This window comes from Pseudomonas sp. NFR16 (assembly GCF_900108875.1).
Classification (GTDB): domain Bacteria; phylum Pseudomonadota; class Gammaproteobacteria; order Pseudomonadales; family Pseudomonadaceae; genus Aquipseudomonas.
In genome coordinates, this window is record NZ_FNYJ01000001.1 from 1,147,140 (window position 1) to 1,204,810 (window position 57,671).

A 57,671-nucleotide genomic window follows, 5' to 3' on the forward strand; every position below is an offset into this window, starting at 1 on the left:
GCCACAGCACGTCGTACCAGGTAACGCCGATCGCCTGGACGCGTACTTGCACCTCACCGGGTGCCGGCAACGCGACGGGCAGCTCTTCTACCTTGAGCACCTCGGCCGGGCCAAACTGATGAAAACGGATCGTGCGGGACATATCGAACCTCGCCTTATGAACCTTGATGCCATGAACTCTATCCGGGCTCTGCCGGTAACACTATCAGTGGCTATTAATAGTCGACATGCCTGTCATCGATTCTGTTACTGAAAGGCGGTCATTAGATAACCATCGAATGCTCACGTCTTCAAGGCGGACATTCTTGTTCGCTCGCCCGGACATTGCAACCCGAAGGACCGTTTCCGGATGAACGCTCATGCCTGTGGCGCGAAAAATGCCCGGCGCTGCAGGCCTCTATCGCCCATCAGGCGCTTATGAATTGGGCACAGCGCGAGGCGGAAGGTTTCATCGGTCATCATCGACGGGCGTGATGGCTAACACGTTTGTATGCTTGCGGATGAATTTAACGATGCGGACAATCGGTATTTACCCTTAATATCCGAACCTGAGCCGAACACCTGGCTGGCCCTCGTTGGCCGCCCATGTACTGACCCATGTCCCTGAGACCCCCGTCATGAACCGCAACGACCTGCGTCGCGTCGACCTCAACCTGCTCATCGTGTTCGAAACCCTCATGCATGAACGCAGCGTCACGCGTGCGGCTGAGAAGCTGTTCCTCGGGCAGCCGGCCATCAGTGCTGCACTGTCTCGTCTGCGCGGGCTGTTCGACGATCCTTTGTTCGTGCGCACCGGGCGCAGCATGGAGCCCACCGCGCGGGCCGTCGAAATTTTCGGCCTGCTCTCCCCTGCGCTGGATTCCATTTCCACGGCCGTGAGCCGCGCCGCTGATTTCGACCCGGCCACCAGCACCGCGGTGTTCCGCATCGGGCTGTCCGATGAGGTCGAATTCGCGCTGTTGCCATCGCTGCTCAAGCGCCTGCGTTCCGAGGCGCCGGGCATCGTGCTGGTGGTGCGCCGGACCAATTACATCCTGATGCCGGCGCTGCTGTCCTCCGGCGAAATCTCCATCGGTGTCAGCTACACCGACGATCTGCCCGCCAACGCCAAACGCAAGGTGTTGCGTCGCAGCAAGCCCAAACTGCTGCGCGCCGACTCCATGCCCGGCGCCATCACGCTGGATGATTTCTGCGCGCGTCCGCACGCGCTGGTGTCATTTGCCGGTGACCTGGGCGGGTTCATCGACGAGTACCTTGAGAAGATCGGCCGCAAGCGCCACGTCGTGCTGGCCGTGCCGCAATTCAACGGCCTGGCGACACTGATCGCCGGTACCGACATCGTTGCCACCGTTCCGGATTACGCCGCCGCCGTGCTCACCGCTGCAGGCGGCGTACGGGCCGAAGAACTGCCTATCGAGTCGCGCACGTTCGAACTGCACATGGCCTGGCGCGGTTCTCAGGACAACGATCCAGGGGAACGATGGCTGCGTTCGCGAATCCAGATGTTCTTTGGTGACCCGGACAGCCTTGTCTAGAGCCTTTGCGCCGGTCAATATCATTCAGACTGATATTTACCTTCGTCGTATTCGATTCGTGCAATAAACCCCTCAAGAACAGAATCCGCCCATCTCAATAACATCGGCGGATTTTCCCATGGTTCAGTCACTTACTCCTTTACGCTATCCCTTTGCCGCGCTGGCACTGGTGGTGATCAGTGCGTGCGGAAAAGGCCCGGAATCGGCCGCACAGGCGCCGGCTGCGGCCAAGGTCAACGTGGCCAAGGTTCTGGAGCAACCGGTCAACGAATGGGATGAGGTCACCGCGCGCCTGGAAGCCCCGGAAACCGTGCAGGTGCGGCCACGCGTCTCCGGTCAGATCGACTCCGTCGCGTTCACCGACGGCGAGCTGGTGAAGAAAGGCGACCTGCTGTTCCAGATCGACCCGCGCCCGTTCGAAGCCGAAGTGCATCGCCTCGAAGCCCAACTGCAGCAAGCCAAGGCAGCGTCGGTGCGCAGCAATAACGAAGCCCAGCGTGGCGAGCGCCTGCGCACCAACAACGCAATCTCCGCCGAACTCGCCGATTCGCGTACCACCACCGCGCAGGAATCCAAGGCTGCGGTCGCCGCGATCCAGGCGCAACTGGATCTGGCCCGCCTGAACCTGAGCTTCACCCGCGTCACAGCGCCGATTACCGGCCGTGTCAGCCGCGCCGAAATCACCGCCGGCAACATCGTCACAGCCGACCAGTCGATCCTCACAAGCCTGGTGTCCACCGACAAGGTCTACGCCTACTTCGACGCTGACGAGCGCGTGTTCCTCAAGTACAACCAACTGGCCCGCGACGGCAAACGCGGCGCGACCACGCCGGTGTACATGGGCCTCTCCAACGAGGCCGAGAACCCGCACCTGGGTCAGATGAACTTCGTCGACAACCAGGTCAACCCGCGCACCGGCACCATTCGTGGCCGCGCCGTGTTCGACAACAGCAAGGGCGATTACACCCCGGGCCTTTATGCACGTCTGAAACTGGTCGGCAGCGGCACCTATTCCGCCACCCTGATCAAGGACGAAGCCGTCGGCACCGACCTGGGCAAAAAATTCGTGCTGGTGGTCGACAAGGACAACAAGGCGGTTTACCGCAGCGTTGACCTGGGGCCGAAGCTTGAAGGCCTGCGCATCGTGCGCAGCGGTCTGGCCAAGGATGACCGCATTGTCGTCAGCGGCCTGCAACGTGTTCGTCCGGGATCGCCGATCGACCCGCAGGACACCCCGATGGCCAGCCCTGAAACGCTCGCCGCGCTGCAACAACAACGCCAAGCACTTGAAGCCAGCAACCAACCTCAGGCCCAGAAGAAACTGGATGCCAAGGTTGCCGCTAGCGCTTCGCCACGCGGTTAAGGGACTCACTCGATGAATTTTTCCAAATTCTTTATCACGCGACCGATCTTCGCGGCAGTGCTGTCGCTGCTGATCCTGATCGCGGGCGCCATCTCGCTGTTCCAGCTACCGATCAGCGAATACCCGGAAGTCGTGCCGCCGACCGTGGTCGTGCGCGCCAACTTCCCCGGCGCCAACCCTAAAGTGATCGGCGAAACCGTGGCCGCGCCACTGGAACAGGCCATCACCGGTGTCGAGAACATGCTCTACATGTCCTCGCAGGCGACGGCTGACGGCAAACTCACCTTGACCATCACCTTCGCGCTGGGCACCAACCTGGACACCGCGCAAGTGCAGGTGCAGAACCGCGTGACGCGGACCGAACCGAAGCTACCGGAAGAAGTGACCCGCATCGGTATCACCGTCGACAAGGCGTCTCCGGACCTGACGATGGTGGTCCACCTGACCTCGCCAGATCAGCGTTACGACATGCTCTACCTCTCCAACTACGCGGTGCTGAACATCAAAGACGAGCTGGCTCGCCTGAACGGTGTCGGCGACGTGCAGCTGTTCGGTATGGGCGACTACTCGCTGCGCGTCTGGCTGGACCCGAACAAGACTGCCTCGCGCAATATCACCGCGACCGATGTGGTCAACGCGATTCGTGAGCAGAACCGCCAGGTTGCAGCCGGTCAACTGGGCGCACCGCCCTCCCCGAGCGCGACCAGCTTCCAGATGTCGATCAACACCCAGGGCCGTCTGGTGTCCGAGGAAGAGTTCGAAAACATCATCGTCCGCGCTGGCGAGAACGGCGAGATCACTCGCGTACGAGACATCGCCCGCGTCGAACTGGGTTCGAGTCAGTACGCACTGCGCTCGCTGCTCAATAACCAGCCGGCCGTCGCGATCCCGATTTTCCAGCGTCCCGGCTCCAACGCGATCGACATTTCCAACGAAGTGCGCAGCGAAATGGAGTTGCTGAAGAAAGACTTCCCGCAAGGCATGGACTACAGCATCGTCTATGACCCGACCATCTTCGTGCGCGGCTCGATCGAGGCGGTGGTTCACACCCTGTTCGAAGCGCTGATCCTGGTGGTGTTGGTCGTAATCCTGTTCCTGCAGACCTGGCGTGCGTCGATCATCCCGCTGGCCGCCGTGCCGGTGTCGCTGATCGGTACCTTCGCGGTCATGCACCTGTTCGGCTTCTCACTCAACGCGCTCTCGCTGTTCGGTCTGGTACTGGCGATCGGTATCGTCGTGGACGATGCGATCGTGGTAGTGGAGAACGTCGAGCGCAACATCGAACTGGGCCATCAGCCGATGGAAGCCACGCAGATCGCCATGCGTGAGGTGACCGGCCCGATCATCGCAACGGCGCTGGTGCTGTGCGCGGTGTTCGTACCGGCGGCGTTCATTTCCGGTCTGACGGGGCAGTTCTATAAACAGTTCGCCCTGACCATCGCAATCTCCACGGTGATCTCGGCATTCAACTCGCTGACCCTGTCGCCTGCACTGGCCGCGGTACTGCTGCGTGCCCACGATGCGCCAAAGGATGGCTTCTCGCGATTCCTCGACAAATTGCTCGGCGGCTGGCTGTTCCGTCCGTTCAACCGCTTCTTCATCAAGGCCAGTAACGGCTATGTTGGCGCGGTCGGCCGGGTGATTCGTGTCAGCGGCGTCGCGCTGGTGGTCTACGCAGGCCTGATCGTCATGACCTGGCTGGGCTTCTCGACCACGCCGACCGGCTTCGTGCCGCAGCAGGACAAACAGTACCTGGTGGCCTTCGCGCAACTGCCGGATGCGGCGAGTCTTGACCGCACCGAAGACGTGATCAAGCGCATGTCCGACATCGCGCTCAAGCAACCGGGTGTCGAGAGTGCGGTGGCGTTCCCGGGCCTGTCGATCAACGGCTTCACCAACAGCCCGAACTCCGGCATCGTCTTCGTGACCCTCAAGCCGTTCGAGGAGCGCAAACTGGCCAGCGAATCGGCGGGGGCCATCGCCGGTGAGCTGAACGGCAAATACGCCGGGATTCAGGAAGCCTACATGGCGATCTTCCCGCCGCCGCCGGTTCAGGGGCTGGGCACTATCGGTGGTTTCCGCCTGCAGATCGAAGACCGCGGCAACCTGGGTTATGACGAGCTGTACAAAGAAACGATGAACGTCATCGGCAAGAGCCGCAGCGTGCCGGAGTTGGCTGCACTGTTCACCAGTTACACCGTGAACGTGCCGCAGGTCGATGCCGCCATCGACCGCGAGAAGGCCAAGACTCACGGCGTGGCCATCAGCGACATCTTCGACACCCTGCAGGTCTACCTGGGTTCGCTGTACGCCAACGACTTCAACCGCTTCGGCCGGACCTATCAGGTCAACGTTCAGGCTGAACAGCAGTTCCGTCAGGACGCCGAACAGATCGGTCAGTTGAAGGTGCGTAACAATCTGGGCGAGATGATTCCACTGGCGACGCTGCTCAAGGTCACCAACACCTCCGGCCCTGACCGCGTCATGCATTACAACGGCTTCATCACCGCCGAGATCAACGGCGCAGCGGGTCCGGGCTTCAGCTCGGGTCAGGCGCAGGCCGCGATGGAAAGACTGCTCAAGCAGGAACTGCCTAACGGCATGACCTACGAGTGGACCGACCTGACCTACCAACAGATCCTGTCGGGCAACACGGCATTGCTGGTCTTCCCGCTCTGCGTATTGCTGGCGTTCCTGGTACTGGCGGCGCTGTATGAAAGCTGGAGCCTGCCTCTGGCGGTGATCCTGATCGTGCCCATGACGCTGTTATCCGCCATCGCCGGTGTGATCATCGCGGGCAGCGACAACAACATCTTTACCCAGATCGGCCTGATCGTACTGGTGGGCCTGGCGTGCAAGAACGCGATCCTCATCGTCGAGTTCGCCAAGGATGAGCAGGAAAAAGGCAAGACCCCGCTGGAGGCTGTTCTGGAAGCCTGCCGCCTGCGTCTGCGGCCGATCCTGATGACCTCTTTCGCGTTCATCATGGGTGTGGTGCCACTGGTGATCTCCAGCGGCGCCGGTGCCGAGATGCGTCACGCCATGGGTGTGGCGGTGTTCTCCGGGATGCTCGGCGTGACCTTCTTCGGTCTGCTGCTGACCCCCGTGTTCTATGTGCTGATTCGTAACTACGTTGGACGCAAAGAAGCGCGCAAGGCAGCCAAGGCTCAACGCGTTCAGACTATCGCTCCGGAGGCTCATTGATGAAGGCTGCAAAACTCTTCCTGCCGAGCCTGCTGGTCCTGGCGCTGGCGGCGTGCGCCGTCGGCCCTGACTACAAAAAGCCCGACACTGCGGCGGCCAACATTCAGGCCGCCACGCAGAGTGCTTATGACCGCAGTCGCGTCGAAACCATCTGGTGGCAGCAGTTCGACGATCCGACGCTGAACGCGCTGGTCGCCCAGGCGCTGCAAGGCAACCGCGAATTGCGCGTGGCCTTCGCCCGGCTGAAAGCGGCCCGTGCCATCCGTGACGACATCAGCAACGACGCGATGCCGGTCGTCACCAGCCGCGCCAGCAGCGAGATCGGTCGCAGCCAGGTGCCCGGTCAAACCGAACACCGGATCAATCAGGAACGCTACGACCTGGGCCTGGACATGGCCTGGGAGATCGACCTGTTCGGCCGCATCCAGCGCGAACTGGAAGCCAGCGAAGCCGATCAGCAGGTGGCCGAGGCCAATCTTTATCAGCTGCAGGTGACGATGATCGCCGAGCTGGTGGACGCCTACGGTCAACTGCGCGGTGCGCAGCTGCGCGAGCACATCGCCCGCGACAACCTGAAGAACCAGCAGGACTCGCGCAGCGTCACGGTGCAGTTGCGTGACGAAGGCGTGGGCAACGAGATTGACGTGGTGCGCGCCGACGCGCGCCTGGCGGCGGTCGAGGCCAGCATCCCACAACTGCAGGCCGAGCAGGTGCGCGAGCGCAATCGCATCGCCACCCTGCTGGGCGAGCGCGCGGACGCCATGAGCGTCAGCCTGGCTCCGGCCAAGCTGCCGGCGATCTCCAAGGCCCTGCCGATCGGCGACCCGACGAAGCTTCTGGAAAACCGTCCCGACGTGCGCAGTGCCGAACGGCAACTGGCGGCGCAGACCGCGCGGATTGGCGTGCAGACCGCTGACCTGTTTCCTCGCGTCAGCCTGAGCGGCTTCCTGGGCTTCACTGCCAGCCGGGGTTCGCAGATCGGTTCGAGCGCGGCGCAAGCCTGGGGCCTGGGCCCGAGCATCACCTGGGCGGCATTTGACCTGGGCAGCGTGAAAGCGCGTATCCGAGGCGCCAACGCCGACGCTGAAGGCGCGCTGGCCAACTACGAACAGCAAGTGCTGCTGGCGCTGGAAGAAACTGAAAACGCGTTCAGCGACTACGACAAGCGTCAGCAGCGTCTGGTCTCGCTGGTGCGCCAGAGCGAAGCCAGTCGCGCGGCGGCCAATCTGGCAAGCATCCAGTACAAGGAAGGTACGGCTGACTTCCTCGTGCTGCTGGACGCCGAGCGTGAACGGCTGGCGGCCGAGGACAGTCAGGCGCTGGCCGAGATCGATCTGTACCGTGGCATCGTCGCCATCTACAAAGCGCTCGGTGGCGGCTGGCAGCCTAACGCCTGATTCATCGACAGCACGCGGGGCGACTTACCGGTCGCCCCACAGGCCTCGGGCTCACACGGCCCGGGGCTTTTTTTTGCGCGGCAAGTCGCGCGACGCCAGACGCAGCGCGCGGGGGCGTCAACATTTCGCCTTGCCGCGTTTGACACTCGGCCATCACTCCCCGAAGCTGCTGGCCATGCAAAAACGGAAATCGGTATGTCAAAAGCGTCTTCGCAGCGCACGCCCGCTCAACTGAGAACTCGCCGCCGCGTGCAGGCCGCCATCGCGCTCGCCGTGCTGCTGTTGCTGATCGGCGCGGCGTTGCTGGTACGCAGCTGGCACGCGCCGCCCGCAGCGCCGGTGGTCAATCACAGTTATGCCGAAGCCCTCGAACAGGCCCATGCAGGAAAGCCCGGAGCTGCTCGCGTGCTGTATCAGCAATTCAGTCGCACGGATCTGTCAGACATTCGTCGCGCCGGTCTGCTTGTCGAACTGGTCAATTATCCCAGCACTCAGGCACTGAAAATCCTGCGCGCCGACCTCAAGAGCCCTGCTCCACTGATCCGCCAGACGGCGATCGAAACGGTGGTGAGCATGCTGCCCGAGGCACAGCGCAGTCTGCTGATCGGCCCGCTGCTCGACGATCCCGATCAAGGCGTGCGCTTCACTGCGGTCCGTGCCCTGCTGGGACTGACGCCGGACGATCTGGGGCTGTATTACGGGGCGGTTCAGGAAGCGGCTGAAGAATATGAACGTGTATTGACTTCACAACCGCCCAGCGGACAGAGCCAACTTCAACTGTCACGCCTGTATGTCAACAATGGGCAGCCCGATAAAGCATTCTCTGCACTGGAGCTGGGACAGAAACTTGAGCCGAACACGATTCAGATCGGCCTTGCGCAAGTGCAGTTGCTCGATCAGCAAGGACAGGCTGACCGTTCTCGCCAATTACTGGCACGACTGCTCGACAAGCACCCGCAATCTTCTTTGTTGCAACATGCGCTGGGGCAATGGTTGTTGCATCACCAACAAAGCGAATACGCGCTGCTGGCATTGACCAAAGCAGTAGAACTTGAACCGGAGAATGCGGGATATCGCTACGATCTGGCGGTGGCACTGCATGACCTGCAGCAGCTGGAACCCGCCCAGCGTCAGCTGGAGGACATTCTGCAACGGCAGCCGGCGAACCGACGTGCCAGGATCCTGCTGATTCATTACTGGAAGGAGAACGGTCAACTGCAGAAGGTTCAGGTGCTGCTGGCCGAACTGGAGCAGCAGAACCCAGACGATCCGGTACTACAACAAGGGCTGTAATGTGCGCAGCTCGCCGTCCAGAAACGCGGCACGATAGTTTCCAATATCAGCATAGTTTCAGAAATTACTTACAACACGTTTCTCCTGATACGCAGTTTTTTTGTCAGACCTGCATATCTCGCCGATGAAGTTTCATATAACAATTGCCCTCCGGCTATTTTACAAGTGGAAAAAAACGTGCATTATTTACCCGTGCCACTTAACTTCCCCATTCTGATGCGACGCCGACCCTGCGCTGTCATTCTTCATTCGGTCGAGATGTCGCCATCCGGGGCAGTCACACAATGAACGTTGGGCCGATACTTGCGTTTATGTTGCTTGCATTGGGCTGACAACAGCCAATTACCGCCGGAGTACTATATTGTCCAGACTTGCCGAGTTTCGCGCAGCAGAAAAAGCCCTTCAGGAACAGCTTGCTCAGCTGGAAAACCTGAAAAACGACGCCGGACTGAAAAAGGAGATCGAATTCGAGCAGAAGCTTCAGGCTCTGATGAGTTCCTACGACAAGAATCTGCGTGACATCATCGCTATGCTAGACCCGAACCCGACCGCGACTGCCGCCGCCCCGGCCGGCCCGAAACGTCGCCGCGCTCGCGTGGTCAAGGTCTATCAGAACCCGCACACGGGTGAACTGATCGAGACCAAGGGTGGAAACCACCGTGGCCTGAAGGCCTGGAAGGAACAGTATGGCATCGAGGCCGTCGATTCCTGGTTGCGCCGTTGATTGATTACCGATGTCGCCAACGGCATCGAATAACAGCCCCTATCACAGGGGCTGCTTTGTATATGAGTCATTAATCAAACGGTTCATTCAGCGCCGTTCGACGGGCTGTTTTCGTACAACTCTCAATTGCGGACGTGATCAGTCGATCAACTTCGCGCCATGCTGCGATGAATCCGTGATGCATTAACCACTGTGTTGTTATATCGCGTTGGAATAGCACAGCGTGCATCCGCACAAGCAAAGTGAATGCAGTGCTATTCATCAATGAGGCTCATGGCAAGGGCTCGAATATGACGATCCGCTAAAGGGTGCGATTCTTCACATATTTTTCACACCGGGTTCTACAGGATGAAGGCTGCTAAAGGATTAGCGCCCCATGCCCGCTTCGGCGGGCTTCTTTTTGCCTGTTGCATTTGCCCGGCAAGTTAACGGATATCGTGCAGGCGCAAGGGACTCAGGGCGTGAGGCCAAGACGCAGGCTGTCGCGGATCTGCAGCACTTCATCCTTGTTGGCGGAATACCCGTCTGCGGAGCCCGCGTATGACAGCGACCAGGCCATGTCTTTGCTGGCGGCAGCGACCAGCGTCTGGGTCATCACGTGCACACCGTTCTGGGTGATCGTGCAGGTGGTCTCCATGGCCGGCACCGCGCTGAGTGCGCTGTCCTTCATTTTCGTGCACACGCTCTGAAAGCCGCCCTGGGCGAAGTTGACCTGAACCGCCTTGCGCATCGCCAGCAACACGCCCTGGACATTGACCTCATGGCCAGGCTGCAAGCGGGTCTGGGTCAGCTCCACCACCATCGCCGGATCACCGTTGCTGTCTTTCTTCACGGCGCGCTGGCGCAGCTGTACCGAGGGGTTCTGCCCTGCCGGTGGAAGCGATTCGACTTCCCAGTCGCTTGGCCAGACGATCATTGCATCCGTGGCCCAGGCGCCGCCGGGCAATGCCCAGAGCAGACAAAAGACAGGAAGTAGAAACAAGCGAAACGCGGCAATCATGACCAGTACCTGAACGTCGAATGACAAAGTGTGAGCCACCCGGCGAGTGTCGACAAGGCCGGGACGCCGATGCGTGCGCATTCGGGTTTGGCTCATGGGCCGCGTACCCGTATCATTCGGCAACATCTACTGGACCTACCGGAGACATTAATGAGTCTGCACGAGCTGAACACCTTCCCCGGCGTCACCGCTGAGCCGGACGCCGCTACCGCACAATTCGTGTTCAACCACACCATGCTGCGGGTCAAGGACATCACCGCCTCGCTGGACTTCTACACCCGCGTACTGGGCTTCAGCCTGGTGGAAAAGCGTGACTTTCCGGAAGCCGAATTCAGCCTTTACTTCCTCGCCCTGGTCGACAAGGCGCAGATCCCGGCCGATGACGCCGCACGCACGGTCTGGATGAAAGGCATTCCGGGCATCCTTGAACTCACTCACAACCACGGCACTGAAAAGGATACGGCGTTCGCCTACCACAACGGCAACACCGATCCACGGGGCTTCGGTCACATCTGCATTTCGGTGCCGGACGTGCACGTCGCCTGCGCGCGCTTCGAAGCACTGGGCGTGGACTTCCAGAAACGCCTGACCGACGGCCGCATGAAAAGCCTGGCCTTCATCAAGGACCCGGACGGCTATTGGGTGGAGATCATTCAGCCAACGCCGGTTGGCGGGGCGTAAGGGTCGAATCCCTGCCCGGTCCGGTTACTTCAAAGACCCGGACCGGCATCGGACTTGTGGGAGGCAGTCTTTCGTGAACAACCCGTTCACGAATCAATACCTCCCAACCGGGACTCAAGTCCTGAAAACAAAAAAACCTCATGATCGCTCATGAGGTTTTTTCGTTTACAGTCTGACTCGGGTGTACATCACGCCGGGGCGCTGGTCCGGATCAGGTGATCGAAAGCGCTCAGCGACGCCTTGGCGCCCTCGCCCACAGCGATCACGATTTGCTTGTACGGCACGGTCGTCACGTCACCGGCCGCGAAGATGCCGGGGATCGACGTCTCGCCGCGCTGATCAATGACGATTTCGCCGCGTGGCGTCAGCTCGATAGTGCCTTTGAGCCATTCGGTATTAGGCAGCAGACCGATCTGCACGAAGATACCCTCCAGCTCGACGTTGATTTCTTCGCCGGTGATGCGGTTCTTGTAACGCAGGCCGTTGACTTTCTGACCGTCGCCGGTCACTTCGCTGGTCAGGGCACTGGTCAGCACTGTCACGTTCGGCAGGCTGTGCAGTTTGCGCTGCAGGACCGCGTCGGCACGCAGCGAGCTGTCGAACTCCAGCAAGGTCACGTGGGAAACGATACCGGCCAGGTCGATAGCAGCCTCGACACCCGAGTTACCGCCGCCGATGACCGCAACACGCTTGCCTTTGAACAGCGGGCCGTCGCAGTGAGGGCAATATGCAACGCCTTTGTTGCGGTATTGCTGCTCGCCGGGAACGTTCATTTCACGCCAGCGCGCGCCGGTCGCCAGAATCACGGTCTTGCCCTTGAGCACGCCGCCGCTGGCGAATTTCACCTGGTGCAGTTCGCCGTCCTTGCCCGGGATCAACTGATCGCCGCGCTGCAGATTCATGATGTCGACGTCGTACTCCTTGACGTGTTCTTCAAGGGCGACCGCCAGTTTCGGGCCTTCGGTGTGCTGAACCGAGATGAAGTTCTCGATCGCCATGGTGTCCAGCACCTGACCGCCGAAACGCTCGGCCGCGACACCGGTGCGAATGCCTTTACGCGCCGCGTAGATAGCTGCGGCCGAACCGGCCGGGCCACCGCCGACGACGAGGACATCGAAGGCTTCCTTGGCGTTGAGTTTCTCTGCCTGACGATCGCCCGCACTGGTGTCGATCTTGGCGAGAATTTCCTCAAGGCCCATGCGGCCCTGACCGAACAGCTCGCCGTTCAGATAAATGCTTGGCACCGACATGATCTGACGGTCAGTCACTTCTTGCTGGAACAGGCCGCCTTCGATGGCCACGTGTTGCACGTTCGGGTTGAGCACCGCCAGCAGGTTCAACGCCTGAACCACATCAGGGCAATTCTGGCAGGTCAGCGAGAAGTAGGTTTCGAACTTGAACTCACCGGTCAGTGCACGGGCCTGTTCAATCGTGTCTTCGCTGGCTTTGGACGGGTAGCCGCCCACTTGCAACAGCGCCAGCACCAGCGAGGTGAATTCGTGACCCATCGGCAGACCGGCGAAACGCAGCTTGATGTCCTGGCCCGGGCTGTTCAGGGCAAAAGACGGCGTGCGAGCGTCGGCACCGTTGGTGTCCAGGGTGATCTTGTTGGAACTGCTGACGATGTCATTGAGCAGCGACAGCATTTCCTGGGATTTCGCGCCGTCATCGAGGGACGCGACGATCTCGATCGGGCGAGTGATCCGCTCCAGGTACGATTTCAATTGAGCTTTAAGATTGGCGTCCAACATGATTCGGCTTCCTTCTGATCTTTGAATTCTGGAAAAAAAAACGCCCGGGCGATGACCGCCCGGGCGTTTTTTGGGGGCGATGCGGTTTACGTGCTCAAGAGCTCATCGCTCCCGGTCCAGCCATGAGAGTCATGGGGACTCAGATCTTGCCAACCAGATCCAGGGATGGAGCCAGGGTCGCTTCACCTTCTTGCCACTTGGCAGGGCAGACTTCACCTGGGTGAGCAGCGACGTATTGAGCAGCCTTGATTTTGCGCAGCAGCTCGGAAGCGTCACGGCCAACGCCGCCATCGTTCAGTTCAACGATTTTGATCTGACCTTCAGGGTTGATCACGAAAGTACCGCGGTCAGCCAGGCCAGCTTCTTCGATCAGCACGTCGAAGTTGCGGGAGATGGTCAGCGTCGGGTCGCCGATCATGGTGTACTGGATTTTGCCGATGGCTGGCGAAGTGTTGTGCCAGGCCGCGTGGGCAAAGTGGGTGTCGGTGGAAACGCTGTAGATTTCAACGCCCAGCTTCTGGAAAGCGTCGTAGTTATCAGCCAGGTCTTCCAGCTCGGTTGGGCAAACGAAGGTGAAGTCAGCCGGGTAGAAGAACACCACAGACCATTTGCCTTTCAGGTCGGCGTCCGACACTTCTACGAAGTTGCCGTTCTTGTACGCAGTCGCTTTGAACGGTTTTACTTGGCTGTTGATGATAGGCATCGGATGGAACTCCTTAGGGTTGTGGAATTTGCGTTGCGAAAATCGATGTGAAGGATATTACGCACAATCGCCGACGAGGGCTCATTGGCAAAGCTCATGCTGACGATTGGTTTTCACTATAAAAGCGCTTTATTAATAGAAGAAATCAGTGACGCTTGGAAGTCATAACATTTCCGCCAGCCTTCACGCGCGTCCAGAGGACAGCGCGGAGCATGCATCAGCCGGCGCGCCAACGAACTCATCCTTGCCCACCCGGTTCGATCAGGCTTCTGACGCGCTGCGCCAGCGCATCGATGGAAAAGGGTTTGGTGAGCATGTCCATGCCCTCTTCGAGGAAATCCCCGCGAATTTCGGCGTTTGGCGCATATCCGGTAATAAACAGGACGCGCAATCCGGGCCGGTGCTGACGCGCGATCTCAGCCAGCTGACGGCCGTTCAGGCCAGGCAGGCCGACATCCGTGACCAATAGATCGACGCGCTGCGGCGACTGAATGAAGGGCAGCGCCGTATGACTGTCGGACGCCACCTCGACTGTGTAGCCCAGATCCCTCAGCACATCGACCACAAGCATGCGGACGTCAGGCTCGTCTTCGACCACCAGCACGCGCTCACCCCGGACCGCACGGGGCGGATCGACGTGGTCGTCGGGCACCGCCTGACGCTCGACGGGCTGGAGATGACACGGCAGGTACAGGTCGACCCGGGTGCCGCGGCCTTCGCTGCTGTCGATCAGCACCTGCCCGCCGGTCTGATGGATGAAGCCGTAGACCATCGACAGACCAAGCCCTGTGCCCTGCCCGATAGGCTTAGTGGTGAAGAATGGGTCGAACGCCCGCGCGATGACTTCGCCCGACATGCCGCAGCCGGTGTCTTGCACGCCCAGCCGCACATAATCGCCAGGAGCCAGTGAATCATGCAGCACGGCCACGTGGGCCAGCTCGGTCTGAATCAGCAGTCGTCCGCCATCGGGCATGGCGTCGCGGGCATTGATCACCAAGTTCAGCAGCGCGTTTTCCAGCTGATGTTCATCGGTATTGGTCAGACGCAAAGCGGTGTTGAGGTCGACTTCCAGCTCAATGCTTTCACCAATGGTGCGCCGCAACAGTTCTTCCATGGACACAACCATGCGATTGACGTCCACCGGGCGCGGATTGAGCGATTGGCGGCGGGCGAACGCGAGCAGCCGGTGGGTCAGGGAGGCAGCGCGGTTGGCTGAACTCATCGCCGCGTCGATGTAGCGATCGATCTCCGACACCCGCCCTGCGGCCACGCGCCGCTGGATCAGATCCAGCGCGCCCAGCACGCCGGTGAGCATGTTGTTGAAGTCGTGGGCGATGCCGCCGGTGAGCTGGCCGATCGCGTCCATCTTCTGCGCGTGACGCAGCGCTTCTTCGGCCTGGGCGCGCTCGCTGATCTCGATCTGCAGTCGCTGGTTGATGTCCGCCAGCTCGCGGGTACGCTCGGCCACGCGCAGTTCGAGGCTTTCGTTCAGCTCGCGCAGGGCATCCTCTGCCTTGACCTGAGCCGTGATGTCGGTGCTTGTCCCAAGCCAGTACGTGATGTTGCCGCTTTCGTCGCGAATGGGCAGCGCGCGGGAGAGAAACCAGCGGTACAGACCGTCCTTGCCACGCAACGGGAAGGTGTCTTCCCAGATCGAGCCCGTGGCGAAGCAGCGGCGCAGGCGGGACTCCACGCGTTGCAGATGATCCGGGTGATACAACGAGCGCCAGCCCAGCGCCATCATTGCCTCGTGCGAGGTGCCGGTGTAGCTGTACCAGCGCTGGTTGTACCAATAGATCCTTCCGCCCGGATCGGCGATCCAGGCCAACTGACTCATGTTATCGGCCAGACTGCGAAACTGCCGCTCACTCTCATGCAGAGCTTCTGCTCGGGAGAACGCCTGGTCGTCAGGTTCAACGGGATTCAAAGGCATGGCTGCCGCAAAGCTCTTGCTGGTACTGGTCACAAAGTCGGTCCGTCCCTGATTACGTTAGCTCGTCCGCCCCAATCCATGGGCCGGACGCTTTTACATGAATGCCGCCTGGTGTCAGCGCGTGGCGGTACGCATGGTGACAAATTCTTCTGCCGCTGTCGGATGCACGCCGATCGTGTCGTCGAAAATCTGCTTGGTGGCGCCAGCCTTCAGGGCAATGGCCAGACTCTGGACAATTTCTCCCGCATCCGGGCCGACCATGTGGCAACCCAATACGCGATCGGACTTGGCGTCGACCACCAGCTTCATCAGCGTACGCTCCTGGTTGTCCGTCAGGGACAACTTCATGGGGCGGAAGCGGCTCTCGAAAATCTGCACATCATGCCCGGCTTTTATCGCCTCGGCTTCGGTGAGCCCCACCGTGCCGATATTCGGCAGGCTGAAGACCGCCGTCGGTATATGCCGGTAATCCACGGCGCGGTACTGATCAGGCTTGAACAGTCGACGCGCGACCGCCATGCCTTCGGCGAGTGCCACGGGCGTGAGTTGTACGCGGCCGATGATATCGCCTACGGCTATGATCGACGGTTCGCTGGTCTGATAGTGCTCGTCGACCTTGATGAAACCCTTATCGTCGAGCGCGACGTTGACCGTGTCCATGCCCAGGTTGTCGAGCATCGGACGGCGGCCGGTCGCGTAGAAGACGCAGTCAGTATTGAACGAGCTGCCATCGTTGAGCGTCAGCTCCAGGGTGCCATCCGCCAGCTTCTCGATGCGCTCGATCTGCGTATGGAAGCGGATGTCCATTCGGTGTTTGGTCAGCTCCTGATGCAGGTGCGTGCGCACGCTGTCATCAAAACCGCGCAGGAACAGCTCGCCGCGGTACATCAGCGACACCTCGGCGCCGAGGCCATTGAAAATCGAGGCGAACTCCACGGCAATGTAACCACCACCGACCACCACGACGCGCTTGGGCATCTGTTTGAGGAAGAACACTTCATTGGACGTGATGGCGTGCTCGCGGCCCGGGATCTCCGGAATCTGCGGCCAGCCGCCGGTGGCGATCATGATGTGCTCAGCGGTGTGCACCTGGCCGTTGACCTCGACCTCGTGCGGCCCGCGCAGACGCGCATGCCCTTCCATCAAGGTCACGCCGCTGTTGACGAGCAGGCCACGGTAAATATCGTTGAGACGGCTGATCTCTCGATTCTTGTTGGCAATCAGCGTCGGCCAGTCGAACACGGCCTCGCCGCTGCTCCAGCCAAAGCTTTTGGCCTGTTCGAATTCTTCGGAAAAATGCGCGCCGTAGACCATCAACTTCTTCGGCACACAGCCTACGTTGACGCAGGTGCCTCCCAGATAGCGGCTTTCGGCGACCGCCACGCGTGCACCGAAACCGGCAGAAAACCGTGCGGCGCGGACGCCCGCGGAACCGGCGCCGATCACGAAAAGGTCGAAGTCGTAGGTCATTTCTGTCTCCTTGGCAGGCCGCTAGCATAACCGCTCCAGCGCTCTCGGCAAGTTCTGTAGGACAGAAACGACAAAGCCACCCTAAGGTGGCTTTGTCTGACATACAGATGCCGGAGACTTCCCGGCACAGTCGAGTTACTGGGTGGATTTACCCGTTTTGTAGAAGTGTTCGAAGCAGAAGTTGGTGGCTTCAACGTAGCCTTCAGCGCCGCCGCAGTCGAAACGCTTACCCTGGAATTTATAGGCCAGAACGTTGCCTTCGGCTGCCTGCTTCATCAGGGCGTCGGTGATCTGAATCTCACCGCCTTTACCCGGCTCGGTCTGTTCGATCTTCTCGAAGATATCCGGGGTAAGGATGTAGCGACCGATGATCGCCAGGTTCGACGGAGCATCTTCCGGCTTGGGTTTTTCGACCATGTCGGTCACGCGGAACAGGCCGTCCTTGATTTCTTCGCCAGCGATCACACCGTACTTGTTGGTCTCGTTCGGGTCGACTTCCTGAATGGCCACGATCGAGCACTTGTATTGCTTGTGCAGTTTGACCATCTGCGCGAGAACGCCTTCGCCATCCAGGTTCACGCACAGGTCATCCGCCAACACCACGGCGAACGGCTCATTGCCGATCAGCGGACGGCCGCTGAGGATAGCGTGACCCAGACCTTTCATTTCGGTCTGACGGGTGTAGGAGAAGCTGCATTCGTCAATCAGGCGACGGATACCGACCAGGTATTTCTCTTTGTCGGTGCCTTTGATCTGGTGTTCGAGCTCGTAGCTGATGTCGAAGTGGTCTTCCAGGGCGCGCTTACCGCGACCGGTCACAATGGAGATTTCATTCAAACCCGCAGCAAGTGCTTCTTCCACGCCGTACTGGATCAGTGGCTTGTTGACAACTGCCAGCATCTCTTTGGGCATGGCTTTGGTCGCTGGCAAGAAGCGAGTGCCGTAACCGGCTGCAGGGAACAAGCATTTCTTGATCATATGAGTCCTTGATGAGGCTGGGGGTGTTGCGGCGCAGTCTAATGAGGCGGCGATGACCTTACAATGGCCGCCACTGGCCGTTCGCTGCCATGGTAGAGGAATAGTTGCGCAGATAGTTCCACACAATTCCCGAGAATACGATGGCAAGCCTGGGCAAACGGATCCCGTAGACAGGCGGGGCGCATGACCCGCTGATTATTCTTAGTCCCTCCGGTCACTCGTGCGTGGCGATCCTTCCCAGCGCAACGGCCATTCAGTGACCCACGAGAGCGTAGCCGCGTTAACGCCTGCGTGCAGGAAAACTGCGATTGCCCTTTACCCGCCGCGCTTTATCATAAGCGGCTGAATCACTTGTCGAGACGGATCGATGTCGGAAGTCAAAAGCGTAAACGGTTACCAGATCAAAAAACTGCAGGACGGCCAGTGGTGGCTGGTGGGTCATGACGACGAGGCGGTCGCCGGGCCGTTCGCCAGCGAGAGCAGCGCCATCGAGGTCGCGGCGGTGTTCCAGGACACGCCGGCGCCACGTCGTCGGGCCGACAAGAAAAACTGACCCTGCCGCCAGCCGCCTCGCAATGAGGCGGCCTTGGCACACCGCCTGGAAAGCCCTCCCGTTAAAAATTCTTCGATGATGCCGGAACGATGGCACCGCACCCAAGTCTGACAATTGCCGCCGCTATTCGGCCCTCATTGTGAAGCACCTGAACATGACCAAGATTTTGTCCATCATTGCAGTACTGGGCCTGACAGGCTGTGCCACCGCACAAAACACTTACCTCAAGAACGGCCAGCAGGGGCTGAACATCGATTGCTCCGGCGAGGCGATGTCATGGGCCGCCTGCTACGAGAAGGCCGACGCATCCTGCGCCGGCACGGGCTACAACATCATCAGCACGAACGGCACGCCGCAGCCTAAGGATGACGACAAGACGCTGGGCGTGGACGTTGGCAACTACAAGACGCGCAGCGTGCTGGTGGTCTGCAAGTAACGCCATCGGCCAGCGCCGGCGGGCAGATGCCGACCGGCTGGCCTCGTCAGAAGCCGCAATTCCCTCATTCGCCTGAGATACAGGCGGTGACTGCGTGCTGCACGTCTTTGGGGCGCAACGGATTATTGCCCATGCGTTCGAACAGCTTGATCGAGCTGCCGCTTGAGCGCGGTTCGATGTCGACGATCGCAGCCGGATCGCTGCTGATGAGTTTCTGCGGAACGATCACTCGCAGCCCGGCGTGGCGCGGCTCGATCTGCGGAGGCTTGCGGCTGTCGGCGATGCGCCCGACAAAGCAGGATGCATAGTCCTTGGGACTCTTGCCCGACATGACGCTCATTGTCGCGGGAGTGTGCTCGATGTCGTTGACGGTCGCACAACCAGTCATCGCCAGAGCCAGAATAACAACCGCCAGTTTCATACAATCCCTCCAGTAAAGGTGCTTACGACAAGCCATGCTTGAATTAAATCCCGGCGCCAGTGACCTTTCCCCCGCAGCGGGGCAATAAAAACCGCGACGGCGAGCAACGCCCAGGCTTGCCGTGCTATCTTTTCGCGTTTTCGAGAATGCCCTGTCTTCGGAGACACCCATGAAATTCGTACACCAGCGCGAGCACCTCAACGAAGACGACATGGTCGTCATCGAATGCTCCCAGCTCTGCAACATACGCCTGATGAGCGACGCGAATTTCCGCAGCTTCAAGAATGGCGGACGCCACACTTACCACGGCGGCGCATTCGATCGCTTCCCGGCCAAGATTGCCGTGCCGAGCACCGGCTTCTGGAACATCACCATCGATACCGCCGGCCGCAAGATGGACACTCACGGTGGCCGCAAAACAACTTTCACCCATTCGATCAAGATCGTTCGTCGCTCGTCTTCGCGCCTGAGCTGATGCGCCCATTGAACACCGGCCTGCGTGAAAACCTTGTGTTCTCGCGCACACCGTCAAGCTTGTCGCCAAGGAGTCAACCGTGAATAGCCCTGCCCCCGTGATCAAATACGCCATCAGCTACAAACTCAACGGTGAGCGCCGTTTCGAGTTCGCCCTGTTGCAATCCCCTTCCGCCGACGAAGCCCTGGCCGCGCTGCAGAAAATGCACGGCGGCAGCGACGATGTGATCAGCGACGTCAAGGTCAGCAAAGCACTGTAATTCCGGTAGCGCCGCGATGATACAACGCAAAGGGATAACGCCCGCCACTTTCGACCTGTTTGCCGACGAGGCTGCGCAGCCGCCAGCAACGGAGCAGATCGGTCCGCGGTCGTGGGTGTTGCGTGGTTTTGCCCTGCCGCTGATGGCACGCCTGCTGCCAGCGCTGGAGGCCGTTCTGAACCAGGCGCCCTTTCGCCACATGGTTACGCCCGGCGGTTACACCATGTCGGTGGCACTGACCAGCTGCGGGCAATACGGCTGGACGACCGACCGCAGCGGCTATAAATACAGCCCCGTCGACCCAGCCACCGGCCAGCCCTGGCCGGACATGCCGGAAGTCTTTCTGGAGCTGGCACGAGCGGCTGCCGAGGCCGCCGGTTTTCACGGATTCGAGCCGGATGCCTGCCTGATCAACCGCTACATACCTGGCGCGAAGATGTCACTGCATCAGGACAAGGATGAGCGCGATCATGGCTGGCCGGTGGTGTCAGTGTCGCTCGGCATTCCCGCGATGTTCCTGTTCGGCGGCCATGCCCGCAGTGACGGCACGCAGCGCGTGCCGTTGTTTCATGGCGATGTGGTGGTCTGGGGCGGCGAAGATCGCCTGCGCTATCACGGGGTCATGCCCATCCGACAGGCCGAGCACCCGCAACTGGGCGAGCAACGCATCAACTTTACCTTCCGCAAGGCCCGCTGAAGGCGCACGCCGACTTCGCCGGGCGCCAACTCAACTGGCCAGCAGCTTCGCAGTCGCCCGCGTCTTGACCGGGCATACCGCGCGATGCAGGTTCAGCGCCGTATTGATGATGCCGATGTGGCTGAACGCCTGCGGGAAGTTGCCCAGCATGCGCCCGGCACGCGGGTCGTATTGCTCCGCAAGCAGGCCCACGTCGTTGCACAACCCGCACAAGCGGTCGAACAGCGCGCTCGCCTCCTCCTCGCGCCCCTGCAGCACGTACACGTCGGCCAGCCAGAACGAGCACACCAGAAATGTCCCTTCGCTGCCGGACACGCCGTCCGTGCTGCGCTCACTGTCATAACGCAGCAGCAAACCGTCCTGCATCAACGATTGCTCGATCTGCGCGACCGTGCCCGTCACCCGCGGGTCGTCCACCGGCAAGAACCCGGTCAGCGCGATCTGCAGCAGGCTGGCGTCCAGTTCCTTGCCGCCGTAGGTCTGCACGAAACTGCCCAGCGCCTCGTCATAGCCATGGGCACAGACGTCGGCATGAATCTGGTCGGCGATCTGCCGATAATGTCGTCCGCGCTCGCGCTCTTCCTGACTGTCGCTTTGCGCCAGCACGCCGGCGTTGCGATCGAACGATACCCAGGCCATGACTTTCGAGTGCGTAAAGTGCCGAGGCTCGGAGCGAATCTCCCAGATACCGGCGTCGGGCAGGTGCCAGACTTTCTCCAGAAACGGCATGATCACTTTCTGGATCTGCGTACTGCGCGGCAAACGCGGCAAGCCGCTTTTCAGCGCCTGGGTCATTGCGTCCGCCACTTCGCCATAAACGTCCAGTTGCATCTGGGTGGCCGCGGCATTGCCGACGCGTACCGGCCGCGAGTGCTCATACCCTGCCAGCCACGGCAACTGATATTCCGGCAGACGCCGCTCGCCGCCCAGCCCGTACATGATCTGCACCTGCTCGGGATTGCCGGCTACCGAGCGCAACAGCCAGTTACGCCACGCGGTGGCCTCTTCGTAATAACCCAGATTCATGAACGCCAACAGTGTCATCGTGGCGTCACGCAGCCAGCAGAAACGGTAATCCCAATTGCGCTCGCCGCCTAACTGTTCCGGCAGCGAGGTGGTCACCGCCGCGACGATCCCGCCAGTGGGCGCATAGGTCATCGCTTTGAGCGTGATCAACGAGCGCTTGACCTGTTCGGTCCAGGGACCGACGTCCGGGCAGCGATCGGAAAACGCTCGCCAGAAGGACTCGGTCTGCTGCAACGCGCGCTCGACGTCGAACGCTTCGTGCACCGGTTCGTGGGAAGCCTGCCAGGACAATGCAAAGCCTAGGCGCTGGCCGGCCTGAACGGAGAACAGGCTCTCGGTGTGATGATCCAGCGGATGCAGTTCGGCGGGCGTGCGCAGCACCAACAGGTCCGGTCCAGCGACGGCGGTCATGGTGTGTGGATCGCGCTTTTCGACCCACGGCACGGTGCTGCCGTAGTCGAAACGGATGGCCAGGTCCATGGCGAAATCGACCCGGCCCTGCAGCCCGACGACGATGCGCACCACGCTGCTGTCGATCTCCATCGGCATGAAATCGATGAGCAACGCCTGGCCGGTGTCGCTGGTAAACAGGGTTTCGAGGATCAGCGTGCCGTCACGATAGCGCCGCCGCGACTGGCTTTTTGCATCGGTGGGCGCCAGCTTCCAGCGACCGTTGTCGCTGTCCCCCAATAACGCCGCAAAACAGGCAGGCGCGTCGAAACGCGGGAAACACAACCAGTCCAGCGACCCGTCGCGGGCCACCAGCGCGGCCGTCCGGCAGTTGCCGAGCAGCGCGTAATCTTCGATCAATACAGCCATGGGAACAGAATTCCTCCTGGTGTCTGAGAAGCCTGCAGGCGCACGGCACGCTGACCATCACTCGCGTAGACGCGGCGATCAGCAGGCCGGACGACTGCAGGAAGGTGCCGCGTTAGTCAGCGCGGCAGGATGTAACGCTCGATGGCGGCCGCCAGGCCGTCCTCCGTGTTGCTGCCGGTGACGTAGTTGGCCTGCGTCTTGACGCCGACTTCTGCCTGCCCCATCGCGATCGACAGCCCGGCACGCAGAAACATCGCGACGTCGTTGCCGGCGTCACCGATGGCCGCCGTGTGGGCCAGATCGACGCCCAGCGTCTGCGCCAGTGTTTCCAGCGCCGACCCCTTGTTGGCGTCCAGCGCGGTCACGTCCAGGTAATACGACTGCGAGCGCGCCGCCCTTGCAGCCTCGGCAATCAGCGGATTGAGCTGGACCTCGAGACGCTTGAGCAGCTCGAAGTCCTTGCTGGCGGCGACGATTTTGTCGATGCGATCAAGGTAGTCCTCGAAGTGCTCGACCTGCACGAAGTCATAACCCAGCGTGTTGCGCTCGTGCTCGACGTAATCCCCTTGCGGGTCGAGCAGCAGCCATTGATCGTCGGCGAAAACCCACACCGACACGTTCTCGCCGGCAAACAGCTCAAGGCTGGTTCGCGCCGCTTTCGGGTCGATGCGATGGGCCTTGAGCAAACTGCCGTCGGGCTTGATGATGTTGGCGCCGTTGAAGGCCACGGTCGGCACTTCGATGCCCAATGCCTCGATCTGCTGACGCATGGCCCGGGGCGGCCGGCTGCTGGCCACCGAGAAATGAATCCCGGCTGCCTGCAGCTTGCGCACCGCCTCAATGTTGGCCTGACTCAGGCTGTGATCGGGTCGCAGCAAGGTGCCGTCAATGTCGGACAGCATGAAACGGATGAGGGGTTGCGTGGCTTCACTCATCCCAGGCGTTGCCAGCTGTGGCCATCGCGGGCCAGCAGTTCGTCCGCCGCTGCCGGTCCATCCTCACCGGCCTTGTAGAACTCCACTCGCGGATCCTTGGCCCAGGCATCGATGAAGGGCTGCACAGCACGCCAGCCGTTCTCGATATTGTCGGCCCGCTGGAACAGGGTCTGATCGCCGGTCAGGCAATCATAGATCAGGGTTTCGTACCCGGTCGATGGCTGCATCTCGAAGAAGTCCTTGTACGCAAAGCCCAGCTCGATGGTCTGCATGTCCAGGGTCGGCCCCGGCTTTTTCGCCTGCAGGTCGAACCACATGCCTTCATCGGGCTGGATCTGGATCTTCAGGAAGTTAGGCGCTACGCGGTCCACGTCGGTGTCCCGGAACTGCGCATAAGGCGCAGGCTTGAAGCAGATCGCGATTTCGGTGTCGCGCACGCTCATGCGCTTGCCGGTGCGCAGATAAAACGGCACACCGACCCAGCGCCAGTTATCGACCATGACTTTGAGCGCGACATAGGTTTCCGTGTTGCTGTCCGCCGCGACGCGGTCCTCTTCACGGTAGCCCGGCACACTTTTGTCACCGACGGTGCTTTCGGTGTACTGCCCACGCACCGAATTGGCCAGGGCTTCCATTTCCGACCACGGCCTGATCGCGCCGATGACCTTGGCCTTTTCACCGCGCACGGCGTCGGCACCGAAGGCCGCCGGCGGCTCCATGGCAACCATCGCCAGCAGCTGGAACAGGTGATTGGGCACCATGTCCCGCAATGCGCCGGTGGTTTCATAGAAACTGCCACGCGTCTCGACGCCGACGGTTTCAGCGGCGGTGATCTGTACGTGGTCGATGTAGTGGTTGTTCCAGAACGATTCGAACAGACCGTTGGAGAAACGGCTGACCAGAATGTTCTGCACCGTTTCCTTGCCCAGATAGTGATCGATCCGGTAGATCTGCTTCTCGCTCATCACCTTCAGCAAGCAGTTGTTCAGCGCCACGGCGCTGGGCAGGTCATGACCAAACGGTTTCTCGATCACCACGCGACGGAAATGATCGTCGCCCTCGACCATCAGCCCCGAGGAGCCGAGACGCTTGGTCACTTCACTGAAGAAGCGCGGCGCGGTCGCCAGGTAGAACACGGCATTGCGCGTGCCGGTACTTTTGATCTTTTCGTCGATGGCGGTGTAAGTCGCGTCGTCGAGAAAATCACCGGTGATGTAGGTGATGCGCTTGGACAGACTGCCCCACAGCGCCGGATCCAGAGGCTCTTCCCCGCCCTGGGCGACCTTGTTGGCCGCCTCCTGACGAATGAAGTCTTCCAGTTTTCTGGCGAAGTCGGCATCGCTGACGGTGTTGTGGTCAACCCCGACGATGTGCAGATCCTCACCCACCAGTCCGTCGCGGAACAGGTTGTAGAGGGCCGGCATCAGCAGTCGCTTGACCAAATCACCGTGCGCGCCGAACAGGAACAGCGTGGTCGCCGGGGCGACCGGGGCTTTCTGCTTGCTTCGGGATAAACCCATTATTTTGGTTCCTTATGACCACCAAATCCGAAACGCATGGCGGAGAGCATCTTGTCGCCGTACGTGCTTTGTTGACGGGAACGGAAGCGAGCGAACAACGAAGTGGACAGCACCGGAACCGGCACGGCCTGCTCCATCGCCGCTTCGATGGTCCAGCGGCCTTCACCACTATCGGCCACGGAACCGGAATAGGCATTGAGCTGAGGATCGGTCGCCAGCGCATCGGCGGTCAGGTCCAGCAGCCAGGAAGACACCACGCTGCCGCGACGCCAGACTTCGGCGATATCGCCCAGATTCAGGTCGAAACGCTGTTCGGCGGGCAGGTTGTCCGAGTTCTTGGTCTTGAGGATGTCGAAGCCCTCGGCGAAGGCCTGCATCATTCCGTACTCAATACCGTTATGGATCATCTTGACGAAATGGCCAGCACCCGGCGGGCCTGCGTGGATGTAACCCTGCTCGGCGCGCGGGTCGGCATCCTTGGCGCGATCTTTGGTGCGCGGGATGTTGCCGATGCCCGGTGCCAGCGTCTTGAACAGCGGATCGAGGCGATCGACGACCTCGGTTTCGCCGCCGATCATCATGCAGTAGCCGCGCTCCAGGCCCCACACGCCGCCCGAAGTGCCGACATCGACGTAATGCAGGCCTTTTTCCTTGAGCGCGATGGAACGACGGACGTCGTCCTTATAGAACGTGTTGCCGCCGTCGATGATGACGTCGTCCTCATCCAGCAGGTCGGCCAGCACGTTGATGGTGTCTTCGGTTGGAGCGCCAGCAGGCAACATCACCCAGACGGCTCGAGGTTTTTCCAGTGCGGCGACCAGTGACGCGAGGTCATTGGCTGGCGTCGAACCTTCGTTGGCGAGCACGGTGCGAGACTGCTCATCGCGATCATAAACCACAGTGGTGTGGCCATTGAGCATCAGTCGACGTGCGATGTTGCCGCCCATGCGGCCTAGTCCAACAATCCCGAGTTGCATGTAGAGGTGCTCCTTAATCAAATACAGGGGTGCCTCATTTTATAGCCCAGTGCCGCCTGTAGGGTTAGTCCGGGGAGGCAAACGAAGGTTTCCCGGTGAAAATAGTTTCATGTACCGCAAGACAGAGGTCTGCAAGACTGCCTTAAGACGCCGGTTTTCGCGATCAAGAAACGTTCGCGACAATTAAAAATAAAAAAGTTCCTTTTTCGCGCAAAAGAAATCAGAATTCCCGCCGATAAAGGTAGGAAGCAAGGACACAGTCGGGTAGGCAACGTCTCTGCTTGAACCTTACGAAGTTGAATCCCGCCATTTGCGAGGTGAGCAATGGGCACAGTATTACCGGCAAACGCACCACAAACTCTGTACGTCACTGTTCGTCGTGACGAGCTGCGCCAGCTCAAGGAAGAACGCGATCAGCTGCAGAAGAAAGTCACCCAATTGACCATGATGCTGCAGCACGCTCAGCTGGTCAGCAGCGGCACCGCCCTGCAAGCCTGACTTCTCCTGCCTCGTTCATCCTGAGGCAAGCCCGATCCGCTGGCTTGCCGACGTATACCCCGTCCAGCATTGCCCTCTGCGTCGCCCGAATCTTCGAACATTTGTCGGACCAGACACACTCTGTAACGTTCCCGCGCCTTGCACAATCTCTCACCTGAGCTACTCGACACCCTTCTGACACACCACCGACATAATTTTCACGTCCGTCGCACCATAATCGCGCCACGGTAAAACAGTTGATGGCACTTCGCCGCCATCAGCCGATGCGACGCGGCACCTTGCCGCTCGAGATCCACAGCTGGAGCGTCACATGACAACGATGCACCGGAGCGCCGCTGCTCCGAAAGGTTTTGACTGGACTGGCCTGATCTGGCTGTTCGTATTCTTCTGGTATTTCTCGGGTATCACGCAGCTCCTTATTCAGCTGACCGGCATCACAGGCTTCGCGGGCTTTCGCCAGGCATTCGTACTCAGCGCGATCTGGCTGGCGCCGATGCTGGTGTTCCCTAGACAGACCCGCGTGATGGCCGCCGTCATCGGCGTGATCCTCTGGGCCTGCTCGATGGCCAGCCTGGGCTACTTCTTCATCTATCAGCAAGAGTTCTCGCAGAGCGTCATCTTCATCATGTTCGAGTCGAACATCTCTGAAGCGGGCGAATACATGACGCAGTACTTTGCGTGGTGGATCGTCCTGGCGTTCATCGCCCACACCGCGTTCGCGATCTTCCTGTGGACCCGCCTGCGCCCGGTGTACATGCCCCGTGGCCGCGCATGGGTCGTGGCGACCGCGTTGCTGGTCGCAATCGTCGGCTACCCGCTGGCCAAACAGATGTCACGCCATGAGACGACGGCCGAAGGCCTCGAGGCGTTCGAATCACGCGTCGAGCCCGCGGTGCCGTGGCAGATGATCGTCGCCTATCACCGCTACACCCAACAGCTGGACAGCATGCAAGACATGCTCACCAGCAGCAGCAACATCGCGCCGCTGAAGAATCTTAAAGATCAACAGGCCGGGCTGCCGACCACGCTGGTGCTGGTCATCGGCGAGTCGACCAACCGTGGGCGCATGCATCTGTATGGCTATCCGCGCCAGACCACGCCCAACCTGGACGCCATGAAAGATCAGTTGCAAGTGTTCGACAACGTCATCACGCCGCGTCCTTACACCATTGAGGCCCTGCAACAGGTGCTGACGTTCGCTGACGAGGAAAACCCCGATCTGTACCTGAAGACACCCTCGATCGTCAGCGTCATGAAGCAGGCGGGTTACAAGACGTTCTGGATCACCAATCAGCAGACGATGACCAAGCGCAACACCATGCTCACGACCTTCTCCGAGCAGGCTGACGAGCAGGTCTACCTGAACAACAACCGCAATCAGAATGCGCGTCAGTATGACGGCGACGTGCTTGAGCCCTTCGCCAAGGCGCTGGGCGATGCCGCGCCGCGCAAGCTGATCGTCGTTCACCTGCTAGGCACGCACATGGCCTATCAGTACCGTTATCCGCAGTCGTTCGAGAAATTCACCGGCCGTGATGGCGTCCCTGCGGCCATCGATGACAGCAAGCTTGAGCTGTACAACAGTTACGACAACGCGGTGCTGTACAACGACTTCGTGATTTCGAGCCTGATCAAGGAATACGGCAAGGCTGACCCCAATGGCTTCCTGCTGTACCTGTCCGATCATGGCGAGGACGTGTTCGATTCGGCGGGGCACGACACATTGGGACGCAACGAGAAGAAGCCGACGATTCCCATGTACACCGTGCCGTTCATTGCCTATGCATCACCGAAGTGGCGTGAAACCCACGACTGGAATTTCGACAGCATTCACAGCCGTCCTTATTCCAGCTCCAACCTGATCCACACCTGGGCGCAACTGGCCGGTTTGAGCTTTGACGAGCTGGACACCACCAAGAGCCTGGTCAGCCTGGACTTCAAGGCCCGTCCGAGGCTGATCGGCGACCCGTATGCGCAAAAAGGGTTGAGCGACTTCGCAATCATGGAGAAAGTGGCGCGCCAACCCGAGGTTCCACCGCAAGTGGCGGCGCAGTAAGCGCGTTTGAGTTGAACGAAAAAAGGCCTGCAGCGCGCAGGCCTTTTTTGTTTTTCCGGTTCGCCGCGGTTTACTGCTGGCGCAGCAGCACCTTGGTAACGCGACGCTCCCGGACTTCCAGCACCTCAATTCTCCAGCCCGCCCACTGCAGCTGATCGCCCGTTACAGGCAGCCGGTCAAGCAGGCTCATGACCAGACCGGCGAGTGTTTGATAGTCCTCGGTCGGGCGCGCCTTGAAGCCGATCCGCTCGCGCAGGTGATCCAGGTTCATCGCCGCATTGACCACCACGCCTCCACCCTCTTCACTCAGGTCCGGACCTTCGATCTCACTGGCATCAGGCAACTCGCCGGCAATCGATTCAAGAATATCGGTCATGGTCAGGATCCCGGCAAAATCGCCGAACTCGTTGATCACGAAAGCGATGTGCGTCGACTGTGTACGCATCTGCTCCAGTGCATTGAGGATCGAAAAGCTTTCCAGCAGGTTCAGGCTCGGCCTTGCCAGGTGCTCCAGGTTCGGCTCCGTCCCGGACAGCAACGCGTTGAGCATTTCCTTTTTATGCACGAAACCCAGCGGCTCCTCCACCCGCCCGCCCCGGATCAGCGGCAGCCGCGAGTAAGAGGAACTCAGCAGTCGTCGCCGGATGGCCTGCGGATCATCATCCAGATCGAGCATGTCGACATCGTTGCGCACGGTCATGGCGCTGCGAATCGGCCGCTGCGCCAGCTGCAACACGCCACTGATCATCACGCGCTCACGACGGTCGAAGACCACCTCTCCGCTATCGTCATCGAGCATGTCGGCGATCTCCTCGCCCACCTCTTCAGCATTCGGCCTGCGCCCACCCAGCAGACGAAGCACCGCATGGGCCATGCGCTCACGACGTGGCAGATCGCCTTTGAGGCTGCGTTTGCGGCGCGACCGGGCCACCTGATTGAAGACCTCGATAAGGATCGAAAATCCGATGGCGGCGTACAGGTAGCCTTTGGGGATATGAAAGCCCAGGCCATCGGCGGTCAGGCTGAAGCCGATCATCATCAGAAAACCCAGGCAGAGCATGATGACGGTCGGGTGGGCGTTGACGAACGCCGTGAGCGGTTTGCTGGCGATGATCATGATGCCGATCGAAAAAATCACCGCGATCATCATCACGGCCAGTTCGTCGACCATCCCCACCGCCGTGATCACGGCGTCCAGCGAGAACACCGCATCGAGCACCACGATCTGCGCCACGATCGGCCAGAACAGCGCGTAGGTCGTGCTGCCGGAGTGCTGCGCCACATGCCCTTCCAGACGCTCGTGCAGTTCCATCGTCGCTTTGAACAGCAGGAAGACGCCGCCGAACAGCATGATCAGGTCGCGCCCAGAAAACGACTTGCCGAAGATCTCGAACAACGGTTCGGTGAGGGTCACCATCCACGAGATACTCGCCAGCAACCCGAGGCGCATGATCAGCGCCAGGGACAGGCCAAGCACCCGCGCGCGGTCACGCTGCTCGGGAGGCAATTTGTCGGCGAGAATCGCGATGAAGACGAGGTTGTCGATGCCCAGCACCAGCTCGAGCACGATCAGGGTCAAAAGGCCAAGCCAGGCGGTAGGGTCCGCAATCCATTCCATGGTCAGTTGCTCCTGCGCAGCAGGACAGAACCGGACGACGCAAACCCCGAGACACGCGAAGACAGGTCGAGGCCGGGTTCGCCCGGCACGGGCACGATGAGATCAGGTGCAAGATGATCGGGGAGACGCGGGCGGGATTGGCAACCGGGAGGTTCCAGTGAAAGCGGCATATGAATCCTGAAATGAATACGGGAGCCGATCCTACCTTGCGCGCCGAAACGCCTTACAGGACAGAACTGTTACAAATGTTTTGAACGACTGTTGCCCCAACAACACCTGGACGAGGCGCATGCCGTAGCGGGACGAGCGCTCGGGCCGCCCGGTACAGAAGTGTCCGGGCGACGCGCTGACTCAGAGGGATTTCTGCCAGAACAGCGCCCGACCCATCTGCGGATCAAGCTGATAATCGGAGAAACCCAGCTTGCGGTAAGCGCCCTTGGCGGCCTCGTTCCCTTCCAGCACTTCCAGGGTGATCTTGCAGCAACCGCGCTGACGGGCGATCTCCTCCACCTTGCCGAGCATCTTCTGACTGATGCCCTGCCCGCGAGCGGACGCGATGACCACCACGTCGTGAACGTTGACCAAAGGCCGGCAGGCAAAGGTGGAGAAGCCCTCGAAACAGTTGACCAGCCCCACCGGCTCACCGGCGATGAACGCCAGCACGCTGAACGCATGAGGACGCTTGGCCAGTTCGATAGCCAGCTGCTGACGGGTATCCAGCGGCAGCGACTCACCGCCGCCCATGGCGTCTTCGGCATATTGGTTGAGCAGGAAACCGATCGCTTCGGCGTGGACCGGATTGCTATAGCTGGCTTGCAGTACCAGAACCTCGGGGGCTTGCATTGACTTCCTCTACCGCTGAAAGGTGACCAGGCGGCCAGTGCATTGACCGGGGACCGCCACGTGGCAGCGATTCTAACGCGGTGCGCACCAAAATATCCCGATACAGAAGTAGGAAATATCTTTATACGCACGAGAAAAGATCGATCACGCACCGAGAAAAGGCGACACCTGCACGTTTACGCGTTCGGATGATCCAAAAAGTCCCGAAACACCGGGAACGAGATACGCACCATTTTGATTGTCGAACAATCCGACCAGCGGTCGCCAGCAGTGGGAACCTGTATTTAAGGCGTCACGACAGCGCAATGCATGGCGAGGAGGATGATGTAGCGTAGCGGAAACTTTCCTACAAAAGACTGCCACCCCGCATGCCAGACATTTCCCTGAAAAAAAGTCGAAACTTCTACAACACGGCTGGGTCATGTGATTAGAGCGCCTATGCTATCGGTTCAAGCCCGAGAAGAGGCCGCTTTCACCCTGTCCTTTATATGCAGTCGGTAAATGGGTATCGATTTTGCGTAGGTCTTGTGTGCCTGGCCATAGGATATGGCCGATTACAACCCAATTGCTGTACCAACACTGCGTATCGAATGGGAGAAAACGATGATTAGTGCCGCTGTCAAAACCCAGAAGGGAGAGAGTTTTAATCAGCCGGCCAGCGAGCTGACCCATCTGCCGGTCTTCGCAACGACGAGCGCACCTGTGCTGCAACTGCCCCCGGTTCAACCGGGAATGTCGATGGTGAACAGAAAGAAGATTCTGTTCGTGACTTCGGAAATGGCCGACCTGGTGAAAACCGGCGGTCTGGGCGATGTTTCTGCCGCACTGCCGCGCGCCATGCGCCACCTGCACGATGTACGCGTGCTGATTCCCGGCTATCCACAGGTCATCAATAGCGGTAACCCGATTCACATCATCAGCGAACTCAGCGGCCATGCCGCCCTGCCGCCGTGCAAGATCGGCCGCATGGACATGAAAGATGGACTGGTGATTTATGTGCTGATCTGCCCTGAACTGTATGAACGCGACGGCACCCCTTATGGCGACAATCAGGGTCGCGACTGGTCCGATAACCACATCCGCTTTGCCCGACTGGGTCTGGCAGCTGCAGATTTCGCCGCAGGCGCGGTTAAAACGCAGTGGTGCCCGGAGCTGGTTCACGCCCATGACTGGCCTGCAGGCCTGGCGCCGGCGTACATGAAATGGCGCGGCCAGACCACGCCGTCGATCTTTACCATCCACAATCTGGCCTACCAGGGTTTCGTCAGCACGGCGTCGAGCCGCGAGCTGGGGATTCCGGATGAAGCGCTCGGCCCGGACGGAATGGAATTCTACGGCCGCCTGTCGTTCATCAAGGCCGGCATGGCGTACGCCAGCCACATCACCACCGTGAGCGCCACCTATGCCAAGGAAATCACAACACCGGACTTTGGTTGCGGTCTGGAAGGCTTCCTGCAAAGCAAGGCTGAAAAAGGCCAGTTGAGCGGGATCCCGAACGGCATCGACGAAAGCTGGGACGCCGCGACCGACGACCACCTGGTCTGCCGTTTTGCGCCAAATGAATGGACGCGCAAAGAAATCAACGCCGATCACGTTCGCGAGCTGTTCGAGCTGGAACCGTCGAGCGGACCGCTGTTTGCGGTAGTGTCGCGTCTGGTCTATCAGAAAGGCCTGGATCTGACCATCGGCGTCGCCGAATACATCGTCAACAACGGCGGGCAGATCGCGATCATCGGTCGCGGCGAGCCAGAAGAAGAAGACGCGATGCGTGCGCTGGCAGCCCGTTTCCCCGGCCAGATCAGTGTGCGCGTGGGCTTCAACGAAACCGATGCACGCCGCATGTTCGCCGGCAGTGACTTCCTGCTGATGCCTTCGCGCTACGAGCCGTGCGGCCTGAGCCAGATGTACGCCCAGCGGTTCGGCTCCCTGCCGATCGCACGCCGCACCGGCGGTCTGGCCGACACCATCGAAGATGGCTGCACGGGCTTTCTGTTTGATGAGTCTACCGTTGAAAGTTATACCGAAGCCTTGACCCGTGCGTTCAGAGTCTTCGCCAACCCGCTGCTGCTGAACGCCATGCGTTGCCGCGCAATGGCTGCCCCGTTTGACTGGCATAAAGCTGTCGAACCTTACGCCGACCTGTATCAGGATCTTCTTAAGAAAAACGTGGGTGCTGCGCTGCATTATTGATTGATGAACTGAAAAGGGGTAACGGATGCCTTTGCGCACGGATGAGAACTGGCGCCACGGCGCCGTCTTGCTGGATTCCGACCGCACCCGGTTCGCCCTATGGGCACCGGATGCCAGTGACGTGAGTGTCGAGAAAGAGGACGGGTCTGCACAGACCCTCCTTCCGCAGGAAAACGGCTGGTTCGTCCTGGAAACACAGGCCCCGGCTGGCACGCGATATCGCTACATCATCGACAACGACTTGCACGTACCTGACCCGGCCTCCCGGGCTCAGGTCAGCGACGTGCATGGCTACAGCGTGGTTGTCGATCCCGACGCCTTCGAGTGGAAGCACGCCGACTGGTGCGGACGGCCTTGGCATGAGGCGGTCATCTATGAACTGCACACCGGTGCGCTGGGCGGTTTTGCCGCCGTCGAACGGCATCTGCAGCATCTGGTCGATACAGGCATCACAGCCATCGAGTTGATGCCCATCGGCCAGTTTCCCGGCGATCGCAACTGGGGCTACGACGGCGTGTTACCGTACGCGCCACAATCCTCCTACGGTACGCCAGAAGAACTCAAGCACCTGATCGACACTGCCCACGGGCTGGGTCTGATGGTCATCCTCGATGTGGTCTACAACCACTTCGGACCGGATGGCAATTACCTGGGCAGCTACGCCAAGCACTTCTTCCGCAGCGACAAGAAGACGCCCTGGGGGGACGCCATTGACTTCCGCCAGCGCGAAGTGCGGGACTTCTTCATCGACAACAGCCTGATGTGGTTGATGGAATATCGCTTCGACGGCCTGCGCTTTGACGCAGTCCATGCCATCGAAGACCCCAACTTCCTTGAAGAGCTTGCCGAGCGCGTGCACCAGCAGGTGCCCTCGCAGCGGCAGATCTGGCTGATGCTGGAGAATGAGTTCAACGAAGCCCGGCGCATGAAACAGGGCTACGACGCGCAGTGGAACGACGACGGCCACAACACGCTGCACGTCTTACTTACAGGCGAAACCGACGCGTACTACACCGATTTTGCCCAGCAGCCAACGCATAAACTGGCGCGCCTGCTCAGTGAAGGCTTTGTCTACCAGGGCGAGGCCACTCGCCATGGTCATGCCCGTGGCGAGCCCAGCGCAGACCTGCCGCCCAGTGCGTTCGTGCTGTTCCTGCAGAATCACGACCAGATCGGCAACCGTGCGCTGGGCGAACGCCTGGTGCAACTGGCACCGGCCCCCGCCCTGCGTGCCGCCACCGCCCTCTTGCTGCTGTCGCCGATGATTCCCCTGATGTTCATGGGTGATGAGTGGGCCGCCAGCGAACCGTTCCTGTTTTTCACCGATTTCCATGACGAACTCGCTGACGCGGTGCGCGAAGGACGTCGCGGCGAATTCGCCGATTTCGCCGCGTTTGCCGATCCGCAGCAACGCGAACGTATTCCGGATCCGAACGCGCTGGCAACCTTCGAAGCCTCCAAGCCCGGCTTCGATGCGCTCTATCTGGAAACCGACAAAGGTCAGGATCATCGCAACTGGCTCGCGCTTTATAAAGAATTGCTCAAGACCCGTCGTGAGGAAATCTTTCCGCGTCTGGAAGGTGCCGAGGCGCTGGGCGCTGACGTTCTGGCGGAAAAAGCGGTCAGCGCACGCTGGCGGATGGGCGATGATACCGAGCTGCGCATTGATCTGAACCTCAGTGAGCACCCGGTAGAGATCGAGCCCTACCACGCACAACGCGTGCTGCACGAGTCCCATCCAAAATCGGCAGAACTTTCCCAACGCGGCAGCCTCAATCCATACACGGCCGTTGTCAGCCTGATATCGCGTGACGTTGTGGAGGAACAGGATGAGCAATGAGCAACTGGAGATGCTGGCGGCCGAGGCAGGATTGTCGGTCGACTGGAAGGATGCCAACGCACGACCGCAGAGGGTCAGCCCCGAAGTGTTACGCAAGGTCCTCGACGGACTGGGTTACCCCGCTGAAGACGATGCGCAGATTGCCTCGAGCCTGAAGCGACTGCAAGATCAGAGCCTGTCCGCCACACCGCCGCCGCTGCTGACGGTCGATCAAGGCCGCAACCTGGACCTGTCGGCCTGGTTCAAACCGGAAACGCCCTTTGTGCTGGACTTGGAAGACCACTCGCGCCTGGAATCCAGGCTCACCGCTAAAGCGGAGCTGCCAGGTCTCGCCACTGTCGGCTATCAGCAACTGGCCATCGACGGCCAGCACCTGACCATCGCGGTGGCGCCCAAGACCTGCTACAGCATGGCAATGGCTGAAGACGTCAGCATCGCCCGCGACTGGGGTCTGACCGTTCAGCTGTACTACCTGCGCCGCGAAGGCGATGGCGGGTTTGGCGACACCCAGGCGCTGGAGGCTTTCGCACGCTCGGCAGGCGAACGTGGCGCCGCCGCGATCGCTATCAGCCCGGTGCACGCGATGTTCGCCAGCGACCCGAGTCGTTACAGCCCCTACTCACCTTCAAGCCGGCTGTTCCTCAATGCGCTGTACGCGGCGCCCGGCGCGATTCTCGGTGAAAGGGCCGTGCGCACGGCAATCGAGGAAACCGGTCTTGCCGACGAGCTCAAGCGCCTTGAATCGCTGCCACTGGTCGACTGGCCGGCTGCCGCGGCAGCCAAGTGGATTCTTTACCGCTCCCTCTACGCCTCGTTCATTGCCAGCGAGCATCCGCTGCACGAAGATTTCAAGAGTTTCCGCCATGCCGGCGGCGAAGCGCTGGAGAATCATTGTCGCTTCGAGGCGCTGCGTGACGAGTGCGAAAAACTGGGCATCAGCGACAACTGGCATGAATGGCCGGACGCGTTCAAAAACCCGCGCAGCGAGGCAATCGACCAATTTGCCGCCGAACATGGCGAGCAGATCGGCTTTCACGCCTTCGCCCAATGGCTGATCGCCCGAGGCCTGGAACGCGCGCAAACCGCCGCGCGCTCGAGCGGCATGAAAATCGGGCTGATCGGCGATCTGGCAGTCGGTGCCGATGGCGCAGGCAGCCAGGCCTGGAGCCGTCAGGATGAGCTGCTGTCCGCCCTTACCGTCGGCGCGCCGCCGGATATCCTCAACCGCTCCGGCCAAAGCTGGGGCATTTCGGCGTTCTCACCCACGGGCCTGAAACGCAACGGCTTTCGTGCATTCATCGAAATGCTGCGGGCCAATTTCGCCCATGCCGGTGGGCTGCGCATCGACCACGTGATGGGCCTGCAACGGTTGTGGGTAGTGCCCCTGGGCTCGCCGCCAAGCGACGGCGCTTACCTCAACTATCCGCTGGACGACATGCTGCGCCTGCTGTGCCTGGAATCCTGGCGTCACAAGGCCGTGGTCCTCGGCGAAGACCTGGGCACCGTTCCCGAAGGTCTGCACGACAAACTGTCGGAGCGGGAAATTCTCGGCATGCGCGTGCTGTTGTTCGAACAGGACAACGCTCAATTCAAACCGATCATCAAATGGTCGAACGACGCACTGGCGACCACCAGTACACATGATTTGCCGACGCTGACCGGCTGGCTCAGCGAGCTGGACATTGAATGGAATAAAACCTTGGGCCACATCGACGCAAACACCGAACAAGACTGGCGAGCTGCCCGCGAGCGCGAACGCCAGGGCCTGCGTACTGCCCTGCGGCAGAATTACGGCATGCACGACAACAGCGACAGCGACCTCATCGACGGCAGCATCCGCTACCTGGGCCACACGCGCGCGCCGCTGGTGCTGCTGCCGATCGAAGATGCGCTGGGCATCGAGGAACAAGCCAACCTGCCAGGGACCATCGACAGCCACCCCAACTGGCGTCGGCGCTTGCCGGGAGACAGCGCGGCGCTGCTCGATCATCCCGACGCTGCGCGACGCCTGGAAATCCTCGCGGCGGCACGTCAGCAGGCCCGGGAGCGTGACCAATGAGCGTTCTCAAGCCTCTGCGCGCGACGCAGCGCCTGCAATTCCACAAGGATTTCACCCTCGACGATGCCACCCGACTGGTGCCGTATTTCGCAAGGCTGGGGATCAGCCATATCTACGCTTCGCCGCTGCTTAAAGCGCGGGCGGGTTCCATGCACGGTTACGACGTCGTCGATCCACGGGTGATCAATCCCGAATTGGGCGGCGAGCCGGCCCTGCGCCGACTGGTAGCGGCCCTTCGCGAACATGGCATGGGCCTGATTCTGGACATCGTTTCCAACCACATGGCTGTCGGCGGCGCTGACAACCCTTGGTGGCTGGACTTGCTGGAATGGGGCCGCCGTAGTCCCTACGCGAAATTTTTCGACATCCAGTGGAATTCCCCCGATCCGCTGCTCAAAGGCCAGCTGCTGCTGCCGTTCCTGAGCACCGACTATGGCACCGTGTTGCAGAACGGCGATGTCGCACTGCGACTCGACGCCGAGCATGGGAGCTTCCACGCCGAGCACTATCAGCATCATTTCCCGATCAATCCCGGTTCGTACGGGCCGCTGCTGAAGGCCGCGAAGCGTCCTGAGCTGGAGCCACTGGCCGAGCGTTTTACGCAGCTCGACTCGCAGGCCGACGCCTACGACCAGGCGTTGAGCCTGAAAGCCGAACTGGCTGGACTGATCAAGGCCAATCCGGACCTGACGCCTGCCATCGAGGCCGGATTCTCTCAGTTCGATGGACGTCAGCCAGAAGGCTTCGAGCGGCTTCACCGTCTGCTCGAACAACAGGATTATCGCTTGGCGAGCTGGCGTACGGCAGGCGACGATATCAACTGGCGCAGGTTCTTCGACATCAACGAACTGGGCGGCCTCAAGGTCGAACGTTCGCAGGTCTTCGAAGCCACCCACGGCAAGATTTTCGAGCTGATCTCCGAAGGGCTGGTGGACGGTCTGCGCATCGACCATATCGACGGTCTGGCCGACCCGCGTGGCTATTGCCGCAAGCTGCGGCGTCGGGTCGACAGCCTGCTGAAGCTGCGCCCGGCCGGAACCGAGCTGAGCCACCTGCCGATCTTCGTCGAAAAGATTCTCGGCCCAGACGAGCCGCTGCGTCAGGACTGGAACGTGGACGGCACCACCGGTTACGAGTTCATGAACCAGGTGTCGTTGCTGCAACACGATCCTCGTGGCGAAGCGGTGCTGGGCGAGCTGTGGAGCCGGATCAGCGGTCGAACCGCCGACTTCAATGCCGAAGTGCTGGAAGCCCGGGATCTGGTCCTGCACGGCACGCTGGCCGGGGACTTCGAAAACCTGGCACAAGCGCTGCTGCAAGTGGCACGCAGCGACGTCATGAGCCGCGACCTGACACTGGGTGCGATTCGTCGCGCGCTGCTCGCGCTGGTGAGTAACTTCCCGGTCTATCGCACCTACATCACGGCTTGCGGACGTTCCGACGAGGACGAGCGCTTCTTCCAGCAAGCCATGAGCGGTGCCCGCGAGTTGCTCGGCGAAGGCGACTGGCCGGTGCTCGATTACCTGCAGCGCTGGCTCGGCGGAGAACGCCTGCGCGACTACCCGAGCGGCCCCCTTCGCGAGATGCGTCGCAAGGCCTGCAATCGCTTCCAGCAGTTGACTTCGCCAGTTGCCGCCAAGTCGGTGGAAGACACCTCGTTCTATCGCTCGGCGGTACTGCTTTCGCGTAACGATGTGGGCTTCCATCCGCAACATTTCAGTGCACCGGTGCAGGCTTTCCATCAGGTGTGCATCGATCGCAGTGCAACCTTTCCAGGCAACCTGCTGACCACGGCGACCCACGACCACAAGCGCGGCGAAGACACCCGCGCGCGCCTGGCGGTGATCAGCGAGCACGCGCCGTGGTACGCCGAACAGGTCGAGCGCTGGCAGCAACTGTCCGCACCGCTCAAGGGGGGCGAGATTCATATCAGCCCTGGCGACGAATTGATGCTTTACCAAGCGATTCTGGGCAGCTGGCCGCTGGGACTCGAGCGCGACAGTGCGTTTGAAGAGTATGCAAAACGACTCACCCAATGGCAGGAAAAAGCCCTGCGCGAAGCCAAGTTGCAGAGCAGCTGGAGCGCCCCGAACGAGGCGTACGAGACGGCGTGTCGCGAGTTCTTGCAGCAGCTGTTGCTGAGCCCGGAAGGGTTGGCGTTGCGTCAGTCGATCGGTGCCACGGCCAATCGAATTGCTCCGGCGGGTGCGCTGAACAGTCTGGCGCAAACTTTGCTGCGAATGACGGCGCCCGGTGTGCCTGATCTGTATCAGGGTACCGAATTCTGGGACTTCAGCCTGGTGGATCCGGACAACCGTCGTCCGGTGGATTATTCCGCTCGCGAACGCGCGCTGAGCCAATCCACATCCCTCACCGAGTTGCTTGCCCAGTGGCAGGACGGCCGGATCAAGCAGGCGCTGATTGCCCAAGTGCTCATGCTGCGCAATCAGCATTCCTCACTGTTCAGTGAAGGCCGATATCAACCGCTTGAAGTGGTCGGCGAACAAGCTGCCCACGTGGTCGCATTCGCCCGGGAAACGGCGGATGAGCGAGCTATTGTTGTGGTTCCACGTTTGCCGGCTGAACTAATGGGCACCGCGCAAACTCCATTCATCAACGCAGCAAATTGGGGCGATACACGAATACTCCTGCCGTTCACTGATTCACATCCGGATTGGAAGGGACTTTTCTCACAAGCTACAGTCACATCCAGCAAGGAAATGTTGCTCAGTGCAGCGCTCAAGGAAATTTCTGTAAACCTGCTTATTCAAACCTTGTAATACCGGGAGTGTCGAGATGAGTGCCGACGAGAAAAGAATCAAAGAGCTTGCCCATCAGATCTGGGAAACCGAAGGCAAGCCGCATGGGCATGATGCCCGTCACTGGGAAATGGCCCGTAAACTGGCCGAAGCCGAAGCCAAGTCGCCGAAGAAGCCTGGGGCTGAAAAAGCGACCAAGGCCAAAGCCGCCAGCAAGCCTGCAGCAGCAAAACCGGCCGCCGCTAAAACGGCCGCCAAGTCTGCCGAAAAGCCGGCTGAAAAACCGGCTGAAAAACCGGCTGCCAAAGCGGCTGAAAAACCTGCCGCCAAGCCAGCAGCCAAATCCGCTGCCAAGCCTGCGGCAAAACCGGCTGCCAAGGCACCTGCCAAACCGGCAGAGCCCAAGGCCGCTGCAAACGGCGCGGCACCCGCGGCCAAGCCTGCAAAACCTTCAACCAAGAAAGCGCCGGCAGCCAAACCTCCGACGCCTTGAACCTTGCCTTCGGCAAGGCTTCCAACAGATGACATCTACCGCAGGGATCGCCTGAAAACGATCGCTTGAAACCTGCGGTAAACCACCCCCTGTATTGCGTAATGGCGCAGTCCCAGCCTGCGACAAAGGCTTCGTTCGCCCTCGGGAAATCATTCGAAACGTCAGGAATCAACATGAGCAAGCAAGAAAAGAGCAGCACCAACCAGAATGAATCCAGCACGGCCAGCAGCCCTGAAGTCACTGCATCGCGCATTCGTGAGGGCTTGCCCTTCCCGCTCGGTGCCAACTGGGACGGCCTTGGGGTCAACTTTGCAATCTTCTCCGCCAATGCCACCAAAGTCGAACTGTGCCTGTTCGATTCCACCGGCGAGCACGAACTGGAACGCATCGAGCTGCCCGAATATACCGACGAGATTTTTCACGGCTACCTGCCCGACGCTCATCCAGGCCTGATCTATGGCTACCGGGTCTATGGTCCGTATGACCCGAAAAACGGTCATCGCTTCAACCACAACAAACTGTTGATCGACCCCTACGCCAAACAACTCGTAGGCGAGTTGAAATGGTCCGAAGCCCTGTTCGGCTACACCATCGGTCACCCCGATGACGACCTGAGTTTCGACGAGCGCGACAGCGCGCCTTTCGTGCCCAAGTGCAAAGTCATCGACCCGGCGTACACCTGGGGCCGTGACCAGCGGGTCAATGTGCCTTGGGAAAAGACCATTTTCTATGAGACCCATACCCGCGGTTTCACCATGCGCCACCCGTCGGTGCCGGATGAGCTCAAAGGCACGTTCTCTGGCTTGATGGTTGACGATGTGATCCAGCACATCAAAGGTCTGGGCGTATCCTCGGTCGAGCTGCTGCCGATCCATGCGTTCGTCAACGACCAGCACCTGCTGCAAAAGGGCATGACCAACTACTGGGGTTACAACACCATCGCCTTCTTCGCACCGGACCCTCGTTTCCTCGCCCACGGCAAGATCGCCGAGTTCAAGGAAATGGTCGCGCACATGCACCATGCAGGCCTCGAAGTGATTCTCGACGTGGTCTACAACCACACCGCCGAAGGCAACGAGCGCGGCCCTACCCTGTCCATGCGCGGCATCGACAACGCCTCGTACTACCGCCTGATGCCGGACGACAAGCGCTTCTACATCAACGATTCGGGTACCGGCAACACCCTGGACTTGAGCCACCCGTGCGTGCTGCAGATGGTCACCGACTCCCTGCGCTACTGGGCGAGCGAGATGCATGTCGACGGTTTCCGCTTCGACCTGGCGACGATCCTCGGCCGTTATCACGATGGCTTCGATGAACGTCACAGCTTCCTGGTGGCCTGCCGTCAGGACCCGGTGCTGCGTCAGGTCAAGCTGATTGCCGAGCCTTGGGACTGCGGCCCCGGTGGCTACCAGGTCGGGCACTTCGCGCCGGGCTGGGCAGAATGGAACGACAAGTTCCGCGACACCGTGCGGGCGTTCTGGAAAGGCGACGAAGGCCAACTGGCAGACCTCGCCAGCCGACTGACCGCCTCAGGCAACATGTTCAACCAGCGCGGCCGCAGGCCTTATGCGTCGGTCAACTTCGTCACCGCCCACGATGGCTTTACCCTGCACGACCTGGTGTCGTACAACGACAAGCACAACGAAGCCAATGACGAGAACAACCAGGACGGCAGCAACGATAACCGCTCCTGGAACCATGGCGTCGAAGGCCCGACCGACGACCCGGAAATCAATGCGCTGCGCCTGCGCCAGATGCGCAACTTCTTCGCCACGCTGCTGTTTTCCCAAGGCACGCCGATGATCGTTGCCGGTGATGAATTTGCCCGCACTCAAAACGGCAACAACAATGCCTATTGCCAAGACAGCGAAATCGGCTGGGTCAACTGGGACTGGGATGAGGACGGCAAAGCGCTGCATGACTTCGTACAGAAGCTGATCAAGGTACGGATGAAATACCCGATCCTGCGCCGCGGCCGCTTCCTGGTCGGCGAATACAACGAAGAGTTGGGGGTCAAGGACGTCAGCTGGCTATCGCCGAGCGGAGATGAGATGACCATCGAGCAGTGGGAAGACCCTAACGGCCGCTGCCTGGGCATGCTCATTGATGGCCGTGCGCAGGAAACCGGGATCCGTCGCCGCGGGGCTGATGCGACCATGCTGATGATGGTCAACTCACACCACGAAGGGGTGAATTTCAAGCTGCCGGAAGTGCCGGAAGGCGTTAACTGGACTTGCCTGATCGACACCAACCAACCTGACGCAAGAGGCAAGGAGAAATTCGAGTTCGGCTCGGAATACACCGTCACTCCGCGCTCGCTGCTGCTGTTCGAGCTTCAGAAAGAAGACCAGGCTTAACCCTCTGATCGGGCCCGCAGACGCTTCCCGCGTCTGCGGGCCTTTTCATGTGAGCACACCCGTGCGCGCATCGCTCCGGTCTCGCCGGTCGCGATCCACCTTACAAATTCCCTCACCCTGCCTCACGCGATCTGGCGCTCACAGCAACGCCGACAGTCTCACGTCCGCGGCCAGCACCCGATGCAGCTGGCCGTCGCCGGCGAATATTGGCACTGACACCGTGATGCAGAAATCGTCCGTCGCCGAAGAGCGGTACACCGGCGTGATGTAGCTGCCCAGTTGCTTGGCCACCTCGCGGAACCATGGTCGCTGAGCCCAGTTGCGGCCCTTGCAACTGGCGGCTTTCGGATCAATGTCCAGTCCGACGTTTTCGCTGATCTGCACGCCGTTTCTGTCGACCATGTAGAACAGCTCGAAACGCTGATCGCGCTGCAGAATCTCGCCCATGAATCGCTCGGCCGCGCCCGGATCCCCCTGCATCGCCGCCTCGCTGGCCAGCTTTTCGACATTGGCCTGAATCGCCTTGTGCATCTGCAGCCGGAAGCCGCCCAGCCCGTTCAGCAGATGGTCGCCGCTGTTGCGCACCGCGTCGCTGTGGGTCAGCACCTGACCGGCATTGCCGAGCAGTTCAGCGGCCACACCGGCGATGTTCTGCACATCGCGGTTGATGGCGTGCACGGCGATACCGATGTGTTCAGTGCCGGAGGCGATGTGGCCGACGCGCTGATCGAGTTGGTCCATCGCCGCCTGAGTACTGCGCAGGTCGTCACCCATGCGCGTCACGCCTTGGCGACCGTCGGCGACCGCCGCGTGCATGATGCGCCCGGCACTGCCAAGCTGGTCCATGTCGGCGCGAAAGCGTTCGATGATCTGGCTTACGCGGGCCGTGGATTCGGTGGTATGCCCCGCCAGACGCCGCACCTCGTCAGCGACGACGGCGAACCCGCGGCCGTGTTCGCCCGCCCGTGCCGCCTCGATCGCGGCGTTCAGGGCCAGCAGGTTGGTCTGCTGGGAAATGCTGGCGATCACGCCGAGCACCTGGCTGACCTCTTCGAGCTGTCCGAACAGCTGACCGATGACTTCTTCGAGCTTCTGCTCGCTGGTACCGATGGCGTCCACTTGCCTCAATACTTGCTCGCCCGTCTGCTGACACTGGCGCAAGGTCAGCGTGACCTCGCTGGACAATTTGGCCACCTGCGCGGCGCCGGGCACCAGTTCGGTGTCCAGCGAAGTACTCACCTGCTCGCTGGCACTGGCGATCAACTCGGACGCCTGGGCGAGGGTCTGACCACTCTGCTCGGTCGCTCGCGCGATGCGCGCAAGCTCCGGCGCGTGCGCGGCGATGTCCACCGACGCGGCCAGGCTCTTTGCCAGACGCTGATGCAAAGTGGCAGTGAAGCCGTTCAGGCGCGTGCTCAGGGGCATGTGTCCGGACAGCCTCACGGTCAGGTCAAGGTCGTCGAACAGCAGGTTAAGGGCATCGTCGTCATGAGCCCGGCGTTTGTTGGCGCGCAGTGAAAACATTCAGCATCCCTCCGTATGTGCCGAGGCCACTGCAAGCACAATGCCATCATCATGCGCCTCGCCATGAACTTGGAGCAGTGCGGATCAGCCCTTGGTAAGCCGGAGGAAGCCCGCGAGACAGGGCAGATCGGCGGGGATCGGGCATTGAGAAGAAATGCCCGATTTCAAGCGAGTGCGCCCTCGCCATAGGTCGTTTTGGTGCGTACAGGAAGCTCCACGCGACCCGGCGGTTTATTCCGCGAGTAACTGCGCGTAGCGGTGCAGATCGATGTTGCCGCCACTGATGATCACACCCACCCGTTGTCCTTTCAGTTGCGACGCCATGGCCCGCGCAGCGGCAAACCCCAGGCAGCCGGTGGGTTCGACCACCATCTTCATGCGCTCGGCGAAAAACCGCATGGCCTGGATCAGTTGCCCGTCACTGGCGGTGAGGATGTCGTCAACGTCGCGCTTGATGATGGCGAAGGTGTAATTGCCCAGGTATTGCGTCTGGGCGCCGTCGGCGATGGTTTTCGGTGTGTCGATCTTGACGATGGTGCCAGCGCGCAAGGACTGCTGACCATCATTGCCGGCTTCGGGTTCGACCCCATAAAGCCTGCACCCGGGCGCCAGCGCGCGCGTCGCCAGGGCCGATCCGCTGAGCAGTCCACCGCCGCCCAGGCAAACGAAAAGCGCGTCGAGTGCGCCCACCTCTTCGAATAACTCCTTGGCCGCAGTGGCTTGGCCAGCGAGGATGTCAGGGTGATCGTAGGGTGGAATCAGCGTCAGCCCTTGCCGCTCCGCGAGTTCGCGGCCAATGGCTTCGCGGTCTTCGGTATAGCGGTCGTAGCTGATGATGGTTGCGCCGTACTCCCTGGTCGCGGCCACCTTCGCCGCCGGTGCGTCGTGGGGCATGACGATGGTCGCCGGTATGCCCAGCAGCCGGGCCGACAACGCGATGCCTTGCGCATGATTGCCAGAGGAGAACGCAACGACGCCATGTTTGCGCTGCGTGGCGTCGAAGGCCGAGAGCGCGTTGAACGCCCCGCGGAACTTGAACGCCCCCATGCGCTGAAAGTTTTCGCATTTGAAGAAGACCTCGGCGCCCCATTCGCGATTCACCGTACGAGACGTCAGGACCGGCGTTTTATGCGCCTGTCCCTCGATACGTCGAGCGGCGATAAGCACATCTTCATAGGTCGGCAGCACCAGCGTTTGCATATTCACCCTCCAGATTGAGTCCGTGTCTGATTCTGGCATATCGGGGAAGCCAGTGGATGGGTCGCGACCCAACCTGGAACCCCGTGGTGATGACGTCGCTGCGACGTCCAATGACAGGTTTGAGGGTGCCCGCAGGTTCATTTGCAGACCAGTGGGTCAGCAAGAGCTCTAGCCATTTGTCCCGCCTGATTTTTTTCGGGATTACACCGGCGCATGCCGGCAAGGCCCCGTAAACATTGACCTTGTAGTCACGATCGGACCTTCGTGTTCAAAAACTACAAATTTTGTAGTGCGGTAAATATTTCACTACAAAACGGTTGACGAAGTGAATTTGCAACTGCATAGTTCAAGCGTCTCCCCGATCGGGAGAGCTGGCAAAAGTATCCCGGGCTCGTTCGACACAGCCGTCGAACATCCTCTGGATGTGTGCTGCCCACAAGGCGGATTGATGAAGCGGAACCCGCAGGATCGACCCTCCAGGGCCGGGTGCTGGCGAAACATCCTCATGACACTTGTGGTCGACCACGTCGCCCGTGTCCTCATGATGTCCGCCATTCCTCTTCCTGGTCTTGACCTCTGCGTTTCAGCCCCCATCGACAGCACATCCAAACGGCCCGGCACCGGCTCTGTGTACCGACGGACCTTGTTTGTCAGCGTGAGTAAAAGGACTGCGAATCGACCGAGGATTCGCCATTACGTTTGAACTAACCAGATAGATTGACGAGTGGTCAAAAAGGGGTATCCAACAATGAATCTGAACAATCAACCTACCATTGATCAATTGGCTCGACTGTTCGCGGCGCGTAAGGACTCCCTTGATAGCCATATTCTCTGGGTCTGTGAGAAAGGTGATGTCCATATGGACGGCCTGGGTGCCTGTACCGAAGAGCAAGAGTTCGCCGAGCAGCATCCGCACATGCGTGCACGGCTGAAGATGTACCGCAAGGGCCATGGTTATGTCGGCAAGAAGGCAGCGGCCGACAAGCAGTTCCTGGGGCAAGTGCTGGAAACGCTGAGCGCCGAGTGGGGCGCAGCGCAGAAACAGCCGGACGTCCGCGTCATCGACAAGCTCTGCTGACCGACAGTGCCGCGGGGTCCGTTTTGCGGATCGCCCGCGGCGCTCTTGCGCAGGGCCGCATCATCGCCTGCGGCCACCCTTACCAACGCCCTCCCATCCTGCCGCATTCAATCGCCTTGAACTCGTCGTCCTCTCGCCCCTTCCAATGCATGCAGGCCACCTATGGGGCCTTTGCATCAATCCACGGAACATAAAAACGCGCAATGCGTAAGAAGGTGCCGCAATGGATCTGGATCAGTTGGGTAAGCACATCAAGGCGGGCGAGGTTGAAGAACTGGACCTCATTTCCGTTGAAGGGGGGTCATACGTCATCCACGCCCGCATGAAGGGCACGTCTCATGCCATCAGCAGCTCCAAGGGCGGCGTCCTGCATGTGGCGTCGGTCGAGGAAGCGCGCAAGTGCCTGACGGCCGTTCCGGAAGTGCCGCTGTTCATCGTGCATCCGGTGGTCTACGACGAGATGGTGGGCCATGCCGCGACCGACCGCTACGTTTCCCGCGAGCCGATACCGTTTCGCTCCAGCCTCTGAGGCCGGTGGTGGACAGGCGCGATGCGGCAGGATCGCGCCCAGTCTTCAGAAAGCGAGTTTGTAACCGATCGCGATCAACATCGCCGCCAGGCACGGACGCAGCACGGCGTCGGGCACACGCCCGGCAAGGTGGCTGCCCATGTAAATGCCCGGCAGTGACCCCATCAGCAGGAAACCCAGCATCGACCAGTTCATGTTGCCCATGCTCGCGTGGCCCAATCCCGCGATCAGGGTGAGTGGTACCGCGTGGGCAATTTCGGTGCCGACCAGGCGTCGGGTGTCGAGAAACGGGTACAAGATGAACAACGCCACCGTGCCCAGCGCGCCGGCACCAATGGACGTCAGCGCCACCATCACACCAAGGATCACCCCCGTCAGCACGGTCAAGCCGTTCAGGCTGCGGGCACTCAGGCGGTAGTGGTCGCCCGCATGCCGCTGAGCAAAGGCCAGCAGACGCTTCTTGAAAAAAATCGCCAGCGCCGTCAGCAGTAATACGACGCCGAGCGCTTGTTTGATCACCGAGTTCATTGAGTCAGGAGCGGTGTGCAACGTACTGAGAAACCAGAGCGTCAGCCCCGCTGCAGGCACGCTGCCCAAGGTGAGCCAGCCCGTGATGCCCCAGTCGATGTTGTCATTCTTTTTGTGGACCAGCACCCCGCCGCTTTTGGTGATCGCCGCGTACAGCAAGTCCGTGCCGACAGCGGTCGCCGGATTGATGCCGAACCACAGCAGAATCGGCGTCATCAGCGACCCGCCGCCGACACCTGTCATGCCTACGATGAAGCCGACCACCAAGCCTGCGACGACGAAACCTACATTGCCAAAATCCATTGTTCTGCCTGACCAACGCACACGCGAAAAAACTGGCGGGCAGAATAGCTATTTTTCGTCTAAGGACCTTGTGTTTTCTTCTAAAAACCTAGATCGAAACGATCTATGGTTATAACCGAAGGTCAACCAAGCGCAGGATTTCAGCGCTTGGACGCGTTGCTGACCCTAACGCCTGGCGACCACGAACAGACGAGGAAACGGCAGCAGTACCGTCCCGTCAGCCAGCGCCGGGTAGGCCTGACTGACCGCCTGCAGGTACGTCTCGAGGAATGCGCTCTGCTCGTCCTCATCCAGCCGTTGCAGGTAAGGTCGCAGCGCCGACCCCTTGAACCACTCCACCACCGCCTGATGCCCGCCGGCAAGCGGATGATGATAAGTCGTGCGCCAGACATCGACCTCTGCGCAGTGAGGCCGCAACCATTCATAGTAAGCGCGTGCCGGATGACGGTCGGGATGCCTGACGCTGCCGATCTTGTCCGTCCACGGGCCGCTGCTGGCGATCTCACGCGCCAGGCGATGAGCCGGTTCTTCCAGATTGTCGGGAGTTTGCACCGCCAGCGTACCGCCCGGACTCAGCAGGCTGACCAGCCGTGGATAAAGCTCGGCATGATCCGGCACCCACTGCAGCGAGGCATTGGCCAGGATCACATCGAAATGCTGATCGGGTTTCCACGTGGCGATGTCGGCCAGTTCGAAGCTCAATTGCGGCAGGCGCTGGCGTGCCTCCCTGAGCATGTCGTCGGAGCTGTCGACGCCACGGATGGTCGCGTTTGCAAAGCGTTCGGCCAGCACTTGCGTGGAGTTACCCGGTCCACAGCCCAGGTCGACGGCGACGTTGACTTCGGTGGTGGGAATGGCTGCGATCAGGTCACGGACCGGACGCGTGCGCTGCTGTTCGAACATTGAATACTGCCTGGCGGACCAGCTCATCGGGCATTCCTTCTCTGACTGTGAGGGGAGCGACATCGACAGGCATTGTGCAATGCAGCTTGGATTCTGCCTACCGTCTCCCCTGCCCTATACTCACGCCGATCAGCGCACGACCCGCCGCGTCATGTGTCCGCCTGCAAAGGGATAGGACACATACAGGCCCGCCTCGACCTGCGCACGGCTGGCCTGCGCATGAGCCCGTACTTTTTCCGCCGCCCCCAGCAGGCGCTGCGCATCGAGACGACCGGCCGCCACGGCATCGACGATCGCCTGGGCGAGGTCATCGAGCCCCGCATGACTGGACACCAACAGCAGGTGCGCACCGGCACGCAACGCTGCAACGGCCGTGTCGGCAAGGCTGTTACCGCGCAGGATCGACACGGCGTCGAGGTCGTCGGAAATGATCAGGCCGTCGAAACCCAGGCGATCGCGCAACAGGCCGATCGCCGCTTCCGAGGTGCTGGCCGACTGCAGCGGATCCAGTGCCGGAAACACCGCTGGCCCCGGCATGATGGCTTGCACGCCGGCGGCAATGACCTTGCGGAAGACCTCCAGCCCATCGCTCAGCGCGACGAGCGATCCGGGCACTGTCGCGCGCGCCACTGCAGGATCGTGCTCGGTTTGAGAGTGACCGGGAAAATGTTTCGCCGTGGCAATCACCCCGGCGCGCTGCACGCCGCGAATAAAGGCGCAGGCGATGCGCGCCACCTGGGCGGCATCGGCGCCCAGATTGCGATTGTGCAGCCAGGGGTTGACTCCGGTGACGACGTCGACCACTGGCGCCAGGAACAGATTGATGCCCATGACACGTGCAGAACTGGCCATCTCATAAGACCTCGCTTCGATCTCTTCGCAACTCAGATCCTTGAGTGACTCGGCAGACGGCATGCCCGGCACCAGATGATGCAAACGCTGGATTCCGCCCAGTTCCTGGTCCACGGCAATCAGCACGGGTCCGCCAGCACATGCGGCGGCGGTTTCGGCAATGCGTATGAAATGACCCTGTGTCTCTGCGCGGCGTCGCTCGAAGCTCATGCGCCGCGCCAGGTACTCGTCGCGGGTCTCACCGAGCAGGATCGACACGCCGCCGCGCTGCAGATGACGGCGCACCGCATCGTCCAGTTCAAGTTCGGCAAACGCGGGCAACAGCACGGCATACGCGGCTTCTTGCAATGGATCAGACATTTATTCCTCCGGAGCGAACAGAAAAGGCGTGCTCGATGATGACCAAAGCGGTCATATCAATGCTCGTTTGTGCTCACTCTAAAGAGAATATGAGCCTCGTCAAGCGACAAAGCGTCGACCGAACCCGTAACACCTCCACGCCCCGGACGCCCACTGAGCATTCAGCGGCCCTCGCATCCACGCAACGCCAGCTCACAGATCATGGCGCGTAATGCGGATTCGCCTGCAAATCGCGGTGACTGTCATTATTTCAGCCAATTGCCGACGCGGCGTCTGCATATCCACTTTTCAATTTCGTTGCGGCTGGTCAACATATGCGGCCTAAGAAAAACAATGACTGCAGCATTGACGCAAATGACCTGCGGCACACCTGCGCCCGACACGATTACTCTTAACTATTCAGGATGAATGATGCGTCATTTAATGCCGACCGTTGCCTTGGCCTTCACCCTTGCTGGCTGCAGCTCTACCCCGAACAACCCGTCGCTGAATCTGGACACCCGCAAGAGCGCGTCCGAGTACGCGCAGTGCGTGTTTCCAAAGTGGCAACAGATCAAGCCGGAGGCCTCCATGACCGAAAGCAAGGGGCATTACAAATTGCTGGTGGTCAGCAAAGTGACCTCCGATGAGATTCTCGAGATCTACAAAGGCAACCCCACGACTCGCGTCTTCCTTTACCAGCGGGCGCCACTCTCGTCGGCATTCGGTCGCAATGGGCTGGAACAGGCCGCCCGCGACTGCCTGTAAAGCGCCCTTACCCTTCAGCCATGACGAGCGCTCGCGGACAGTGTCCACGGCACTCGTCCAGGTGAAAGCCGTCCTTACGACGGCCCCCGCTGCACCATGGCCGTAGCCCGGTCAGGCAATCGGCCTGAACTTTCAGTTTTCCGTCCGCCTCTGAAAATCAACACGTCAGCATTCGCACGTCTGCATTGCAGGCAACACGACGTCGTTTCAACCATTGAGGAGATCGTGAACATGAGCACTGAACTGAACGGCAAGAAGGTACTGATCATCACGGCCAACACCGGGATCGAGCGTGACGAGCTGCTCAAGCCCCTGCAAGCCTTGAAAGACATGGGCGCAACCGTCACTCATGCCACGATCGAAGGTGGCGCCGCCCAGTTATTCCTCCACGACACCGACAAGGATTCGAGTGTCACTTCCGACAGCAAGCTCGCAGGACTGACCGCCAGCCAGTTCGATGCGCTGGTGATTCCCGGCGGCACCGTCAACGCCGACACCCTGCGCCAGGACAGCGATGCGCAGCGCCTGGTCAGCGAGTTCGCCAAAGCCGGCAAGACTGTCGCCGCCATCTGTCACGGCCCATGGCTGTTGATCGACGCGGGTGTCATCGAGGGCAAGACCCTGACGTCATACCCGAGCGTGCGCACCGACCTGCTCAATGCCAAAGCGGCAGGCTGGGTCGACACCGAAGTCAAGCAGTGCCCGGCCAACGGCTGGACCCTCATCACTTCGCGCACGCCGGATGACCTGCCGGCCTTCAACGAAGCCATCGGCAAGTCGTTGATCGCCGCATGATGCTTAGGCCTCGAGCCTGGTTGCACCGCAAGACAAAAGACGCCGCTCGATAGCGGCGTCTTTTATATGGCGAAACAGACACGCGCGGTTACAGGTTCAGTCGCCTTCGCAACCGAAAATACTTGCAACCATTTTTTCGCCGCGCAGGTCGACATTGAGAGGACGCCACGACCATCGCTGGTGCCGAGACGAGATCGATACATGATTGGAATCATTGTCCCTGCGCACAACGAAGAAGATTTTCTGGATGACTGCATCAAATCGCTGATCGCCGCCAGTGCTCATGAAGAGCTCGCGGGCGAGCCAGTCGAGATCCTGATCATGCTCGATGACTGCACCGATGACTCGGTCAGCGTGGCCCGATCCCATGGCGTGCTGACGCATCTGTGCGAATACCGCAATGTCGGCATGACCCGTGCCGCGGGTGCGCGCTTGATGCTCGAACGCGGCGCCCGCTGGCTGGCGTTTACCGATGCCGACAGCGTCGTGCCTTATGCGTGGCTCGCCGAGCAGATGAACCTTAAAGCCGACGCGGTGTGTGGCATCGTTCAGGTCAGCGACTGGTCGGAGCATACCGAGCAAGTGCGCCTGCGCTACGACGCGCTGTATCGTCCCGTCGAGGACCACCGGCATATTCACGGCGCCAACCTGGGTGTGTGTGCCAAGGCTTATCAACGGGCAGGTGGGTTCAAATCCCTGCCCGCTCATGAAGATGTGCATCTGGTCGAGGACCTGCAGCGTATCGGCGCGAGAATCGCGTGGACCGCGCGCAACAGCGTCGTCACCAGCGCGCGAAAAAACTACCGATGCAAGGAAGGTTTCGGCGATTACCTCAACTCGTTGGCGGCGCCCTCGTTAATGAGCTAACCCTGTCTATAGCGGGTACCGGGCGCTGAGGTCCGGCGTTGGTTCTGCACCGCTCATTTATACCCAGCCGGAACGACTTTTCATGCAACCGATAAAAAACCGGGCCAATCCCGGAGACGATGACACACTGGGCGGCGGCATGCCCAGTGCCAGCGTCGCGATGCCCAAAACCGGCAACTGGTTCAAACGCCTGCTGGCCTTCACCGGCCCCGGCTACATGGTCGCGGTCGGCTACATGGACCCCGGCAACTGGGCGACCGACATCGCCGGCGGTTCGCAATTCGGCTACATGCTGCTCTCGGTCATTCTGCTGTCCAACCTGATGGCCATTCTGTTGCAGGCACTGTCGGCACGCCTCGGCATCGTCACCGGCTGGGACCTGGCGCGCGCTTGCCGCGAACGCTACAGCCGGCCCGTATGCATCGCGCTGTGGCTGGCCTGCGAGACCGCGATCATCGCCTGCGATCTGGCCGAAGTGATCGGTACCGCCATTGCCCTGAACCTGCTGTTCGGTATCCCGCTGGTCTGGGGCGCGGTGTTGTCGGCCATCGACGTGTTCTTGATTCTGCTGCTGATGGGTAAGGGTTTCCGAGCCCTCGAAGCCTTCGTCATCGCCCTGTTGCTGATCATTTTCGGCTGTTTCGCGATCCAGATGGTGCTGGCCCGCCCCGACCTCGCGGAGCTGTTCGCAGGCTTCATTCCGAAGGCCGAAGTGGTGACCAACCCGGCGGCGCTGTATCTGGCGATCGGCATCATCGGCGCCACCGTCATGCCGCATAACCTGTACCTGCACTCCTCCATCGTCCAGACCCGCGCCTACCCGCGCACCGACGAAGGCCGCCGGATCGGCCTGCGCTGGGCGGTAACGGACAGCAGCATCGCCTTGACCCTGGCGTTGTTCGTCAACGCGGCGATTCTGATCACCGCAGCAACCGTCTTCCACAAGGCCGGCAAAACCGATGTGGTGGAAATCGAGCAGGCGTATCACCTGTTGTCGCCCATGCTCGGTGTCGGCGTCGCCTCGATGCTGTTCGCCGTGGCGTTGCTGGCATCGGGGATCAACTCCACCGTGACCGCCACCCTTGCGGGCCAGATCGTCATGGAAGGTTTTCTGCGCATGAAGCTGCCGGGCTGGGTGCGTCGTCTGCTGACCCGAGGGCTGGCGATCATTCCGGTGATCGTGGTGACCAGCCTGTATGGCGCGCAGGGCACGGCCAAATTGCTGGTGCTCAGTCAGGTGATTCTGTCGATGCAACTGCCTTTCGCCATCGTCCCGCTGGTGCGGTTCGTCTCGGACAGGCAACTGATGGGCAGTTTCGTCACAGGCCGCGTGCTGACCACCACCGCGTGGGCGATTGCGCTATTGATCATCGGGCTGAATGTCGTGCTGTTGACCAACACGTTCATGGATTGAGCGCCCGTCTTGGCGACCGGCGCCCGTTGCTCCTGATGCGAGGCGTCAGTGCGACGCGCCGTGATCATGGTTCATGTTCATCGTGTCCATCGCAGCGCGGGCCGGCGCCTTGACCGTCAGGGTTTCGCGGGCGCCCTTGGCGTCCTCGATGGTCAGGGTCAGCGGCACCTGATCGCCCTCTTTGATCTGCCCGACCAGCCCCATCAGCATCACGTGATAGCCGTCCGGGTCCAGCGAGACCGTCTTGCCCGCTGGCAGCGCGACCGAATCCACCGGGCCCATGCGCATGACGTCGTTGGTCATGTTCATCTCATGAATCTGCACGTTCGTGGCCGCTGGAGAACTGACACTCAGCAACTTGCTGTCAGTGTCCGCGGTGAGGCGCATGAACGCGCCGGAAGAAGGCTGACCGGGCACCGACGTGCGCACCCAGGCGTCGTCGACGCGCGTCTGTGCTGATGCCGAAGCACCCGCAGCGGCAAGCAATGCAATGAGTGCGGCCCGGGCCGTGTTGCGCAACAGAGGGGTCATCAGCAAACCTCCATGACAGTGAGCAGATCTTCCGCGCATTGTTTGGCGGAGAGTGAAGGCGACAGGCCCAGGCGCAGGTTACCGCGTGAGTCGAAAACGAAGCTGGTGGCCGTGTGGGACATGGTGTAGGTGTCGCCGATGGGCACTTTCTCGTAGAACACGCCGAACTCCTTGGCCACGTGCTCGGTTTGCGCAAGCGTACCGCGCAATGCCACGAAGCCTGGGTCGAACTGCTTGACGTAAGCGTCGAGGATCTGCGGCGTGTCGCGCTCCGGATCGACGGTGATGAAGATGACCTGCAAGGTTTTGCCGTCCTCGCCCATGATCTTCTTGATCTGCGCTGCGCGGGCCAGAGCGGTCGGGCACACCGATGGACACTGGGTGAATCCGAAGAACACCATCGGCATCAGGCCGCGATAGCTGGACAGCGTCTTCACCTCGCCTTGCGTGTCGGTGAGCTTGAAGGTACGGCCCATGATCTTGTTGCTCAGGTCCTTGCCGTATTTGAAATCCAGCGCGGTGGTCGAACCATCGCAACCGGCGAGCAGGCCCAGACCCAGCAGCCCCATCCCGGTGACCACCTGACGGCGGGTGAGTAAATCATTCATAAGACGAACTCTCGCAAACAATGGCCAGCATAGACGCCAGCCCTTTTCCATCCAGCTCGGGACATTGCCGACCCGCACACGGCGTAGCCGGGCAGCTCAAGGAGGATCGAGCGAAACAGCGGTTCCCGGCCTTCGCGCCGGGACATTGCGGGCCGCCCGCTCAGGGCGCCTGCGGCAGCAGCGCGGGAAAGAGATGTCGCGGGGGTTTGCGCAGCAGAGGGGCGTAACGCAGCAGCGGCCTGCGCCGTTGATTCGCCAGCCAGGTAAGACCTACGAAAAACACGAGCGACAGCGCCAGCGTCCCGGCGAATGCGCAGTCGGTCATCGACAGTTTCATCAACTGCGCATGATCGCCCATCTGCGCCATGTCCATCCGGGTGTCGCCAGCCACGGCGGACATGCCGGGGTGCTCGCTGCAGGCCACGTCCGCGCTGTTTTGCCCACTGAACTGGTTGAACGCCCGCAGCATCTGCCCATGGCTGAGGCTGCACACGAGCCCGCTGAACAGGATGGCGCCGTACAGCATCCAGGCAATGAGCAATTGGTGGGTTCGGACGAATTTCATGGGGCGCGATTCTACCGCGTTGCGGGTCCGCGCACGCCCGGCCCTCTGACTGCCGGGTGCGACAAAACCGCACAGGCCTGGCACTGCGTTCGGTCACCACGTCATGTCGCCCGACCCTGTACGCGCAATCGGCACGGATTCTTATTGAACCCCGGACCGCGATCAATGCCGAATTCGATGAACAGCCTGCGCACTACGCGTCAGCCCTGAAACGCCGGGAGAAACTCAGGCATGCGCGACGACGCAATCACCCTCGAAACCGCACTGGCGTCCTTTGCCCAGCGCCTTAACGCCGCCGCGCCGGACGCAGCACTGCGTGCCGCGATGATCCGCTGCATCGAGTCGGACCTGGATCGACTGCCACTGCCGGGCGCCGGCCGCACCCTCGCCCGTTGGCAGCAGCTGGCCGCAGTCGCAGGGATCGACCTGGCGTTGTTCAAGTTGTTCGAAGGCCACACCGACGCCCTGGCGATCCTCGCCGAGCTGAACGCTGCGCCGTTCGCCGGACACGGCATCTGGGGCGTCTGGGCCGCCGAGCCTCCCAATGCCCGCGTTCGGGTGAGCCAGCCGGACAACGGCCAGGTCCGCCTCGATGGCCGCAAGGCCTGGTGCTCCGGCGCTCAACAGGTCGACTACGCGCTGCTCACCGCATGGGATGCAGATGACCGGCCTTACCTTGTCGCCGTGCAGCTCGATCAGCCGGGCGTCAGCATCGACGCCCAGGCCTGGCAAGCCGTCGGCATGGCCAGTACCGCAAGCGTGGACGTTCACCTCGACAACGCCGTGGGACATTGCGTCGGCGAGAGCGGCGATTACCTGGCGCGGCCGGGCTTCTGGCAAGGCGGCGCGGGCATTGCAGCGGGTTGGTACGGCGCCGCCGTAGCGCTGGCCAGATCGCTGCACCAACAACGTCGCCAAGGCCGCCCCGATCCCCACGCCGATGCGCACTTGGGCAGTGTCGACGCCGCGCTGTTGGGCGCAGCGGCGGCCATGCGTGAATGCGCCGCCTGGATCGACGCTCACCCGCGCGAGGATGCGCGCTTGCCGGTCCAGCGTCTTCGGGCGCAGGTTGAAATGGCCGTCGAACAGGTCAGCCGTCATGTCGGTCGCGCCCTCGGTGCCACGCCATTCTGCCGCGATGCGCACTTCGCCCGGCTGGCGGCCGACCTGCCGGTGTTCATCAGACAAAGCCACGCCGAGCGTGATCTGGCCCAGTTGGGCCAGGTGCTTGCCGCGCGGGACGCCGAGGACTGGTCACTATGACGCAGCAATTGCCCTTCGGCGTCAGTGGCACGCCGCTCAGTGAGTGGCAAAACAGCGTGGCCCTGCGCGGCTGTCGGCCTGTCACGCGTGACGAACTGGTACCGCCGGGGTCTCGGCTGATCGTGCTGGCGCCCCATCCGGACGATGAAGTCCTGGCCTGCGGCGGGCTGCTGGCGGCCATGGCCGAGCGCCAGGACGATGTGCAACTGATCGCCGTGACCGATGGCGAAGGCAGCCATCCCGGCTCCGCCCACTGGCCCGCGCCGAAACTGCGCAGTGCACGGCGCAAGGAAAGCGAGCAGGCCCTCGCCAGTCTGGGCTTCGACGTTTCCAGGCTGGTCTGGCAACGACTGGGCATGCCCGACGGCCAGGTCGAAGCGCACGCCGACACATTGATTGCCCTGTTGACCGAAGATCTGCGCCCTGGCGACGTGCTGCTCAGCACCTGGCGCCACGACGGCCACTGTGATCATGAAGCCGTCGGCCACTGCGCCGCGCAAGCCGTGGCCAACACCGGCGCGACCCTGCTGGAAATTCCCGTGTGGGCCTGGCACTGGGCCGAACCCAATGACCCGCGCATTCCGTGGGAAGAGGCCCGCAAGCTGATGCTCAGCGACACGCAACTGCAGCGCAAACGGCTGGCGATCACTGCGCATGCCAGTCAGTTGCACGATGATCCCAGCACCGGCGCTGCGCCGGTGCTGAGCCCCGCCACGCTGGAGCGCCTGCTGCAGCCTT

Annotated in this window: 49 protein-coding genes and 2 pseudogenes (2 of these 51 cut by a window edge); 28 read left to right on the plus strand and 23 right to left on the minus strand. The window is 60.9% G+C overall.

The genetic code is table 11. The annotated features are described in order from the left end of the window. On the minus strand, positions 1-142 hold the beginning of the coding sequence (locus BMZ10_RS05140; RefSeq protein ID WP_093458940.1) for a zinc-dependent alcohol dehydrogenase family protein. Its footprint begins 881 nt before the window's first position; the window shows 142 of its 1,023 coding nt (coding positions 1-142); the start codon lies at positions 140-142; its stop codon lies beyond the left edge, outside the window. A 475-nt stretch (positions 143-617) separates the two neighbouring features. Here BMZ10_RS05140 and BMZ10_RS05145 point away from each other — a divergent pair, with 475 nt between their 5' ends. The 6 genes from BMZ10_RS05145 (at position 618) to BMZ10_RS05170 (ending at position 9,516) form a co-directional block, all read left to right on the plus strand. Next, entirely contained in the window at positions 618-1,535 is a 918-nt protein-coding gene (locus BMZ10_RS05145; protein ID WP_093458941.1) for a LysR family transcriptional regulator, read from the plus strand. Between the two features lie 118 nt (positions 1,536-1,653). Next, positions 1,654-2,898 (plus strand): multidrug efflux RND transporter periplasmic adaptor subunit MexE, encoded by a 1,245-nt coding sequence (mexE, locus tag BMZ10_RS05150; protein WP_093458942.1) that lies wholly within the window; start codon positions 1,654-1,656, stop codon positions 2,896-2,898. Between the two features lie 12 nt (positions 2,899-2,910). Further along, on the plus strand, positions 2,911-6,102 hold the full coding sequence (locus tag BMZ10_RS05155; protein ID WP_093458943.1) for an efflux RND transporter permease subunit: 3,192 nt from the start codon (positions 2,911-2,913) through the stop codon (positions 6,100-6,102). Further along, positions 6,102-7,499, plus strand: coding sequence for an efflux transporter outer membrane subunit (locus BMZ10_RS05160; protein ID WP_093458944.1), 1,398 nt, complete (start codon positions 6,102-6,104; stop codon positions 7,497-7,499). Before BMZ10_RS05155 ends, BMZ10_RS05160 begins: the two co-directional genes overlap by 1 nt. 195 nt (positions 7,500-7,694) lie before the next feature. Further along, positions 7,695-8,792 carry a HEAT repeat domain-containing protein gene (locus BMZ10_RS05165; RefSeq protein ID WP_143070255.1) on the plus strand — a complete coding sequence of 366 codons (1,098 nt, stop codon included), beginning with the start codon at positions 7,695-7,697 and terminating at the stop codon, positions 8,790-8,792. 361 nt (positions 8,793-9,153) lie between these two features. Further along, positions 9,154-9,516, plus strand: a complete 363-nt coding sequence (locus tag BMZ10_RS05170) for a histone-like nucleoid-structuring protein, MvaT/MvaU family (protein WP_093458945.1) — start codon at positions 9,154-9,156, stop codon at positions 9,514-9,516. Positions 9,517-9,970: 454 nt separating this feature from the next. On the opposite strand, the gene BMZ10_RS05175 is transcribed toward BMZ10_RS05170, so the two are convergent. Further along, complete coding sequence (locus BMZ10_RS05175) at positions 9,971-10,516, minus strand: DUF4946 domain-containing protein (protein WP_093460040.1); 546 nt, start codon at positions 10,514-10,516, stop codon at positions 9,971-9,973. Positions 10,517-10,666: 150 nt separating this feature from the next. Between BMZ10_RS05175 and gloA the strand changes: the two genes are divergently transcribed. After that, entirely contained in the window at positions 10,667-11,197 is a 531-nt protein-coding gene (gene gloA / locus BMZ10_RS05180) for a lactoylglutathione lyase (RefSeq protein WP_093458946.1), read from the plus strand. 188 nt (positions 11,198-11,385) lie between these two features. On the opposite strand, the gene ahpF is transcribed toward gloA, so the two are convergent. From ahpF to galU, 5 genes and pseudogenes are all read right to left on the minus strand, one after another. Continuing rightward, on the minus strand, positions 11,386-12,948 hold the full coding sequence (gene ahpF / locus BMZ10_RS05185) for an alkyl hydroperoxide reductase subunit F (RefSeq protein WP_093458947.1): 1,563 nt from the start codon (positions 12,946-12,948) through the stop codon (positions 11,386-11,388). Positions 12,949-13,087: 139 nt separating this feature from the next. After that, a complete protein-coding gene (gene ahpC / locus BMZ10_RS05190; protein WP_017128507.1) occupies positions 13,088-13,651 on the minus strand; it encodes an alkyl hydroperoxide reductase subunit C in 564 nt (187 codons plus the stop codon). 238 nt (positions 13,652-13,889) lie between these two features. Continuing rightward, a pseudogene (locus BMZ10_RS05195) lies at positions 13,890-15,533 on the minus strand (ATP-binding protein); the annotation flags it as partial. 165 nt (positions 15,534-15,698) lie between these two features. Then, positions 15,699-17,054, minus strand: a complete 1,356-nt coding sequence (gene gorA / locus BMZ10_RS05200) for a glutathione-disulfide reductase (RefSeq protein WP_093458948.1) — start codon at positions 17,052-17,054, stop codon at positions 15,699-15,701. Positions 17,055-17,189: 135 nt separating this feature from the next. Further along, on the minus strand, positions 17,190-18,032 hold the full coding sequence (gene galU / locus BMZ10_RS05205) for a UTP--glucose-1-phosphate uridylyltransferase GalU (RefSeq protein WP_093458949.1): 843 nt from the start codon (positions 18,030-18,032) through the stop codon (positions 17,190-17,192). A gap of 367 nt (positions 18,033-18,399) precedes the next feature. Between galU and BMZ10_RS05210 the strand changes: the two genes are divergently transcribed. Both BMZ10_RS05210 and BMZ10_RS05215 read left to right on the plus strand, forming a co-directional pair. Next, a complete protein-coding gene (locus BMZ10_RS05210; RefSeq protein ID WP_093458950.1) occupies positions 18,400-18,585 on the plus strand; it encodes a hypothetical protein in 186 nt (61 codons plus the stop codon). Between the two features lie 154 nt (positions 18,586-18,739). Then, the gene (locus BMZ10_RS05215) at positions 18,740-19,021 is read left to right on the plus strand and encodes a hypothetical protein (protein WP_093458951.1); all 282 of its coding nucleotides are present in this window, start codon (positions 18,740-18,742) and stop codon (positions 19,019-19,021) included. Between the two features lie 64 nt (positions 19,022-19,085). Here the strand turns inward: BMZ10_RS05215 and BMZ10_RS05220 are convergent, their stop codons facing one another. Beyond that, on the minus strand, positions 19,086-19,442 hold the full coding sequence (locus tag BMZ10_RS05220; RefSeq protein WP_093458952.1) for a hypothetical protein: 357 nt from the start codon (positions 19,440-19,442) through the stop codon (positions 19,086-19,088). 169 nt (positions 19,443-19,611) lie between these two features. Between BMZ10_RS05220 and BMZ10_RS05225 the strand changes: the two genes are divergently transcribed. From BMZ10_RS05225 to alkB, 3 genes are all read left to right on the plus strand, one after another. After that, on the plus strand, positions 19,612-19,917 hold the full coding sequence (locus BMZ10_RS05225; RefSeq protein ID WP_093458953.1) for a DUF1883 domain-containing protein: 306 nt from the start codon (positions 19,612-19,614) through the stop codon (positions 19,915-19,917). A gap of 79 nt (positions 19,918-19,996) precedes the next feature. Beyond that, positions 19,997-20,176, plus strand: a complete 180-nt coding sequence (locus BMZ10_RS05230) for a hypothetical protein (protein WP_093458954.1) — start codon at positions 19,997-19,999, stop codon at positions 20,174-20,176. 16 nt (positions 20,177-20,192) lie between these two features. Then, on the plus strand, positions 20,193-20,873 hold the full coding sequence (gene alkB, locus BMZ10_RS05235) for a DNA oxidative demethylase AlkB (RefSeq protein ID WP_177182042.1): 681 nt from the start codon (positions 20,193-20,195) through the stop codon (positions 20,871-20,873). 30 nt (positions 20,874-20,903) lie between these two features. On the opposite strand, the gene BMZ10_RS05240 is transcribed toward alkB, so the two are convergent. From BMZ10_RS05240 to gnd, 4 genes are all read right to left on the minus strand, one after another. Beyond that, positions 20,904-22,718 (minus strand): glycoside hydrolase family 15 protein, encoded by a 1,815-nt coding sequence (locus BMZ10_RS05240; protein ID WP_093458955.1) that lies wholly within the window; start codon positions 22,716-22,718, stop codon positions 20,904-20,906. 116 nt (positions 22,719-22,834) lie between these two features. After that, entirely contained in the window at positions 22,835-23,653 is an 819-nt protein-coding gene (locus BMZ10_RS05245; RefSeq protein ID WP_093458956.1) for an HAD family hydrolase, read from the minus strand. Beyond that, entirely contained in the window at positions 23,650-25,173 is a 1,524-nt protein-coding gene (gene zwf, locus BMZ10_RS05250) for a glucose-6-phosphate dehydrogenase (RefSeq protein WP_093458957.1), read from the minus strand. Before zwf ends, BMZ10_RS05245 begins: the two co-directional genes overlap by 4 nt. Then, positions 25,173-26,150: a phosphogluconate dehydrogenase (NAD(+)-dependent, decarboxylating) gene (gnd, locus tag BMZ10_RS05255; protein ID WP_093458958.1), complete on the minus strand. Its 978-nt coding sequence runs from the start codon at positions 26,148-26,150 to the stop codon at positions 25,173-25,175. Before gnd ends, zwf begins: the two co-directional genes overlap by 1 nt. Positions 26,151-26,474: 324 nt before the next feature. Here gnd and BMZ10_RS05260 point away from each other — a divergent pair, with 324 nt between their 5' ends. Continuing rightward, on the plus strand, positions 26,475-26,648 hold the full coding sequence (locus BMZ10_RS05260) for a DUF6026 family protein (RefSeq protein ID WP_093458959.1): 174 nt from the start codon (positions 26,475-26,477) through the stop codon (positions 26,646-26,648). A gap of 310 nt (positions 26,649-26,958) precedes the next feature. Continuing rightward, positions 26,959-28,704, plus strand: a complete 1,746-nt coding sequence (locus tag BMZ10_RS05265) for a phosphoethanolamine transferase CptA (protein WP_093458960.1) — start codon at positions 26,959-26,961, stop codon at positions 28,702-28,704. Positions 28,705-28,774: 70 nt separating this feature from the next. On the opposite strand, the gene BMZ10_RS05270 is transcribed toward BMZ10_RS05265, so the two are convergent. Together BMZ10_RS05270 and BMZ10_RS05275 are read right to left on the minus strand one after the other, a co-directional pair. Beyond that, positions 28,775-30,322: a TerC family protein gene (locus BMZ10_RS05270; RefSeq protein WP_093458961.1), complete on the minus strand. Its 1,548-nt coding sequence runs from the start codon at positions 30,320-30,322 to the stop codon at positions 28,775-28,777. A gap of 351 nt (positions 30,323-30,673) precedes the next feature. Then, a complete protein-coding gene (locus BMZ10_RS05275) occupies positions 30,674-31,165 on the minus strand; it encodes a GNAT family N-acetyltransferase (protein WP_093458962.1) in 492 nt (163 codons plus the stop codon). A gap of 603 nt (positions 31,166-31,768) precedes the next feature. Here BMZ10_RS05275 and glgA point away from each other — a divergent pair. From glgA to glgX, 6 genes are all read left to right on the plus strand, one after another. Beyond that, positions 31,769-33,355, plus strand: coding sequence for a glycogen synthase GlgA (glgA, locus tag BMZ10_RS05280; protein ID WP_093460046.1), 1,587 nt, complete (start codon positions 31,769-31,771; stop codon positions 33,353-33,355). 25 nt (positions 33,356-33,380) lie between these two features. Next, positions 33,381-35,195 carry a malto-oligosyltrehalose trehalohydrolase gene (treZ, locus tag BMZ10_RS05285; protein WP_093458963.1) on the plus strand — a complete coding sequence of 605 codons (1,815 nt, stop codon included), beginning with the start codon at positions 33,381-33,383 and terminating at the stop codon, positions 35,193-35,195. After that, on the plus strand, positions 35,185-37,254 hold the full coding sequence (gene malQ, locus BMZ10_RS05290; protein ID WP_093458964.1) for a 4-alpha-glucanotransferase: 2,070 nt from the start codon (positions 35,185-35,187) through the stop codon (positions 37,252-37,254). Before treZ ends, malQ begins: the two co-directional genes overlap by 11 nt. Beyond that, positions 37,251-40,034, plus strand: a complete 2,784-nt coding sequence (locus BMZ10_RS05295) for a malto-oligosyltrehalose synthase (RefSeq protein WP_093458965.1) — start codon at positions 37,251-37,253, stop codon at positions 40,032-40,034. The genes malQ and BMZ10_RS05295 overlap by 4 nt, the downstream gene beginning before the upstream one ends. A 16-nt stretch (positions 40,035-40,050) precedes the next feature. Next, positions 40,051-40,506, plus strand: coding sequence for a DUF2934 domain-containing protein (locus BMZ10_RS05300; RefSeq protein WP_093458966.1), 456 nt, complete (start codon positions 40,051-40,053; stop codon positions 40,504-40,506). Between the two features lie 173 nt (positions 40,507-40,679). Then, on the plus strand, positions 40,680-42,866 hold the full coding sequence (gene glgX, locus BMZ10_RS05305; RefSeq protein ID WP_093458967.1) for a glycogen debranching protein GlgX: 2,187 nt from the start codon (positions 40,680-40,682) through the stop codon (positions 42,864-42,866). Between the two features lie 138 nt (positions 42,867-43,004). Here the strand turns inward: glgX and BMZ10_RS28195 are convergent, their stop codons facing one another. The 3 genes and pseudogenes from BMZ10_RS28195 to BMZ10_RS05315 form a co-directional block, all read right to left on the minus strand. Then, the gene (locus BMZ10_RS28195) at positions 43,005-43,397 is read right to left on the minus strand and encodes a PDC sensor domain-containing protein (protein WP_371265945.1); all 393 of its coding nucleotides are present in this window, start codon (positions 43,395-43,397) and stop codon (positions 43,005-43,007) included. Between the two features lie 165 nt (positions 43,398-43,562). Continuing rightward, a pseudogene (locus BMZ10_RS28200) lies at positions 43,563-44,390 on the minus strand (methyl-accepting chemotaxis protein); the annotation flags it as partial. Between the two features lie 231 nt (positions 44,391-44,621). Next, positions 44,622-45,590, minus strand: a complete 969-nt coding sequence (locus BMZ10_RS05315) for a threo-3-hydroxy-L-aspartate ammonia-lyase (protein WP_093458969.1) — start codon at positions 45,588-45,590, stop codon at positions 44,622-44,624. Positions 45,591-46,338: 748 nt separating this feature from the next. On the opposite strand from BMZ10_RS05315, the gene BMZ10_RS05320 reads away from it, so the two are divergent. Both BMZ10_RS05320 and BMZ10_RS05325 read left to right on the plus strand, forming a co-directional pair. Next, positions 46,339-46,668 carry a hypothetical protein gene (locus BMZ10_RS05320; RefSeq protein WP_093458970.1) on the plus strand — a complete coding sequence of 110 codons (330 nt, stop codon included), beginning with the start codon at positions 46,339-46,341 and terminating at the stop codon, positions 46,666-46,668. Positions 46,669-46,891: 223 nt separating this feature from the next. Next, positions 46,892-47,197, plus strand: coding sequence for a DUF6482 family protein (locus tag BMZ10_RS05325; RefSeq protein WP_093458971.1), 306 nt, complete (start codon positions 46,892-46,894; stop codon positions 47,195-47,197). Positions 47,198-47,242: 45 nt separating this feature from the next. Here the strand turns inward: BMZ10_RS05325 and BMZ10_RS05330 are convergent, their stop codons facing one another. The 3 genes from BMZ10_RS05330 to BMZ10_RS05340 all read right to left on the minus strand — a co-directional run bounded on the left by BMZ10_RS05330 (position 47,243) and on the right by BMZ10_RS05340 (position 50,143). Then, on the minus strand, positions 47,243-48,028 hold the full coding sequence (locus tag BMZ10_RS05330) for a sulfite exporter TauE/SafE family protein (protein WP_093458972.1): 786 nt from the start codon (positions 48,026-48,028) through the stop codon (positions 47,243-47,245). Between the two features lie 165 nt (positions 48,029-48,193). Further along, positions 48,194-48,958, minus strand: coding sequence for a trans-aconitate 2-methyltransferase (gene tam, locus BMZ10_RS05335; protein ID WP_093458973.1), 765 nt, complete (start codon positions 48,956-48,958; stop codon positions 48,194-48,196). 102 nt (positions 48,959-49,060) lie between these two features. After that, on the minus strand, positions 49,061-50,143 hold the full coding sequence (locus BMZ10_RS05340) for a glycoside hydrolase family 3 N-terminal domain-containing protein (protein WP_093458974.1): 1,083 nt from the start codon (positions 50,141-50,143) through the stop codon (positions 49,061-49,063). 411 nt (positions 50,144-50,554) lie between these two features. On the opposite strand from BMZ10_RS05340, the gene BMZ10_RS05345 reads away from it, so the two are divergent. The 4 genes from BMZ10_RS05345 (at position 50,555) to BMZ10_RS05360 (ending at position 53,966) form a co-directional block, all read left to right on the plus strand. Continuing rightward, on the plus strand, positions 50,555-50,890 hold the full coding sequence (locus BMZ10_RS05345) for a hypothetical protein (RefSeq protein WP_143070256.1): 336 nt from the start codon (positions 50,555-50,557) through the stop codon (positions 50,888-50,890). Between the two features lie 231 nt (positions 50,891-51,121). Then, on the plus strand, positions 51,122-51,685 hold the full coding sequence (locus BMZ10_RS05350; protein ID WP_093458976.1) for a type 1 glutamine amidotransferase domain-containing protein: 564 nt from the start codon (positions 51,122-51,124) through the stop codon (positions 51,683-51,685). Positions 51,686-51,886: 201 nt separating this feature from the next. Beyond that, entirely contained in the window at positions 51,887-52,552 is a 666-nt protein-coding gene (locus BMZ10_RS05355) for a glycosyltransferase family 2 protein (RefSeq protein ID WP_093458977.1), read from the plus strand. Positions 52,553-52,691: 139 nt separating this feature from the next. Further along, positions 52,692-53,966 carry an Nramp family divalent metal transporter gene (locus tag BMZ10_RS05360; protein ID WP_218147190.1) on the plus strand — a complete coding sequence of 425 codons (1,275 nt, stop codon included), beginning with the start codon at positions 52,692-52,694 and terminating at the stop codon, positions 53,964-53,966. Positions 53,967-54,011: 45 nt separating this feature from the next. On the opposite strand, the gene BMZ10_RS05365 is transcribed toward BMZ10_RS05360, so the two are convergent. The 3 genes from BMZ10_RS05365 to BMZ10_RS05375 all read right to left on the minus strand — a co-directional run bounded on the left by BMZ10_RS05365 (position 54,012) and on the right by BMZ10_RS05375 (position 55,670). Beyond that, positions 54,012-54,497, minus strand: coding sequence for a copper chaperone PCu(A)C (locus tag BMZ10_RS05365; RefSeq protein ID WP_093458979.1), 486 nt, complete (start codon positions 54,495-54,497; stop codon positions 54,012-54,014). Further along, entirely contained in the window at positions 54,497-55,105 is a 609-nt protein-coding gene (locus BMZ10_RS05370) for an SCO family protein (protein WP_093458980.1), read from the minus strand. Before BMZ10_RS05370 ends, BMZ10_RS05365 begins: the two co-directional genes overlap by 1 nt. Positions 55,106-55,265: 160 nt before the next feature. Next, positions 55,266-55,670 (minus strand): DUF2946 family protein, encoded by a 405-nt coding sequence (locus BMZ10_RS05375; protein WP_093458981.1) that lies wholly within the window; start codon positions 55,668-55,670, stop codon positions 55,266-55,268. 231 nt (positions 55,671-55,901) lie between these two features. On the opposite strand from BMZ10_RS05375, the gene BMZ10_RS05380 reads away from it, so the two are divergent. Next, a complete protein-coding gene (locus tag BMZ10_RS05380) occupies positions 55,902-56,933 on the plus strand; it encodes an acyl-CoA dehydrogenase family protein (protein WP_093458982.1) in 1,032 nt (343 codons plus the stop codon). Then, positions 56,930-57,671, plus strand: the 5' portion of a protein-coding gene (locus BMZ10_RS05385) for a PIG-L deacetylase family protein (RefSeq protein ID WP_093458983.1). It continues 20 nt past the right edge of the window; 742 of the gene's 762 nt are visible here — the first part of the coding sequence; the start codon lies at positions 56,930-56,932; its stop codon lies beyond the right edge, outside the window. Before BMZ10_RS05380 ends, BMZ10_RS05385 begins: the two co-directional genes overlap by 4 nt.

Excerpts from the sequence above, each read along its gene's own strand:
- tam (WP_093458973.1), bottom strand. The coding sequence starts at position 48,958 with ATGAGCTGGTCCGCCAGGCAGTATTCAATGTTCGAACAGCAGCGCACG.
- BMZ10_RS05365 (WP_093458979.1), bottom strand. The coding sequence starts at position 54,497 with ATGACCCCTCTGTTGCGCAACACGGCCCGGGCCGCACTCATTGCATTG.
- BMZ10_RS05145 (WP_093458941.1), top strand. The coding sequence starts at position 618 with ATGAACCGCAACGACCTGCGTCGCGTCGACCTCAACCTGCTCATCGTG.
- treZ (WP_093458963.1), top strand. The coding sequence starts at position 33,381 with ATGCCTTTGCGCACGGATGAGAACTGGCGCCACGGCGCCGTCTTGCTG.
- BMZ10_RS05225 (WP_093458953.1), top strand. The coding sequence starts at position 19,612 with ATGAAATTCGTACACCAGCGCGAGCACCTCAACGAAGACGACATGGTC.
- glgA (WP_093460046.1), top strand. The coding sequence starts at position 31,769 with ATGATTAGTGCCGCTGTCAAAACCCAGAAGGGAGAGAGTTTTAATCAG.
- BMZ10_RS05360 (WP_218147190.1), top strand. The coding sequence starts at position 52,692 with ATGCCCAGTGCCAGCGTCGCGATGCCCAAAACCGGCAACTGGTTCAAA.
- BMZ10_RS05325 (WP_093458971.1), top strand. The coding sequence starts at position 46,892 with ATGGATCTGGATCAGTTGGGTAAGCACATCAAGGCGGGCGAGGTTGAA.
- BMZ10_RS05240 (WP_093458955.1), bottom strand. The coding sequence starts at position 22,718 with ATGGCTGTATTGATCGAAGATTACGCGCTGCTCGGCAACTGCCGGACG.
- BMZ10_RS05345 (WP_143070256.1), top strand. The coding sequence starts at position 50,555 with ATGCGTCATTTAATGCCGACCGTTGCCTTGGCCTTCACCCTTGCTGGC.
- BMZ10_RS05350 (WP_093458976.1), top strand. The coding sequence starts at position 51,122 with ATGAGCACTGAACTGAACGGCAAGAAGGTACTGATCATCACGGCCAAC.
- BMZ10_RS05320 (WP_093458970.1), top strand. The coding sequence starts at position 46,339 with ATGAATCTGAACAATCAACCTACCATTGATCAATTGGCTCGACTGTTC.
- BMZ10_RS05155 (WP_093458943.1), top strand. The coding sequence starts at position 2,911 with ATGAATTTTTCCAAATTCTTTATCACGCGACCGATCTTCGCGGCAGTG.
- BMZ10_RS05215 (WP_093458951.1), top strand. The coding sequence starts at position 18,740 with ATGACCAAGATTTTGTCCATCATTGCAGTACTGGGCCTGACAGGCTGT.
- BMZ10_RS05245 (WP_093458956.1), bottom strand. The coding sequence starts at position 23,653 with ATGAGTGAAGCCACGCAACCCCTCATCCGTTTCATGCTGTCCGACATT.
- BMZ10_RS05330 (WP_093458972.1), bottom strand. The coding sequence starts at position 48,028 with ATGGATTTTGGCAATGTAGGTTTCGTCGTCGCAGGCTTGGTGGTCGGC.
- BMZ10_RS05220 (WP_093458952.1), bottom strand. The coding sequence starts at position 19,442 with ATGAAACTGGCGGTTGTTATTCTGGCTCTGGCGATGACTGGTTGTGCG.
- gloA (WP_093458946.1), top strand. The coding sequence starts at position 10,667 with ATGAGTCTGCACGAGCTGAACACCTTCCCCGGCGTCACCGCTGAGCCG.
- BMZ10_RS28195 (WP_371265945.1), bottom strand. The coding sequence starts at position 43,397 with ATGCACAAGGCGATTCAGGCCAATGTCGAAAAGCTGGCCAGCGAGGCG.
- BMZ10_RS05265 (WP_093458960.1), top strand. The coding sequence starts at position 26,959 with ATGACAACGATGCACCGGAGCGCCGCTGCTCCGAAAGGTTTTGACTGG.
- ahpF (WP_093458947.1), bottom strand. The coding sequence starts at position 12,948 with ATGTTGGACGCCAATCTTAAAGCTCAATTGAAATCGTACCTGGAGCGG.
- BMZ10_RS05380 (WP_093458982.1), top strand. The coding sequence starts at position 55,902 with ATGCGCGACGACGCAATCACCCTCGAAACCGCACTGGCGTCCTTTGCC.
- gorA (WP_093458948.1), bottom strand. The coding sequence starts at position 17,054 with ATGACCTACGACTTCGACCTTTTCGTGATCGGCGCCGGTTCCGCGGGC.
- alkB (WP_177182042.1), top strand. The coding sequence starts at position 20,193 with ATGATACAACGCAAAGGGATAACGCCCGCCACTTTCGACCTGTTTGCC.
- BMZ10_RS05260 (WP_093458959.1), top strand. The coding sequence starts at position 26,475 with ATGGGCACAGTATTACCGGCAAACGCACCACAAACTCTGTACGTCACT.
- BMZ10_RS05300 (WP_093458966.1), top strand. The coding sequence starts at position 40,051 with ATGAGTGCCGACGAGAAAAGAATCAAAGAGCTTGCCCATCAGATCTGG.
- mexE (WP_093458942.1), top strand. The coding sequence starts at position 1,654 with ATGGTTCAGTCACTTACTCCTTTACGCTATCCCTTTGCCGCGCTGGCA.
- zwf (WP_093458957.1), bottom strand. The coding sequence starts at position 25,173 with ATGGGTTTATCCCGAAGCAAGCAGAAAGCCCCGGTCGCCCCGGCGACC.
- BMZ10_RS05295 (WP_093458965.1), top strand. The coding sequence starts at position 37,251 with ATGAGCGTTCTCAAGCCTCTGCGCGCGACGCAGCGCCTGCAATTCCAC.
- BMZ10_RS05375 (WP_093458981.1), bottom strand. The coding sequence starts at position 55,670 with ATGAAATTCGTCCGAACCCACCAATTGCTCATTGCCTGGATGCTGTAC.
- BMZ10_RS05160 (WP_093458944.1), top strand. The coding sequence starts at position 6,102 with ATGAAGGCTGCAAAACTCTTCCTGCCGAGCCTGCTGGTCCTGGCGCTG.
- ahpC (WP_017128507.1), bottom strand. The coding sequence starts at position 13,651 with ATGCCTATCATCAACAGCCAAGTAAAACCGTTCAAAGCGACTGCGTAC.
- BMZ10_RS05175 (WP_093460040.1), bottom strand. The coding sequence starts at position 10,516 with ATGATTGCCGCGTTTCGCTTGTTTCTACTTCCTGTCTTTTGTCTGCTC.
- BMZ10_RS05275 (WP_093458962.1), bottom strand. The coding sequence starts at position 31,165 with ATGCAAGCCCCCGAGGTTCTGGTACTGCAAGCCAGCTATAGCAATCCG.
- BMZ10_RS05165 (WP_143070255.1), top strand. The coding sequence starts at position 7,695 with ATGTCAAAAGCGTCTTCGCAGCGCACGCCCGCTCAACTGAGAACTCGC.
- gnd (WP_093458958.1), bottom strand. The coding sequence starts at position 26,150 with ATGCAACTCGGGATTGTTGGACTAGGCCGCATGGGCGGCAACATCGCA.
- BMZ10_RS05340 (WP_093458974.1), bottom strand. The coding sequence starts at position 50,143 with ATGTCTGATCCATTGCAAGAAGCCGCGTATGCCGTGCTGTTGCCCGCG.
- BMZ10_RS05270 (WP_093458961.1), bottom strand. The coding sequence starts at position 30,322 with ATGGAATGGATTGCGGACCCTACCGCCTGGCTTGGCCTTTTGACCCTG.
- glgX (WP_093458967.1), top strand. The coding sequence starts at position 40,680 with ATGAGCAAGCAAGAAAAGAGCAGCACCAACCAGAATGAATCCAGCACG.
- BMZ10_RS05315 (WP_093458969.1), bottom strand. The coding sequence starts at position 45,590 with ATGCAAACGCTGGTGCTGCCGACCTATGAAGATGTGCTTATCGCCGCT.
- BMZ10_RS05210 (WP_093458950.1), top strand. The coding sequence starts at position 18,400 with ATGTCGGAAGTCAAAAGCGTAAACGGTTACCAGATCAAAAAACTGCAG.
- galU (WP_093458949.1), bottom strand. The coding sequence starts at position 18,032 with ATGATCAAGAAATGCTTGTTCCCTGCAGCCGGTTACGGCACTCGCTTC.
- malQ (WP_093458964.1), top strand. The coding sequence starts at position 35,185 with ATGAGCAATGAGCAACTGGAGATGCTGGCGGCCGAGGCAGGATTGTCG.
- BMZ10_RS05370 (WP_093458980.1), bottom strand. The coding sequence starts at position 55,105 with ATGAATGATTTACTCACCCGCCGTCAGGTGGTCACCGGGATGGGGCTG.
- BMZ10_RS05355 (WP_093458977.1), top strand. The coding sequence starts at position 51,887 with ATGATTGGAATCATTGTCCCTGCGCACAACGAAGAAGATTTTCTGGAT.